Raw genomic sequence first — 57671 nt, forward strand, 5'->3', positions numbered from 1 at the left:
CTCAACCCCCTGATCCTGTCCGGCAAGGACGCCGCCGGTGACACCCTCGGCCAGAAGGCCCTGATCACCGCGACCGCCTTCGCCGCCGCGTTCACCACGCTCCTGATGGGCTTCGTCGGCAAGGTCCCGCTCGCCCTCGCCGCGGGGCTCTCCGTCTCCGGTGTGATCTCCTCGCAGGTCGCCCCCACGATGACCTGGCCGCAGGCCATGGGCATGTGCGTGATGTACGGCGTCGTGATCATGCTGCTCGTCGTCACCGGGCTGCGCGAGATGATCATGAACGCGATACCGCTCGCGCTCAAGCACGGCATCACCATGGGCATCGGCCTGTTCATCGCGCTGATCGGCCTCTACAAGTCCGGCTTCGTGCACATGGGCAAGGCGACGCCGCTGACGCTCGGCCCGGCGGGCGAACTGGCCGGCTGGCCGGTGCTGCTCTTCGCGGGCACGCTGCTGCTGATCTTCATGCTGCAGGCGCGGAACACGCCGGGCGCGATCCTGATCGGGATCATCACCGGCACGGTCGTCGCGATGATCCTCAACGCGCTCGACGTGATCGACCCCGAGCAGTGGGCCAACGGCGCTCCGGAGCTGCCCGGCAACGTGGTCTCCTCGCCCGACTTCTCGCTCTTCGGCCACGTCGAGTTCGGCGGCTGGGGCGAGGTCGGCGCGATGACCGTCGGCATGATCGTCTTCACGCTCGTGCTCGCCGGGTTCTTCGACGCGATGGCCACCATCATCGGCGTCGGGACGGAGGCCGAGCTGGCCGACGACAAGGGGCGGATGCCGGGGCTTTCCAAGGCGCTGTTCATCGATGGCGCGGGCGGTGCGATCGGCGGCGTGGCCGGCGGCTCGGGCCAGACGGTCTTCGTCGAATCGGCGACGGGTGTGGGCGAGGGAGCCCGTACGGGCCTGGCCTCGGCTGTGACGGGTCTGTTCTTCGCCGCCTGCCTGTTCTTCACGCCGGTCACCGCGATCGTCCCGCAGGAGGTCGCGTCCGCCGCGCTCGTCGTCATCGGCGCCATGATGATGATGAACGCCCGGCACGTCGACTGGGCCGACCGTGCCACCGCGATCCCGGTCTTCCTGACCGTGGTCCTGATGCCCTTCACGTACACCATCACCACCGGTGTCGCCGCGGGCGTCGTCTCCTGGGTCGCCATCAAGATCGCCCAGGGCAAGGCGCGGGAGATCGGGGCCTTCATGTGGGGCCTGACAGTGATCTTCCTCGTGTACTTCGCGCTGAACCCGATCGAGAGCTGGATGGGCGTCCACTGAGGCGCCGCCTTGTCTCTCGTTTCCCTTAACCGCTAAGGAGACCGATCCCATGCTGGACATCGCCGAAGAGCTCAACCGGTGGGTCGAGCAGGGGCGCGACTTCGCCGTCGCCACCGTGGTGGCCGTCGGCGGCAGCGCGCCCCGGCAGCCGGGCGCGGCGCTGGCCGTCGACCGCGAGGGCACGGCGATCGGGTCGGTCTCCGGCGGATGCGTGGAGGGAGCGGTGTACGAGCTGTGCCGCGAGGCGCTCGAGAGCGGCACGTCCGTCCTCGAACGCTTCGGCTACAGCGACGACGACGCCTTCGCCGTGGGTCTCACCTGCGGCGGCGTCATCGACATCCTGGTCACGCCGGTACGGGTCCGGGACGGGGCCGTACGGGGTGTACTCGCGGCCGCGCTGGCCGCTGCCGCGGTGGGGGAGGCGGCGGCGGTGGCCCGGGTGGTGTCGGGTCCGGCGGATCTGATGGGGCGTGCGCTGCTGGTCCGGGCGGACGGCTCGGCGGAGGGCGGATTCGGCGCCCACCCCGAGCTGGACCGCACGGTGGCGGGGGAGGCGCGGGCGTATCTCGACGCGGGCCGCACCGCGACCCTGGAGATCGGCGAGCAGGGCTCGCGCTGCGGAGCACCGCTCACGCTGCTGGTCGAATCGTCCGTTCCCGCCCCTCGGATGATCGTGTTCGGGGCGATCGACTTCGCGTCGGCGCTGGTGCGGATGGGTAAGTTCCTGGGGTATCGGGTGACGGTGTGCGACGCGCGGCCCGTCTTCGCGACGGCGGCGCGCTTCCCGGACGCGGACGAGATCGTGGTCGAGTGGCCGCACGATTACCTGGCCCGTACGGATGTGGACGCCCGCACAGTGCTCTGCGTCCTCACCCACGACGCCAAGTTCGACGTGCCGCTGCTGCGACTGGCTCTGCGCCTGCCTGTCGCGTACGTGGGCGCGATGGGCTCCCGCCGCACCCACCTGGACCGCGAGGCGCGGCTCCGGGAGGTGGGCGTGACGGAACTGGAACTGGCGCGTCTGCGATCGCCGATCGGCCTCGATCTCGGTGCGCGGACGCCGGAGGAAGTGGCGGTCTCGATCGCCTCGGAGATCGTGGCGCACCGGCGGGGCGGCAGCGGAGCCTCCCTGACCGGGGCGCATACTCCGATCCACCACGAGACGGGGCCGCGGCCGTCCCGAAGGATCGGTTCAGTGGCGTAGGGCTCCGCCCGTGCGTGGCTGTGTGCGGGGTACGTCGTAGCCGCTCGCGCAGCTCCCCGCGCCCCTTCCCAACGGGGTTCGGCTGCGGGCCGGTGGGGGCTGGTCGCGCAGTTCCCCGCGCCCCTTCCCGATGGGGGTTCGGCTGCGGGCCGGTGGGGGCTGATCGCGCAGTTCCCCGCGCCCCCGAAGGCTGCGGCTGCGCCGCACCTCACAACGAGCACGCGCCGCGTCCCATCGCGCGGGCCCGCGCCAGATACCGCCCCAGAGAGGGCCATGGGGCATACCGCCCTTTTGCGGGCCACCCCAGTCACCGCCCCTGAGACAGCGCACGAAGTGCGCATCTCCAGGGGCGCGGGGAACTGCGCGACCAGCCACGACGAGGCCCGTACTCGGTCACGCCGCGACACCCTTACGGCGCCCATCCGTCAGCCCCCACCAGGGCCCCCGGCAAGTCGCACGCAGTGCGCACTTCAGGGGCGCGGGGAACTGCGCGACCCGCCACGACGCGCGCCGCGCTCGACGGTATCCCCGACCCCGACGGCGTTCATCGGCAACTACCGCCCCGCGCAACCCCCTTGACGCCCCGCCCCGCATCCCCGACGCTCCTTTGGGAGCGCTCCCAGACACGATCGCCGCTTCGTGACCCGACTCAGGAGTGAACCCGTGCGAGGTCCCCTCAGACGTGCCGTGACCGCTGTCGCGGGCGCAACGCTTGCGCTGTCCGCGACGGCCCTGGGCAACCCCGTTGCCGCCGTGGCCGAACAGCCCCGTTCAGCACCCGACCGGCTCTACACCCCCACCCCCAACCCCGACGCCGCAGCCCAGATCCGCGACCTGGTCAAAGCGGGCCGGTACCGGGACGCGGCCCGCGTCACCGCCCTGGTCGCGACCCCGCAAGCCGTCTGGTTCGACAGCCAGAGCCCGGCCGAGGTCGAGACCCGGGTCAGGGACGTGGTCGGGAAAGCGAGCCGCACCCACGCCCTCCCCGTACTCGCCCTCTACAACATCCCGGGCCGCGACTGCTCCAACTACTCCGCGGGCGGCGCCGCGAACACCGCCGAGTACAAGGAATGGGTGGACGCCGTCGGCCGTGGCATCGGCAGCCGCGACGCCCTCGTCGTCCTGGAGCCCGACGCCCTCGCCCTGCTCCCCGCCGACTGCGGTCAGGACGACGCCGAGGGGACGAAGACCGCCGCCCGGTACACGGAGGTCAACTACGCCGTCGACACGCTGGAACCACTGCGCGGAACCCGCGTCTACCTCGACACCGGCCACCCGAACTGGCACGCCGTCAGCTCGATCGTCCCCCGCCTCCTCAAGGGCGGCGTCCACCACGCCTCCGGCTTCTACACCAACGCCTCCAACTACCAGACGGACGACGCCAACAGCTGGTACGGGAAGCTGATCTCCTCCTGCATCGCCTACGTCGACCGCGGCGGTGACGCCGCCGAGTGCCCGCACCAGTCCGCGCCCCGCGCCGAGACCCAGGCCTGGCTCGACACCCATGTCCAGGTCCCCGCGAGCCGGATGACGCACTTCGTCACCGACTCCTCCCGCAACGGGCGGGGCCCGTGGACCCCGCCCCCGGGCAAGTACACCGACGCCCAGGACTGGTGCAACCCGCCGGACCGCGGCGCGGGCGCACGCCCGACGCTGCGGACCGGCGACCCGTTGCAGGACGCCCGCCTGTGGATCAAGACGCCGGGCGAGTCGGACGGGCTCTGCCTGCGCGGGACCGAGGGCCCGCAGGACCCGGAGCGCGGGACGGTCGACCCCGCCGCGGGGCAGTGGTTCCCGCAGCAGGCCCTCGAACTGGCCCGGTACGCCAACCCGCCGCTCCTGTAGCCCCGGTCACTCCGAAGGCGAAGACGGCAGCTTCAGCGTCTCGAACGCCTCCTGTTCGGCGAGCGACCGCAGGAAGGGGCCCGCGTCGAACGCCTCGGCCGGGCTGTACACCCCGGCCTTGCGCGGCCCCTCGCCGCCGGTGAGCCGGAGCACGGCCTCCACGGAGACCAGTGCTCCGGCCCGCCAGATGTCCCGGCCGCGGACATGCGCGTTGTGCCCGCCGCCACCGGCCCGCACCACCTGCACGGCGACCGTGAACTCCGTACGGGCCCGCTCCTCGGGGCTCGCGTCGACGCTGCTGAAGATCTGCTCCTCCTCGAACGTCGACGCCGTGAGCTGCACCTCGACGGCCCGCGCGGGAACGTGCCGGGGCACGGTCACGACCTCCCCGGACGGGAACGGCACGATCGTGGTGCGCGGCCCGACCGGCGGCGGGAACGGGTACACGGCGTTGCGGACCTCGACCGGCCCGACGCGCTGCGCCCCGTCCACGTACGAGACGCGGTCGATCTCCCCGATGAGGAGGTTCGCGGTGTTCACCGCCCCCTGCGTCATCCGCCACCCGGAGACGGCGTAGCCGACGGTGACCTTCTCGATGCCCTCCCCGGCGGGGAGGCCCGCCGCGGCGGCCGAGGCGAGCAGGTCGCCGAGCCCGCCGTAGAAGCTCATCTGGGGGATGAGGACGGCCCCGGTGCGCTCGGCGGTGGACTGGAACGTGTCGAAGAGGTGCTTGACGGGGTGCGGTTCGATGGCGTGGTCGACGTACGGGATCCCGGCCTCGGCCGCGGCCTCGGCGACCGGCGCGCCCGTCGTCGTGTAGGGGCCCGCGCAGTGGTTGACGGCGTCGGCGCGCTCGGCGAGGCGGCGCAGGGCGGTGGTGTCGTCGAGGGGTGCCACGTGGACGGTGACGCGGTCGGGGGTGGCGAGCTCGGCGGCCAGGGCCCGCAGGCCCGGCTCACCGCGCCCGGCGAGGATCACGTCCTGCCCGCGGGCGAGGAGTTCGGCGGTGACGAGGCGTCCGGTGTGTCCCGTGGCGCCGTAGACGGCTATGGCCATGAGGAGCTCACTTCCGTACGGAGGAGTGCGACGACCAAGTGGGACAAGATACAACTCATCGGCGTTGGCGACGAGTTGTCCCGTGCCGCCGAGTTGTCCGGTGCCGCCGAGTTGCCCGGTCGATGTCGTCGGTCCGGTCAACTCCCCTTCTTGAGAAGCCCTTTGATCGTCCAGGTGAACATCAGGCGGCCCGCCAGGGCCAGTACGGGGTCGGCGAGCGCGGGCACCCCGCGTACGTGCAGCTCCTCGCGCCACTCGACGACCGAGGCGTCGGCGCCCAGCGCCCGTACCTCGATCTCGGCCCAGCCCTTGACGATCCGGCCGCGCTTGACGAGCCGGCAGCGGCGCGGCGGCTGCCACGCGACGACCTCCATCGGATCGTCGAAGCCGATCCGGTCCGTCCCGGTGCGCGCCACGAACAGGGTGCCCGCCGCGGTCGGCGGGGGAGTGGTCACGGTGACACGGGTGAGCGGCACGACCGCGCCGTGCTGCTCCCAGTCGGTCAGGCGCTGCCAGGCCTCGGCGGCGGGCAGCGGGGTCTCTCGGACGATACGGACATGGGCCATGCCGCGACCGTAGGCCCCGCCGCACCGCACCGCCGGATGCCACGCGGCCGACGGGGGTCCGAAGACGGCTCGAAGCGGCTCGAGGACAGCTCGAAGACGGGCCGGCTCTCAGGGCCGGTAGATCTTGCCCGGCTCCGCCTTGCCCGGTGCGAGGAGCTGCGGCACGGTCACGAACACGTAGCCCTTCTGCTTGAGTGTGTCGATGATGCCGGGGACGGCCGGGACCGTGCCCTTGTAGATGTCGTGCAGCAGGATGATGCTGTCGCGCTTCGTCGCCTCGACGGCGCGCTTCTGGATCAGGGCCGAGTCCGTGGTCGTGTAGTCCTTCGTCGTCACGTCCCACAGGATCTGGGCGAGCCCCTCCTCCTTGGCCAACTCGCTGACGTGGTCGTTCGTGCGGCCCTGGGGCGGGCGCATCAGCGTGGGGCGCTTGCCGGTCAGCTTCTCCACGGCGTCGTCGGTGCGCTTGAACTCCGCGCGTATCCGGGCGTCGTCGATCTTCGTGAGGATCTTGTGGTCCCACGTGTGACTGGCCAGCTCGTGGCCCTCCCTGGCCATGCGCCTGACCAGGTCCGGGTGGTCGGCGATGTGGTTCTTGCCGAGAAGGAAGAACGTCGCCGGGACCTTCCTGTCCTTCAGGATGTCCAGGAGTCTCGGGCTGTTCTCGCTGGGGCCCGCGTCGAAAGTGAGCGCGACGCACTTGGCCTTGCGGCAGTCGACGGTGCCGAACTGGCCGGCCGCTTGCGCGCCGCCCGTCTTCGCGTCGCCGGAGCCGGCCGCGGCCTTGCGGGCACCGCTCGGGCTGGTCGTGTCGAACTGCGTACAGCCGCTCAGGCCGAGCGAGAGGGCCCCGGCGGCCGCCAGGGCGGCGACCGCGCGGAACCCTCGTCGCGTTTTCGTCATCTTCACAAGTGCTGCAGGCATGTGATCACTATACATACGGTGTATACACCGTATGTATAGCTATCTGAGCTGCGGTTTTACTGACCCTCTCCTATCGGCCTGCCTCCCGGTAAGCGGTGCGCAGCTTGGCCAGCGCCCCCGCGTGGTCGCCGCTGAGGGACAGGTGCTCCGCCTCCGCGAACGGCTTGGCCCACGCCGCTGTGATCTTGTCGCCCGCCTTCTGCTGGACGGCCAGCCGCGCCTTCTCGACCAGCGCGCGCCCGGCGTCGCCGCCCGCCTTCCTGGCGGGCGTCGTCAGCCCGTACCCGTACGGGAACTGCGGGTCGTAGGCCGCGTCACCCACGTTGATCGGGAGCTGCGCCTGCGACTTCGGCCACGTCACCGGAAGCTGTCCGGTGAAGGGGAGCTTGCCGTAGAGCACGTCGGCGACGCCGTCGCCCTCGGTGCCGGGCAGCCAGGACGCGACGAGCCCGTCGACGGCGCCCGGCCGGTCGCCCAGCAGGTCGCCGATGAGCTGCGGACGCCCGGAGACCACCAGCACGACACACTTCATGGCGCCGCACACCTTCTGCACGGCTGCCTTGTCGGCGGCGGTCAGCTCCAGGTCGTTGCCGTTGCCGACGTCGCCGATGCCCTCCGCGTACGGGGTCTCGCCGACGACGACCACGCCCACGTCGTACCCGGACGTCGGCGCCGACGCGTCCTTCGAGTAGTCGATCACCGCGCTCGGGGACGCCTTGCGCATCGCCTGGAGGATGGTGGTGCCGTCCGTGTGCGTGCCGGACTGGCCCTGCCAGGTGATGGTCCAGCCGCCGGTCTGGTTGCCGAGGTCGTCGGCGTTCGAACCGGCGACGTAGACCTTCTGCGACTTCTTCAGCGGCAGGACGTTCCCGGAGTTCCGCAGCAGTACCTGCGACTCGGCGGCGGCCTGCCGGGCGACGGCGCGGTGCGCGGCGGAGCCGAAGTCCTTGATGCGGGACGTGTCGGCGTACGGCTTCTCGAACAGGCCCAGCCTGAACTTCTGGGTCAGGATGCGGGCGACCGCGTCGTCCACGCGCGCGTGGCTGATGCGCCCGGCCGTGACCTCGCCGAGCAGTGTCGACTCGAAGTCCGCGTAGGCGTTCGGCACCATGATCATGTCGAGGCCCGCGTTGATCGACGTACGGACGTCGGAGGCGTAGTCGCCCGGGATCTGGTCGATGCCCGCGTAGTCGCTGATGACGAAGCCCTCGAAGCCGAGCTTGCCCTTCAGCTCGCCGTTGATCATCGCGGCGTCGGCGTGCATCTTCACCGGGCCCTCGTCGTCACCGAGGATGTCGAGCGACGAGTACGACGGCATGACCGTGCCGACGCCCCGCTTCACGGCCTCGCCGAACGGGGCGAGGTGCACGGCCTCCAGCTCCTGGCGCGTCACCTTCGTGATGCCCTGGTCGATCGTGTACGTGCCCGTGGTCGACGAGCCGTACTCGGTGCCGCCGTCGCCGACGAAGTGCTTGGCGGTGGCGAGCACCTTGTCGTTCCGGTCCAGGTCACGGCCGTCGGCGCGGCCCTGGAAGCCCTGGACCACCGTCTCCATGGACTTCACGAGCGCCGGGTCCTCGCCGAACGACTCGTAGGAGCGGCCCCAGCGCTCGTCGCGCGTCACGCACAGGCAGGGCGCGAAGTCCCACGGGACGCCGGTCGCGCGCACCTCGGCGGCGGTCACCGCGCCGGTCTTCTCGGCGAGGCCGGGGTTGCGGGTGGCGCCGATGCCGATGTTGTGCGGCATGACGGTCGCGCCGACCACGTTGTTGTGGCCGTGCACCGCGTCCACGCCGTAGATCAACGGGATCTGGAACCGCGTCGCCTGCGCCCGCAGCTGATAGCCGTCGATCATCTTGGCCCAGCCCTCGGGCGTGTTCGGCGTCGGGACCGAACCGCCGCCGGAGAGCAGGGAGCCCAGGTTGTACCCGGCGATGTCGTCCGGGGACTTCAGCGCGGCTCGCTCGGCCTGCGTCATCTGACCGACTTTCTCCTCCACGGACATCCGGGAGACGAGGTCGGCCACGCGCTTCTTCACGGGCAGCTTCGCGTCGAGGTAGGGCAGACCGTGGGCGTCGATGACGACCTGGGGGTTCTCGGCGGGCGCCTTGGCACCGGTGACGGTCAGCTTCAGCGGGATCGTCTCGGCGCTCTCGGCCCGGTCCCGGTCCTTGCCGGTCGAGACGGTGACCGTCCTCGACGCGCCGGAGGCGGTCCCGGCCGGGAAGGTGACCGTGCCACTGACGGGCCGGTAGTCCTTGCCGGGCTCGGCGGTGCCGCCCTCGCTCGCGTACGCGACGGTGACGTCGTCCTCGACGGGGACGTTGCCGGTGGTGGTGACGGAGAGCCTGACCTCGGCGGTGCCGCCCTCCTTCACCGGGTAGACGCCGGCGTCGGTGGTCACCTGCGCGCGCAGGGACTGATCGGCCTTCCCGTACAACTCGACGTCGTCGGCGGCGAATCGGCCTTTCGCCCCGGTCGGGAGAGTGACCGCGTAGCCCCACATCTCGTCGAGGCCGAGGACGTGGTCGATGCCGCCGACGGGCTGGTAGTCCGTGCGGTACTCGAACTGCGTGAACGGCAGCTCGACCTGGTGCCAGCCCTGCCAGTCGTCCGTGAACGACGTGGTCCACAGCTCGGACGCCTCGCCGTGCGCGCCGCCGTCCTTGATCTCGAAGCTGATCTTCTTGCCGGTGCCGGACGGCAGCGGCTCGGCGTTCTGGCCGTACCACCACAAGCGGATGCCCTTGGAGGCCGACCAGTCGTGGGCGGGCTGATCGGCGGCGTAGTCGTGGGTGAAGCCGCCGTAGGAGCTGATGTCGTACGACCCTTCGAGCACCTTGGCGCCCTCGGGCGCGTCCGCGCGTTCCTCCAGCGCGAGCGCGGGGTGGTCGTCGGCGTCGCCGCCCCACGTGAAGAGGCCCTCGGCGGGCTGGGCGGCGAAGGGGACCTCGCCCTCGAAGCGGTCCACTTGTACGGGGGCCGGGTCGTCCGCCGACGCCTGTCCGGCGGTGGTGAGCGGTAACAACCCGGCGGCGAGCGCGGAGACGGCGAGCAGAGCGGCCCGTCTTCTGCGGCCTGTCGTGCGAACAGTCGTATGTACGGGGTGACGCAAGATTCGCTCCCGATGATCCGTGACGGATGGTGGTGGTGGTGCATCGCGGAGTTCCTTAATTCAAGGGTTGAGTTAAAGCGGGGGTGGTGGGGGCGTCAAGGCTTCGGGACGTAAACGGAGCCGGGGGGCGCGAACAGCGGCATCGCGCCGATTGACAGGGCCGCCGCCGCCCCGGATCGTTTCCTGAGGTTGGAGCATCGGACGGCCGGGGGGAACCGCGATGAGATGGCCGGGGGACGAGAGAAGTGCTGAGCACCCGTCGTCGGGGGACGGGCGGTTCGGGCCGCCGCCCGATATGCCTGGACGCCCGGCGCCGGGCCGCGGGGCACCCGGTGACGCGGGGCCGCCGCCCGCCTGGATGCCGCCTCCGCCCCCGGTGCCGCCCGCGCCGCCGACGCCCCCGCCCGGCCCCGCCGACCCTCTGCGCGCCCTGACTGCCGGCCTGCTCAACCTCTCCGGGCTCGGGCTGGGGTACTTGTTGTCGGGGCGGCGGGCGCTCGCCGGGCTGTGCCTGGTGGCCACCGCCGCGCTGCTCGTCGTCGCCCTGCCCGCGGAGCCGGACGGGGTGCCCGGATGGGCGCTCGCCGGATATGCGGCGCTGCTGCTGATCGCGGCGGCGGACGGGGCGCGGCGCGGGCTGCGTCCACCGCGGCAGTCGACTCCGGCGCGGGTGCGGCCCGTTCTGGTGCTCGGCCTCGCCGTGGTCCTGCTCGCCGTGCCCGCCGGGGGAGCCGTCGCGTACGGGCAGCTGCGGGACGACGCCGTCGAGGAGATGCTGCTCGACCGGCTCGCCGCGGCCGACGCACTTGTCAAGGAGGCGTCCGGGAAGGACTTCGCCCAGGCGCTCCCCGGCTACCGCGCCGCCCTCGACCGCTACCGCTCCCTCACCGAGGACCACCCGGACTCCCGCGCCGCGCACCGCGTGCACGACAGCCTCGGCACCTACTACAGGACGGTCGCCGCGCCCTACGCCGAGGGCGACCACTGCGCGGCCGTCACCCCGCTCGAACACCTGCGGACCGTGCCGGACCGCATCGACCGCGACACGCTCGGAACCCTCGCCGCCTGGCCCGACAAGCCCCTCGCCGTCTCCCTCCTGGCCTGCGGCACCGGCAGGCTCGGCACGGCCGAGAGCGACGGCCGCGGCGGCGAACTCGGCGAACTCCTGCGTACGTTCCCGAAGTCCGAGCAGGCCGCCGGGGTGACCCCCGCCCTGCGCGCCGCCGTCGACAAGCGCGCCGCCGCCCTCTCCGGCGCCGAACCGTGCCGCGCCACCGACGAGCTGCGCCGCATCGGCGACACCGCGAAGGCGCTGCCGGAGCCCGCCCCCGCCCAGGTGCGGGGCTCCGTCGACCGGGCCGTGCGGGGCGGCGTCTACGCCTGCGGCATGGACCAGTTCAAGGACCGCGAGTTCGGCGCCGCCCGCAAGACGCTGGCCGACTTCTCGGCCACGTACAAGAGCGACCAGCGGAGCGCTCGCGCCCGGCAGGTCGCCATCGCCGCCGAGATCGCCGAGCAGCGCCCCTCCGCGGGGCTCCGGCTGCCGCCCGCCCACGCCCCCGGCGGCGCCCGGATGCAGATGGTGATCAGCAACGACGGGCCCGACCCCGTGGAGATCCTCTACACGGGCCCCGTCACGGGGCGCGTGACCGTCGGCGGCTGCGACGGGTGCTCGACGTACGCCAGCGAGGCCGCCGGCACCAGCAGGGCCTGCAAGGCGAGCGGCGAGAAGTACCCGCGGACGACGCTGCGGCTGCCGGCGGGGACGTACCACTTCCTGCACAAGCCGAACGGCGCGAGTGCCTCGGCGCGCAGCCGGGCGGCGGGCGGCGACATCCAGCCCGGGTACACGTACACGCAGTGCAGTTTCGTGGTGCGGAGCGGCCTCGGCGCGGGCCTCTGACCGGGGGCCCATTTTTCGGATGCCCGGTACCCGCATCGGACCGCGCGCATTGCCGGGCCCGGACGGCTGACCGTAGATTCGCGGGATTCCACACGGGGGCACGGGGAAGCGGGCGTGATCAGCCATGGGTCGCTGGGGCGGCGGAAGCGTGGGGCGTGGTGTGCCGGGGGCGGCCGGACCGGGCGGGCGGCGGCTCGGCACCGGCTGGCAACGGCCCGACCGGAAACCCCGCCCCCGGCGCCGCGACCCCGCGCCGCCGGGCGACCGGCCCGCACCTCCGCGTGCCGGTGACGCGGACGGCACCGAGGACCTCGCCGGCGGAACCGCCGAGGAGGCCGAGCCGGGCGTGCCGGTAGATTGATCGGTGCGCCGGCCGGTGGCAGAGCGCGCGGCGGTGGGGCCCGCAGCACCCGACCGCGGCATGCACGCCGCCAACGGTCCCTGCTTGCGACGATGTGCACCCGCGCCGATCTGCCGGTGCGGGTGTCCGGCGAGTAGGAGAGGTTCCGTTGAGCAAGTCGGAAGAGGCAGAGCCGACGGAGGTCCGCACGCCGGTGCGCGACGAGCCGCCCGTGCGCGACGAGCCCGTCGACCCGGACGCCGGGCCCGCCCCGCGCCCGCGACCCACCCGCGAACCGTGGCGCGGCCAGGGCCCCGTCATCGCCGTGGTCGCGCTCGGCGGCGCCCTCGGCGCCTCGGCCCGCTACGGGGCCTCGCTCCTCTGGCCGACGGCCACCGGCGCGTTCCCCTGGACGACCCTCGCGGTCAACGCGGTCGGCTGCGCCGTCATGGGCGTCTTCATGGTCGTGATCAGCGAGGTGCGGCCGACGCACCGGCTCGTCCGCCCGTTCTTCGGCACCGGCGTCCTCGGCGGCTTCACCACGTTCTCCACGTACGCGGTGGACATCAGGCAGCTGACCGACCTCGGCGAGGCGCGCACCGCGCTCGGCTATCTGGCCCTGACCCTGTGCGTCGCGCTCGCCGCCGTGGGGGCGGGCGCCGGACTGACCCGCCGCGTCGTCGCGGGAGGCGCCCGGTGAACTGGCTCCTCGTGATCGTCGGCGCCATGGTCGGCGCCCCCCTGCGCTACGCCACCGACCGCGCCGTGCGGGCCCGCCACGACACGGCGTTCCCCTGGGGGACGTTCACGGTGAACGTCGCGGGCTCCCTCGTCCTCGGTCTGGTCACCGGCGCGGCCGCCGCGGGCGCCGCCTCCTCCCAGCTCCAGCTCCTGCTCGGCACGGGCCTGTGCGGCGCCCTGACCACGTACTCCACGTTCTCGTACGAGACCCTGCGCCTCGCCGAGACGGGCGCCCGCTTCTACGCGGCGCTCAATGTGGCAGGCAGCGTCGCCGCCGGCCTGGGCGCCGCGTTCACGGGGGCGGCGCTGGCCCAGGCGCTCTGGGCCTGACCGCCCCAGGACCTCACGACCGGCTGGCGGTCCCGCACTCGTCGTCCTCGCTGTCGCGCATCCGCTTCTCCAGCGGGACGCTGCGGTCGTACGGGTCGACCAGCGGGCCGTCCGTCCGCTCACCGGGACCGAAGTCGGGTGTGAAGTAGCCGTTGTACGTGGGGGCGCACCCGGTGTTGGTGGTGTCCAGGCTGTTCTTCACGACGGAGAACGTGCCCGCCTCGGTGATGATTTTCCTCGGGTCGTCCCAGCTGACCACGTTCTCGCGGCGCACGATGACCCGCACCACGGCGTCGTCGCTGCCGCCGTCCGCGCGCACCACCGGGTACACGTACGTGACGTCGGCGGTCACCTTCAGCGCGCCCTTCTCCCCCTCCTCGTAGTACAACCGGCCGCGCACCTTCACGACGTCCCCGACGAGCCGCGCCTTCGACGTGTCGAAGCGGCTGAACAGCGTCAGCGGGTTGTACTTCTCGCTCGGCGTGGACAGGGAGGTGTTCAGCCTCTCCGTCTCCTCCGGCTGCTTCGGGTTGATGTACGCGATCGCCTTGTCGGGCCGTGCGCCGCGCAGCACCGCCGGGTCAAGGCTCGACGCCACGAGGAAGCTCTTGGTTTTTGCCAGCGCCTCGGCGACCTGCGTCCTGTTCATCCATCCGGTGGCGCGCGCCTCGGGCACCTCGATGCCGGCGGCACCGTCGGCCCAGTGCGCGGCGGGCGACCCCTTGAACGGCTGAGCCGTCGTGGCCTCCTCCTGTCCGCCCCGGTCGTCGGCGCCGGCGTCGCCACCGCCGGTCCAGTCCGGCAGCAGGTTCGGGTTCAGCGCCACGAACAGCGCGGCAAGGGCGACGACCAGCCCGACCACGTACCGGAGCCGCTTGCGCCGCCGGGGCGGAGTGTGGATCCGCCACCCCTCCGGCGGGCCGTCCTGCTCCCGGAGCCGCCGCGTCACCATACGGGCGCGCGCCGACGGCTCCTTGGGCGCGTCGGGCACGCCTTCCGCGGACTCCCGGAGGAAGCGCTCCCACTCCGCGTCCGACACGGACGAACTGTGCTGATCCCCACCCGAACTCACGTTGCGCTCCAGTCGCTCCGTACGCCTTCGATCCTGCTGGGCCTCCGCACCTCCCCTGGGCGGTCGCCGCCCAGCATGATCGCACAAGCGTTCCCGGTACGGGCCCGGTGCAGCTACCCGGACGGCGCGGCACCCGGTGTGTGCGTCAACGCCGGACGCGTCGGTGCGCTTTGATCGGTGAGGATGTGACCGGCGGCGATGTGCGGAAGGTGGCCGAGGACGTGGGCGTGGCCGAGGACGAGGACCAGCCGAACGACGGCGCGGCGGCGCGGGAGGAGCCCGAGCAGCAGAGCCTGTTCGGCTGGCAGGACCTCGCACCGGAGCGGCCCGAGCCCGCGCACGGCTCGTTCCGCGACAGCCCGCAGGCGCGCCGGATGCTCGACGTGCGCGAGGTCTACGCCGAACCCGCCGCCCTCGCCTCGCCGCGCGGGCAGCAGATCATGGGCCGGCTGCGCCCCGACGTGACGGTGATCGAGGTCGCGAGCCACTGGCGCATCCCCGCCCTGCACGGCAACGACGGCAACATCGACCGCTGGGTCCGCATCAAGACCGAGACGCTCGTCCTCGGCGTCAAGTCCAAGCTGACCACCCGCGTCAACGGCCGCTCGGCGGACTGGATCGCGCCGGGGCCCTCCAACGGCTGCGCGATGTCCTGCGCCTACTGCTACGTCCCGCGCCGCAAAGGGTTCGCCAACCCCATCACCCTCTTCACCAACATCGAGGCGATCGTCGCCCACGTCCGGCGCCACGTCCGCGCCCAGGGCCCCAAACCGGAGCCCAACCAGTGCGACCCGGCGGCCTGGGTCTACGACATCGGCGAGAACGGCGACTGCTCCGTCGACGCACTGGTCAGCGACAACACGGCCGACCTGATCGCCGCGTTCCGCACCATGCCGACGGCCAAGGCGTCCTTCGCCACCAAGTTCGTCAACCCCGACCTGCTCGCCCTCGACCCGCAGGGCCGCACCCGGATCCGCTTCTCCGTCATGCCGCCGGACGACGCCCGCCTCCTCGACATCCGCACCACCCCCGTCCCCGAACGCGTCGCCGCCGCCCCCGACTTCCTCGACGCGGGCTACGAGGTCCACTTCAACCTGTCACCCGTCGTCCTGCGCCCCGGCTGGCAGCAGGCATGGGCCGAACTCCTCACCCACCTCGACGACGTACTGCCCGCCCGCGTCAAGGACCAGGCGGCGGCCGAGATCATCATGCTCACCCACAACGAGCCCCTCCACGACGCCAACCTCGGCTGGCACCCCCGCGCCGAGGACCTCCTGTGGCAACCGGACATCCAGGAGACGAAACGCTCCCAGAACAACGCCCTCAACGTCCGCTACGCCCTGGACGTGAAACGACAGGCCCTGGCTCAGCTGCGGGAGCTGGTGACGGCACGCGCACCGTGGCTGCGGATCCGGTACGCCTTCTGAACGGGGCGGCTCACAGCCAGTCCCGCCGCTTGAAGATCACGTACAGGCTGACGCACACCACGCCCATCAGCCCGATCGCGAACGGGTACCCGAAGCCCCAGCCCAGCTCCGGCATGTTCTCGAAGTTCATGCCGTAGATGGTCCCGACCAGGGTGGGGGCGAAGAGGATGGCCGCCCACGACGAGATCTTCTTGATCTCCTCGTTCTGTTCGAAGCCGGCCTCCGCCAGCGCCCGCATCTCCGCGTTCTGCTGCTGTGTCACCAGGGTGGCGTTGACCGTGAGGATGTCGGCGAGGGCCTGGCGGAACCCGTCGACGCGTTCGCTGGTGTGGGTGACGTGGTCGGCGACGTCGCGCAGGTAGCGCTGCAGCTCCTCGTCCGTGCCGTACTTCGCGAAACCCGCCATCAGGGCGTGCAGCATGCCGACGAGGGGGCGGGTCGCGCGCTGGAACTCGACCATCTCGCGGGAGAGTTCGTAGATGCGGCGCGAGACCTCGGGGGCGCCGGAGAAGACCTCCGTCTCGATCTCGTCGATGTCGTTCTGCACGCCGTCGACGACCGGGGCGTAGCCGTCCACGACCGCGTCGAGGATCGCGTAGAGGACGGCCTCGGGACCGAGGCCGAGGAGTTCGGGGCTCGCCTCCACGCGGTGGCGCACGGCCGAGAGGTCGGGGGCGGCGCCGTGCCGGACCGTGATGACGAAGTCCGCGCCGACGAACACGTGCAGCTCGCCGAAGTCGACCTCCTCCGGCGCGTCCAGGTAGCGGGCGGCGCGGAGGACGACGAAGAGGGTCTCGCCGTAGCGTTCCAGCTTCGGGCGCTGGTGGGCCTCCAGGGCGTCCTCCACCGCCAGCTGGTGCAGGTCGAACTCGGCGGCCAGCGACTTCAGTTCGGCCTCCGTCGGGCGGGCCAGGCCGATCCACGCCATCGTCCGCGGCTGCTCGTGCAGTCGCCGGTACGTGTCCGTGAGGGTCTCGGGGCTCGCCACGCGCAGGCCGTCCCGGTACAGCGCCGTGTGCACGACGCTGTGCTCCGGTTCCTGCGCGGCCTCCGCGCCGGCGGCGGGCGTCGCGGGCGGTTCCGCCGTCGGGGCGGGGGCCGGGTTCCGGCGCCAGGTGTAGCGGCGCGCGCCGGAGCGCGGCTCCCGGCCCGGTCGCTCCTGCCGTCGCGGCATCGCCGCCTCCTTCCGCCCACGGGCCGATCGGTCACGGGCAGCGTAACCAGGGAAAGCGGCGTGGTTCGGGAGCAGCCCGACGACGTGGGGCACAGGTCAGGTGCGCAGGCCGTGTGTATACCGGCCACCCCCTGACCTCGACGGCCGCTACCGTCCCCCCATGACGACGACGAAGCCGATGACCGCCCGCGCTCTCGGCCGGGCCACCCTGGAGCGCCAACTCCTGCTCCGGCGCGCCCCGATGGACGTGACGGACGCCGTCGCCCACCTCGTCGGGCTGCAGGCGCAGGAGGTCCGGCCGCCGTACGTCACGCTGGCCGCCCGGCTCACCGGCTTCACCCCGGCCGCGCTCTCGGCGGCCCTGGAGGAGCGGCGTGCGGCCCGCCTCGTCACCATGCGCTCCACGATCCATCTGCACACGGCCGACGACTGCATGACGCTGCGCCCCCTCGTGCAGCCCGCCCGTGAACGGGAGCTGCGCACCTTCCGCAAGGGCCTCGTCGGCGTGGACCTCGCGCGCCTCGCCGCCCTCACGCGGGAGTACGTCGAGGCGGAGCCGCGCACCCCGAAGGAGCTGCGCGAGCTGCTCCTCAAGCAGTGGCCCGACGCCGATCCGCAGTCCCTGTCGACCGCCGCCCGCTGCCTGCTGCCGCTCGTCCAGGTCACCCCGCGCGGTCTGTGGCGGCGCGGCGGCGCGGTCCGGCTGACCACCGCCGAGCACTGGCTGGGCAGGCCCGCGCCCGACGCGGCCCCGGAGGCGGACGCCACCGTCCTGCGCTACCTGGGCGCCTTCGGCCCCGCCTCCGTACGCGACTTCCAGCAGTGGGCCGGGCTGACCCGCACCAAGGAGGTCTTCGAGCGGCTGCGACCGCAGCTCATGACGTTCCGCGACGAGCAGGGCGTCGAGCTGTTCGACCTGCCCGACGCGCCCCGCCCCGACGAGGACGTACCGGCGCCGCCCCGCCTCCTCGCCGAGTTCGACAACCTGCTGCTGTCGCACGCCGACCGCACGCGCGTGGTGCGCGAGGCGGACCGGGGCCGTACCTGGCAGGGCAACATCGCCTACGCGACCTTCCTCCTCGACGGGATGCTCGCCGGGCTGTGGTCGCTCAAGGAGGACGCGGCGCACGGCAGCAGACTCGTCCTCGAACCCTTCCGCGAACTCGCCCCCGCCCAGCGCGAGGAACTCGTCGCCGAGGCGGAGCACACCGCCGCCGCCCTGGAGGCGCCCGGCACCGTCACCGTGGACTTCGGCACCGTCCGGCGATAGCGGCGTGCCGGGGCGGGCCGGACGAGGGAGGAATCACGGCAACAGCCCCGCCCGCCGCGCCGCCGCCACCGCCTCGCCCCGCGTGTGCGCCCCCAGCTTCCGCATGGCGGCGCGGAGATAGCCCTTGACGGTTTCCGGGCGCAGGCCGAGGCGTTCGGCCGCTGCCGCGTTCGTCGCCCCCGCCGCCACGCACACCAGGACGTCCACCTCGCGCGGGGCGAGCACCGGCGCCGCCTCCCGGGCGGGCGGGGCCGAGGCCGATGCCAGCCGGCCGCACACGGAGAGGAGCTCGGCCCGCAGCGCAGGGTCGACGATCCTCGGGGCGAGCGCGCGCAGCGCCCCGTGCGCCTCGCGGACCTCCTCCCACGCCCCGGCGCCCTCGCCCACCGGCGCGCTCGCCGCCGCGAGCAGGGCCTGCGCCTCGTCCCGTACGACCAGCGCCTGCTCCACATCACGGGCCGCCATCACGGCCGCGTTCAGCGCCCGGTCGCCGAGCGGCTGGGCCGAGCGCAGGGCCCCGTAGAGCACACCGCGCACCCGGCGTCGTACGACGACGGGGACCGCGAGGACCGAGCGCAGACCCTCCGCCTCGACAGCGGCGTCGTACTCGTGGCTGATGTGGCGCGAGCCCTGGTAGTCGGTGACCGCGCAGGCCCTGGCGAGGGTGAGCGCCTTGCCGCCCAGGCCGTTGCCCGCCGACACGGAGAGGCCGCGGAGCGCGCTCGTCACCGCGCCGCTCAGCTCGGCGATGCGGACCTGCCCCGCGCTCGGCGTGAGCCCGCCGAACGCCACGGGAAGGCCCGTGCCCCGGCGCAGCCGGACCAGCGCCGCGCGCACCTCGACCGCCTCCGCGGCTTGCGCTGTCACCTTCGCTCTCCTCGCCGTGGACCGGACACCCCCGTTCGGGGGTGGTGAGACCCGCGTCACGCCGTACACGATGGCAGACACGGTCGCGCCGGACCAGGACAGTGCGAGGAGCGCAAGGAGCGCATATGACGACGTCGCAGAGCCCTACCGAACAGTTCCGCACCGCACGCGACTTCCTGCTGCGGCACGCGCACGACTACGAGACGGCGTACGAGGGCTTCGCCTGGCCGCGCCCCGACCGGTTCAACTGGGCCCTCGACTGGTTCGACACCATCGCCGACGGCAACGACAGGACGGCCCTGCACATCGTCGAGGAGGACGGCGACGACGCCCGCTTCTCCTTCGACACCCTGCGCCGCCGCTCGAACCAGGTCGCCGGCTGGCTGCGCGCCCAGGGCGTGCGGCCTGGCGACCGCGTCCTGCTGATGCTCGGCAACCAGGTCGAGCTGTGGGAGACCATGCTGGCCGTGATGAAGCTGCGCGCCGTCGTCATCCCCGCGACGCCGCTGCTCGGCCCCGCCGACCTCACCGACCGCGTCGAGCGCGGCCGTGCCCGGCACGTCGTCGTACGCCCCGAGGACGTCGCCAAGTTCGACGAGGTGCCGGGCGATTACACCCGGATCGTCGTCGGCAGCGAGAACCCGGTCGGTGGATGGCTCGCCTACGAGGATGCCGCCGACGCCGCCGACACCTTCGAGCCCGACGGCGTCACCCTCGCCGACGACCCGCTGCTCCTGTACTTCACGTCGGGCACGACGGCCCGTCCCAAACTCGTCGAGCACACCCATGTCTCGTACCCCGTGGGCCACTTGGCGACGATGTTCTGGATCGGCCTGCGCCCCGGCGACGTGCACCTGAACATCTCCTCGCCCGGCTGGGCCAAGCACGCCTGGTCGAACTTCTTCGCGCCGTGGAACGCGGAGGCGACCGTCTTCCTCTACAACTACACGCGCTTCGACGCGGGCCGGCTCATGGACGCGATGGACCGCGCGGGCGTCACGTCGTTCTGCGCGCCGCCCACCGTGTGGCGCATGCTCATCCAGGCGGACCTGACCCAGCTGGCGACCCCGCCGCGCGAGGTCGTCGCCGCCGGTGAGCCGCTCAACCCCGAGGTCATCGAGCAGGTCAAGCGGGCCTGGGGCATCACCATCCGCGACGGTTTCGGGCAGACCGAGACGGCCGTGCAGGTCTCCAACAGCCCCGGCCAGCCGCTGAAGCCGGGCTCCATGGGGCGGCCCAGCCCCGGCTTCGAGGTCGAACTCCTCGACCCCGTCACCGGCCGACCCGGCGCCGCCGAGGGCGAGATCGCCCTCGACCTGGCCGCGCACCCGGTCGGCCTGATGGTCGGCTACCACGGCGACCCGGAGCGCACGGCCGAGGCGATGGCGGGCGGCTACTACCGCACCGGCGACATCGGCTCCCGCGACGCCGAGGGCTACCTCACCTACGTGGGCCGCTCCGACGACGTCTTCAAGGCCAGCGACTACAAGATCAGCCCCTTCGAGCTGGAGAGCGCCCTCCTCGAACACGAGGCCGTCGCCGAGGCCGCCGTCGTGCCCGCGCCCGACGCGCTCCGCCTCTCCGTCCCGAAGGCGTACGTCGTCCTCGCCGAGGGCTACGAACCCGGGCCCGACACCGCCAAACTGCTCTTCGAACACTCCCGGGCCGTCCTCGCCCCGTACAAGCGGCTGCGGCGCATCGAGTTCGCCGAGCTGCCCAAGACCGTGTCCGGCAAGATCCGCCGCATCGAGCTGCGCGAACGCACCGCGCAGGGTTCGGCCGGCGAGTACCGCGAGGAGGACTTCCGGTGACGGTTCGGACGCTGTCCTACGCGCACGGCACCAGCGCCACGCCCCTCCTCGGCGACACCGTCCCCCGCAATCTCCGCCGCGCCGTCGAGGCGTGGCCGGAGCGGGAAGCGCTCGTCGACGTGTTCAGCGGGCGCCGCTGGACATACGCCCAGTTCGACGCCGCCGTCGCCGAGCTGGCGCGCGGACTGCTCGGCCGGGGCGTCGCCAAGGGGGACCGCGTCGGCATCTGGGCGGTCAACTGTCCCGAGTGGGTCCTCGTCCAGTACGCGACCGCCCGCATCGGCGCGATCATGGTCAACATCAACCCGGCGTACCGGGCGCACGAGCTGGCGTACGTACTGGAACAGTCCGGCATCTCGGTGCTGATCTCGTCCACGGGCCACAAGGGGACCGACTACCGCGCACTCGTCCGGCAGGTCGCGCACGAGTGCCCGGAGCTGCGCGAGAAGGTCTTCATCGGGGAGGACAGCTGGGACGCGCTGGTCGCGGCCGGGGCCTCCGTGACGGACGAGCGGCTACGCGCGCGTGAAGCGGAACTGTCCTGCGACGACCCCATCAACATCCAGTACACCTCCGGCACCACCGGCTTCCCCAAGGGGGCCACGCTCTCCCACCACAACATCCTCAACAACGGCTACTGGGTGGGCGAGACGGTCGCCTACACGGAGCAGGACCGGGTCTGCCTGCCCGTGCCCTTCTACCACTGCTTCGGCATGGTCATGGGCAATCTGGGCGCCACCTCCCACGGCGCCTGCATCGTCATCCCGGCCCCGTCCTTCGAGCCGGCCGCGACCCTGCGCGCCGTGCAGGACGAGCGGTGCACATCCCTCTACGGCGTCCCGACGATGTTCATCGCCGAGCTGAACCTGCCCGACTTCGCCTCCTACGACCTCTCCACCCTGCGCACCGGCATCATGGCGGGCTCCCCGTGCCCCGCCGAGGTGATGAAGCGGGTCGTCGCCGAGATGCACATGGCCGAGGTCTCCATCTGCTACGGCATGACCGAGACGTCCCCGGTCTCCCTCCAGACCCGCCGCGACGACGACCTGGAGCGCCGCACCGGCACCGTCGGCCGCGTCCTGCCGCATATCGAGGTCAAGGTGATCGACCCGGTCACCGGCGTCACGCTGCCGCGCGGCGAACCCGGCGAACTGTGCACCCGCGGCTACAGCGTCATGCTCGGCTACTGGAACGATCCCGGGCGCACCGCCGAGGTCGTCGACGCCGGCCGCTGGATGCACACCGGCGACCTCGCCGTCCTGCGCGAGGACGGTTACGCGCAGATCGTCGGCCGCATCAAGGACATGATCATCCGCGGCGGTGAGAACGTCTACCCGCGCGAGATCGAGGAGTTCCTCTACGGGCATCCGCGCATCGCCGACGTCCAGGTGGTCGGCGTCCCGCACGAGAAGTACGGGGAAGCGGTCCTGGCCTGCGTCATCCTGCGGGACCCCGAGGCCGGGGAGTTCACCCTCGACGAACTCCGCGCCTACTGCCGCGACCGCCTCGCGCACTACAAGGTGCCGACGCGGCTGCGGATCCTCGACGCGTTCCCGATGACGGTGAGCGGGAAGGTCCGGAAGATCGAACTGCGGGAGGGGTACGGGGAGTAGCCCCACGCCCCACGGGCGGGTCCTGAGGGCGTTCCTCACAGCTCCCGGCGCATACACGTACGGGCCCACCGGTCCAGGCCGTGCGCCGCCTCCGCCGCGCGGATCGCGCGCAGGCCCGGTGTGAGGTCGGCGGAGGTCAGGCGCCGGAAGCCGAGACGCTCGTAGTAGGGAGCGTTCCACGGCACCTCGGTGAACGTGGTCAGGGTGAGGCCCGACAGGCGCAGGGCGCGCGCGTGGCCGGCGGCGTGCTCCATCAGCGCCCGGCCGATACCGCGCCGGGCGGCGACCGGGTCGACGGTGACCTGCTCGATGTGGAAGGCGCCGTCGACCGGCTCGCCGACGAGGCAGGCGACCACCGTCCCGCCACCGGTCTCCGCGACCCAGGCGTGTCCGGCGCTTCGGTAGCGCTCAAGGACCGCGAGCGCGGGCGGCTCGTCGTCGGCGACCGCGGCCATGCCGAGGGGGCGGAAGGCGGCGCCCGCGGCGACCTCGATGTCCTGGAGGCCGGGCAGGTCGGCGGGCGTGGCGCTGCGCAGGATCATCCGGCGATCGTACGCACGCGGATCAGGCGCCGGACGCGATCAGTTCGTCCGCGGGGCTGTTCACCGGCTGCGGGATCCCGGCGAGGTCGAGGACGAAGAGCGGCACGTTCAGCTCGTCGGCGCGGGCGCGGGCCTCGTCCGCGTAGCCCGCGAGGGAGAAGAAGACGGAGGTCGCGGACTCCGTCATGGACTGGAGCCACAGGCACTCCACGTCGCGCACGGTCGGGGGCCGCACCGACGGCTCGACCTGGGCGACGACGCCGCGCGCCGCGAGGCCGATGCCGGACGTGGGGCGCTGGTCGGCGCGGCGCACGTCCCGGTAGCCGAGCCAGCGCAGATAGAGCGCGGCGGCGGTCACCGCGTCCCGGGCGGTACGGATGGCGACGGGTTCGAACGCGGGCCGCGGCGCGGGCGCCGTCCGCGACAGCGGTATGTGGGAGGGCGCGGGCGCCTGGTCGCTGTGGACGGGGACGCGCAGGACGGTGCCGCAGTCGCAGCCCAGTTCTGGCCGGGGCCAGCGGTCGCGGCGGCCGCAGACCGGACAGCGCAGGGTGACCCAGTCGTCGGCCCAGGTCCGCTCGCTGACCGGCTCGGCGTCGGCGCCGCGCAGCAGCGGCGGGGCGACGGGGGCGCCGCACGCGCAGGGCAGCGCCGCGGGGGTGTAGAGGTGCTCGCGCAGACAGGCCGGGCACCGTACGCGCACTGGTCCGGCCATGGCACACCCCCTCGGTCCCGCGGATTCCGGTTCGACGCGAGTCTCATCATCCACCTTGACGGCCTCCGAAACCCCCCTCTACATTGCTTCCATATAGCAGAACTAGCTTTCCACATTACGGAAGTATGCGGGGAAGCGCAGAGAACCAGCTACGGACAGTCGAAGCCAGAGCTCGCCGCGGGGCGCGACGGGAGCTCAGTCACAGCAGAAGTCGGGAGCACTCATGGCTCGAATGACCGCCGCCCGTGCGGCCGTTGAGATCCTCAAGCGCGAGGGCGTCAACAACGCGTTCGGCGTGCCCGGTGCCGCCATCAACCCCTTCTACAAGGAGCTCAAGGAGAGCGGTGGCATCGACCACACGCTCGCCCGCCACGTCGAGGGCGCCTCGCACATGGCCGAGGGCTACACCCGCGCCGACCCCGGCAACATCGGTGTCTGCATCGGTACGTCGGGCCCCGCGGGCACCGACATGATCACCGGCCTGTACTCCGCCATCGGCGACTCCGTCCCGATCCTGTGCATCACCGGGCAGGCCCCGAGCCACCTGCTGCACAAGGAGGACTTCCAGGCCGTCGACATCGCCTCCATCGCCAAGCCGGTGGCGAAGATGGCGGTCACCGTCCTGGAGGCCGCGCAGGTGCCCGGCGTCTTCCAGCAGGCGTTCCACCTGATGCGCTCCGGGCGTCCTGGCCCGGTCCTGATCGACCTCCCCATCGACGTGCAGCAGACGGAGATCGAGTTCGACGTCGAGACGTACGAGCCGCTGCCGGTCTACAAGCCGGCCGCGACCCGCGCCCAGATCGAGAAGGCGATCGGTTTCCTCCTGGAGTCGGAGCGGCCGCTGATCGTCGCGGGCGGCGGCATCATCAACGCGGACGCGAGCGACCTGCTCGTCGAGTTCGCCGAGATCACCGACACGCCCGTCGTGCCTACGCTGATGGGCTGGGGCACGATCCCGGACGACCACGAGCTGAACGCGGGCATGGTCGGCCAGCAGACGGGCCACCGCTACGGCAACGCCACGTTCCTGGAGTCGGACTTCGTCCTCGGCCTCGGCAACCGCTGGGCCAACCGGCACACCGGCTACAAGCTCGACGTCTACACGCGGGGCCGCAAGTTCGTCCACGTCGACATCGAGCCGACCCAGATCGGCAAGATCTTCGCCCCGGACTACGGGATCACGTCGGACGCCAAGGCGGCTCTGGAGCTGTTCGTCGAGGTCGCGAAGGAGTTGAAGGCCGCGGGCAAGCTCCCCGACCGCTCCGCCTGGGTCGCCTCGCACCTGGAGCGCAAGGAGACCCTCCAGCGCCGTACGCACTTCGACGACATCCCCATGAAGCCGCAGCGCGTCTACGAGGAGATGAACAAGGCGTTCGGCAAGGACACGCGCTACGTCACCACGATCGGCCTCTCGCAGATCGCCGGCGCGCAGATGCTGCACGTCTACAAGCCGCGCCACTGGATCAACTGCGGCCAGGCCGGCCCGCTCGGCTGGACCATCCCGGCCGCGCTCGGCGCCGCCAAGGCCGATCCGGACACGCAGGTCGTGGCTCTGTCCGGCGACTACGACTTCCAGTTCATGATCGAGGAGCTGGCGGTCGGGGCGCAGCACCGCATCCCGTACGTCCATGTCCTGGTCAACAACGCCTACCTGGGCCTGATCCGGCAGGCCCAGATCGGCCTGGACATCAACTTCCAGGTCAACCTGGAGTTCGAGAACCAGAACAGCCCCGAGCTGGGCGTCTACGGCGTCGACCACGTCAAGGTGGCCGAGGGCCTGGGGTGCAAGGCGATCCGCGTCACCGACCCGAACGAGCTCGGCGAGGCGCTTGAGCGGGCCAAGAAGCTCGCGCAGGACCACCAGGTGCCGGTCGTCGTCGAGGCGATCCTTGAGCGGATCACCAACATCTCCATGAGCCCCACGGCCGACATCAGCGCGGTCAAGGAGTTCGAGGAGCTGGCCACGGAGCCCGGTCACGCGCCGACGGCGATCCGTCCCCTGAAGGTCTGATCCCGCGCCACACACGCAAGGGGCGGGCCCACCCGGTCGACCACCGGGCGGGCCCGCCCCTTTGCGTCTGCCATGCCCTGTCGCGTCGCCGACCGCGGCACCGTCGTGGCTGCTCGCGCAGTTCCCCGCGCCCCTCAGGTGTGCGTCTGCCATGTCCCGGTCGCGTCGCCGTCTGCCCCACCGTCGTGGCTGGTCGCGCAGTTCCCCGCGCCCCTGAGATGCGCACTCCGTGCGCCATCTCGGGGCACCTCGTCACCGCTGTGCGCCGTGCCAGTGGCGTGCGCCATCAGGGAGGAGGCGCGGCGCAGCCGCAGCCTCCAGGGGCGCGGGGAACTGCGCGAGCAACCACGGATGAGCTGCACTCGCCGTTCGAACGGGACGCGCCGTCCCCGGAGGGCGGTGCGCGGCGCAGCCGCAGCCTCCGGGGGCGCGGGGAACTGCGCGAGCGACCACGGATGAGCTGCGCTCGCCATGGACGCCCAAGGCCCCGGGCGACGGGGGCATGCCGAAGCCCCGGGTACGGATCGGTGTACCCGGGGCTGATGGTGCTGGCCGTCCGACGGCGCGCGACTGGCGAGACATGCATGCGCGCCGCCGGACGGAATCAAGGTCCCCCGGAGGGGAGTGGCTGGGACCGCGGCGACCGAAGTGGCGTACGACGGCCCCCCGGGCGGGCTCTCCCTCAGGTCGAGAGAGCCGCCGGGAAGCCTTCACCACCGCACTGGCTCGCACACCACACGGGCCGCCGCGGTCCTCGTCCTCCCGCACCCACCCGCGCGGCCACCCCTCATCCGGGTCGCGCGGGCGGTGCGGGCCTGTGCGTACAGAGCTGACCTCCCGTCAGGCCCCGTACGCGGTCCGGGAAAGCGCGAGGACTAGTCCTCGCGCAGCGCGCGCACCGCTTCCTCGACGCGCTTGCCGTAGTCCTGGTCGGCGGCGTGGAAGTGGGCGACCGCCTTCTCGACGATGTCGTCGCGGGAGACCTGGGAGAGGCCGCCGGCGATGTTCGCCACCAGACGCCCCTTCTCGTCCTCCGACATGAGGCGGTAGAGCTCGCCCGCCTGGAAGAAGTCGTCGTCCTTGGTGTGGGCCGGGGCCTCGTGCGTGCCCGTGTGGCCGGCGACGGCGAGGGGCGCGGAGAGCGGGCGGCCGGTCTCGACGGGGCCGTCGAAGGAGTTCGGCTCGTAGTTCTTGCGGGCGCGGCCGTAGGCGTTGGTGGCCATGAGACCGTCGCGGCCGTAGTTGTCGGCGCCGCCCTCGACACCCTTCGGGGAGTTCACCGCGAGCTGCGTGTGGTTGACACCCAGGCGGTAGCGGTGCGCGTCCGCGTAGGCGAACAGGCGGCCCTGGAGCATCTTGTCGGGGGAGGGGCCGATGCCCGGAACGAAGTTGTTCGGGGAGAAGGCGGCCTGCTCGACCTCGGCGAAGACGTTGTCCGGGTTGCGGTCGAGGACCATGCGGCCCACGCGCTGGAGCGGGTAGTCCGCGTGCGGCCACACCTTGGTGAGGTCGAACGGGTTGAAGCGGTACTCCGCCGCCTCGGCCGCCGGCATGACCTGCACGTACAGCGTCCAGGACGGGTTCACGCCGCGCTCGATGGCCTGCACGAGGTCCGTCTGGTGGGAGTTGGGGTCCTTGCCCGCCAGCTCCTGGGCCTGCTCGGTGGAGAGGCAGCGGATGCCCTGGTTGGTCTTGAAGTGGTACTTCACGAAGAAGGCCTCGCCCGCCTCGTTGGTCCACTGGTAGGTGTGCGAGCCGAAGCCGTTCATGTGCCGGTACGAGGCCGGGATGCCGCGGTCGCCCATCAGCCAGGTCACCTGGTGCGTGACCTCGGGGGAGTGGGCCCAGAAGTCCCAGACGTTCTCCGGCTCCTGCTTGCCCGTGAACGGGTCGCGCTTCTGCGTGTGGATGAAGTCCGGGAACTTCAGCGGGTCCTTGATGAAGAACACCGGGGTGTTGTTGCCGACGAGGTCGTAGTTGCCCTCCTCGGTGTAGAACTTCACGGCGAAGCCGCGCGGGTCACGGACGGCGTCCGCGCCGCCGAGGCTGTCGGCCACGGTCGAGAAGCGCGCGAAGAGCTCGGTGCGCTTGCCGACGGTGCTGAGGAAGTCCGCGTGGGTGAAGCCGGTGACGTCGTCCGTCACCTCGAAGTAGCCGTACGCGCCGGAGCCGCGGGCGTGCACGACACGCTCCGGGATGCGCTCACGGTTGAAACGGGCCAGCTTCTCCAGGAGGTGCTGGTCCTGGAGGAGGATCGGGCCGCCGACGCCTGCGGTGGCGGAGTTCTGGTTGTCGGCGACTGGGGCGCCGGACTCGGTCGTGAGCACACGCTTGGGCATGGTGGAGAGGCGACCTTCCGTGCAGTGGCTGCTGACGATGCGGGGGAGCGTAGGCACCCCTGACCTGCTGCGTCAACAGTTTGTTGAAGTCATGGGCGGACGTGGGTCAGTCAGGTGGGGCAAGAAGAGGGGTTCCGGGCCGCGGCGGCGCCTGGGCGCGACAGGACAGGTGTCAGCGCCGCCACGGCCCGGAAGTCTGTGTTCCCCGGCTCCCCGGGGCGGTTACGCGACCTGCTCGCCCGAGAGGCGCTCGACCGAGCGCAGCAGCGCCGAGTGGTCGAGGCCGCCGTCGCCCTGGGCGCGCAGCGACGCGACGAGCTGGGCGACCACGGCGCCGACGGGCAGGGCCGCGCCGACGTTGCGGGCGGCGTCGGTGACGATGCCCATGTCCTTGTGGTGCAGGTCGATGCGGAAGCCGGGCTTGAAGTCGCGGCTGAGGAAGTTGTCCTTCTTCCGCGTCAGGACGGTCGAGCCGGCCAGGCCGCCGTTGAGGACGTCGAGCGCGGCCTTCAGGTCCACGCCGGACTTCTCCAGGAAGACCACGGCCTCGGCGCACGCCTGGATGTTCACGGCGACGATGAGCTGGTTGGCGGCCTTCACGGTCTGGCCCGAGCCGTGCGGACCGCACAGCACGATGGTCTTGCCGAGCGCGTCGAGGAGCGGCTTCGCCTCGTCGAAGTCGGCCTGCTCACCGCCGACCATGATGGAGAGCACGGCCTCGATGGCGCCCGCCTCGCCGCCGGAGACCGGGGCGTCCAGGACACGGATGCCCTTCTCCTCGCCGGCCTTGGCCAGGTCCACCGAGGTCTGCGGGGTGATCGAGGACATGTCGACGATCAGCGCGCCCGGCTTCGCGTTCTCCAGGATGCCGTCGGCACCGTAGGCGATCGCCTCGACCTGCGGGGAGGCCGGGACCATCGTCACGATCACGTCGGCGTCCCTGACCGCCTCGGCGATCGACTTCACAGCGGTGCCGCCGGCGGCGCTGAGCCGGTCCAGCTTCTCCTGCTCCAGGGTGAAGCCCGTGACGTCGTAACCGGCCTTGATCAGGTTCTCCGCCATGGGGGAGCCCATGATGCCGAGACCGATCCACGCGACCTTGGGGAGGTTGTTGCTCATGAGGGTGACTCCAAAAAGCTGAGGGATGCGGCGATACGTCGGTGGAAGGCGCTCGGGGCTTCAGGCGCGCGCGGCGCGGGCCTCGTGCGGAAGCCAGCCGAAGGACTCGGCGCTGGGGGCGTCGCCCGGCTTGTACTCCAGGCCCACGTAGCCCTCGTAACCGGCCTTCCTGAGCTGGTCGAGCAGCTCCTCGAGCGGCAGCGTGCCGGTGCCGGGGGCGCCGCGGCCCGGGTTGTCCGCGATCTGCACGTGCGCCGTCTTGTCGGTATAGGCGCTGATGACCTGCTGGAGGTCCTCGCCGTTCATGGACAGGTGGTACAGGTCCATGAGGAACTTGGCGTTGCCGAGGCCGGTCGCCGCGTTCACCTTGTCCACGATCTCGACGGCCTTCGGCGCGCTCACGACCGGGCAGGCGGGCGACTCGGGCTTGTTGAGCGCCTCGACGAGGAGCACGGCGCCGATCCGGTCGGCGGCGCGGGCCGCGAGGACCAGGTTCTCCAGGGCGAGTTCGTCCTGGACGGCCGGGTCGACGCCGTCCACGCGGTTGCCGTACAGCGCGTTGAGCGCCTTGCAGCCGAGGGAGGCGGCGAAGTCGGCGGCGACGTCGATGTTGGCGCGGAACCTCTCGCTCTCCTCGCCGGGGACCGACAGGGCGCCCCGGTCCGGGCCGGGCAGCTGCCCCGCGTAGAAGTTCAGGCCGGTCAGCTGGGTGCCCGCGTCCTTGAGCGCGTCCCGCAGGGCGTCGAGCTCGGACTGCTCGGGGACGGGGGCGTCGACCCAGGGCCACCACAGCTCGACCGCGGTGAAGCCCGCCGCGGCGGCGGCCGCGGGGCGCTCCAGGAGCGGGAGTTCCGTGAAGAGGATCGACAGGTTGACGTTGAAGCGCTGGTCTGCGAATCCCATGGGTCCTGGCGCTCCCTTCCGTATGTTGTTCCGTATTGCGGAAGTTCGTTTCTGCTTGATGGAAGGTTGCCTGTGTGTGGCGGGGGCTGTCAAGAGGGGCTGCCGGAAAAAGCCCGATCGGCGTTAGGTTGAGCCCGTGCGATTGAGAGTGGAGTTCACGACCGAACCCTTCGACCTCGACGAGGCGCCGCCGCACGCGGTCGTCGCCCGCGAGGTCGTCCAGGGGGCCGACCTGGACGCGGTCGACGTGGGACCGTTCGGCAACACCGCCGAGGGGGAGGCCGGCCGCGTGCTGACCGCGGTGGACGCGCTGCTGCGTCAGGCCCTGGAAGCGGGCGCCACCCGGGTCTCGCTCCAGGTCAATGTGGTCGACGGGGAGGGTGATAGGTGACCGCCATGGGGGACGAGCCCTTGGTCCGGGCGGTCAAGCCGCTCGTCGACGCGATGGGGGCCGAGATGCTGCCGCCGGGCGAGGCCGGCAAGGACGATGTCGTGCTCAGCTGGGAGGGCGCCGAGGTCGTCGCCGTCCGGCTGCCCCAGCTGGCCGACTCCCTGGATCACATACTGGCCGCCATGGAGCGCAAGGAGGGCAAACCCCTCGCCGAGCTCGACCGCAAGGAGAAGCAGGAGGCGGTCCGCCTCCTGGAGGCCCGCGGCGCCTTCTCGGTGCGGCACGGGGTCGAGACCGTGGCCGGCGCGCTGGGCGTCTCCCGGTTCACTGTGTACAACTACCTCAACCGCGAGAAGCCGTCCTGACGTTGCCCGGTCGTGCCGATCCGCGCTGACCTGCGAGAACCTCTCGAACACCCGACCGCCGTCCGTTAACCGGACGGCGGTTTTCTTCACTCCAAGTTTTCAACAAAGTGTTGACGCGGTGTTTCCGAGGGCGTTAGCTATCCGCAGCCCGTCCAGCACAAGGCCACGGAGGCACCCCGTGACTTCAGGATCGACACCCATTCATCGGGGGCTCACCCGGTTCAACACCTCGGACGAGAGCGCGGCCCTGGCCGAGCTCCACGAGGTGTGTGCTTCATCGGCGTGGGGGAGCAAGATCGTCGCCCAGCGCCCCTTCGCCACCGCCGAGACCCTCTTCGAGGCCAGCGACGCCGCCATGGCCGAGCTGACCGCCGAGGACCTCGCGGAGGCGATGGCGGGGCATCCGCCGATCGGCCGCCCGAAGCCCGGCGATCCGACCTCGTCGCGTGAACAGCGCGGCATGGCCGGGGCCTCCGAGGAGCTCAAGGCGGAGATGCTCGAACAGAACCTGGCCTACCAGGACCGGTTCGGGCACGTCTTCCTCATCTGCGCCACCGGGGCGAGCGCGGAGCAGATGCTCGGCGCGCTCAGGACGCGGATCGGCAACACGCCCGAGCAGGAGCGGGAGATCGTCCGCACCGAGCTGGGCAAGATCAACCGCATCCGCCTCACCCGCCTCGTAGAACAAGGGGACAACGCCTGATGAGCACCGCGACCACCGCCTCGGTGTCCACGCACATCCTGGACACCAGCATCGGACGCCCCGCCGAGGGTGTCGCCATCTCCCTTGCGGCGCGCGCCGGTTCGGGCGCCGCCTGGGTGGCGCTCGGCGGCTCGGCCACCGACGCGGACGGGCGCTGCAAGGACCTGCCGGCGCTGCCGGAGGGAACCACCCACGTCCGTCTCGACTTCGAGACGGAAGCGTATTTCGACAAGAAGCAAGCCGATGCGCAGCAGGACGCCCCCGCGAATCGGGACAGCGGCGCGACCGGAGCGTTCTTCCCGGAGGTGGCGATCACGTTCGCCGTCGTACCGGGCGAGCACTACCACGTGCCGCTGCTGCTCAACCCGTTCGGCTACTCCGTTTACCGAGGGAGCTAGCAGACATGCCCACGATTCTCGGCCAGAACCAGTACGGCAAAGCAGAGAACCGCGTCGTGAAGATCACGCGGGACGGCGACACCCACCACATCAAGGACGTGAACGTCTCGGTCGCGCTCAGCGGCGACCTGGAGGACGTCCACTACAACGGGTCGAACGCGAACTGCCTGCCGACCGACACCACGAAGAACACCTGCTTCGCCTTCGCCAAGGAACACGGCATCGACTCGGTGGAGCAGTACGGCATCCACCTCGCCCGGCACTTCGTCGACAGCCAGCCCTCCATCCACCGGGCGCGCATCCGCCTGGAGGAGTACGCCTGGGAGCGGATAGCCGGCTCGGACGCGGGCTCCAACTTCATCGGCGCCGACGAGGTGCAGCACTCCTTCGTCCGCAAGGGCCAGGAGACGCGCCTCGCCCAGGTCACCTACTCCGCCGAAGAGGGCGGGAAGTTCGAGGTCCTGTCCGGGCTCAAGGACCTGACCGTCCTGAACTCCACGAACTCCGAGTTCTGGGGCTTCATCAAGGACAAGTACACGACGCTCAAGGAGGACTACGACCGCATCCTCGCGACGTCGCTGTCCACCTGGTGGCGGCACAACTGGACCAGCGACGAGCAGCGCATGCCGCAGTGGGAGAAGTCCTACGCGCAGGCCAAGAAGCACATGCTGCAGGCGTTCGTCGAGACGTACTCGCTCTCGCTGCAGCAGACGCTGTACCAGATGGGTTCGCGGGTCATCAACAACCGCAGCGAGATCGACGAGATCCGCTTCTCCGCGCCGAACAAGCACCACTTCCGCCAGGACCTGTCGTCGTTCGGCCTGGACAACGAGGCGAAGGACGGTGCCGTGTACTACGCCGCCGACCGCCCCTACGGCCTGATCGAGGCCACCATCCTGCGGGACGGCGCCGAGCAGCGCATCCCGGTCGACATGACCAACCTCTGACGCCTCAGGCGTACTCGGACGCGACAGCGCACCCCCGTCCACCGCAGGTCGGCGGGGGTGCGCCGCACCGGAGGGAACATCGCAATGGCAGTGCCAGCAAAGGGGCCGGCTGAAGCCGAAAGCCCGTGTTCTGAAATCTCCACCCCATCGCAGAGTGCCGACACGGTGCATCCGGTGGACGAGAAGCTCCACGTCTCGCGGCTCGTCCCCGCCGCTCTCCAGCACATCGCCGCCATGTACGCGGGCGTCGTCACCCCTCCGCTCATCATCGGCCAGGCCGTCGGTCTCGACACGGCGGGCCGGACCAGACTGATCGCCGCGTCCCTGCTCATCGCGGGCGTGGCCACTCTGCTCCAGACCCTCGGCGTCAAGGGCCTCGTCGGCAACCGGCTGCCCTTCGTCAACGCCGCCTCCTCGGCCGGTATCGCGCCGATGCTCGCCATCGCCGAGACCAACGCCAAAGGCGACCAACTCCCCGCCATATACGGGGCGGTGATGGTCGCGGGCGTCTTCTGCCTCGCCATCGGCCCGTTCTTCGGCAGACTTCTGCGCTTCTTCCCGCCGCTCGTCACCGGCGTCGTCATCACCCTGATCGGCGTGACGCTGATGCCCGTACCCGTCGGCTGGGCGCAAGGCGGCGACGCGACCGCGAGCGACTACGGCGACATGCGCTATCTCGCCCTCGCCGGTTTCACGCTCGTCGTCATCCTGCTGATCCAGCGCTTCGGCCGCGGCTTCGTCAAACAAGTCGCCCTGCTCTTCGGCCTGTTGATCGGCACCCTGGCCGCGATCCCGTTCGGCATGGCGGACTTCAGCGCGCTGGGCTCGGCACCCGTCGCCGCGCTCCCGACGCCCTTCGCCTTCGGCGCGCCCACCTTCCAGCCCGCCGCGATCGTCTCCCTCTGCCTCGTCATGCTCGTCCTGATGACGGAGTCCTCGGCCGGCATGCTCGCCATCGGCGAGATCTGCGAGCGCGAGACGTCGGGGCGCACCATCACCCGCGGCCTGCGCACCGACGGCATCGCCACCTTCCTCGGCCCGGTCTTCGGCGGCTTCCCGACCTCCGCGTTCGCCCAGAACGTCGGCGTCGTCTCGCTGACCAAAGTACGCAGCCGCTACGTCGTCGCGGTCGCGGGCGGCGCCCTGCTGGTCCTCGGCATCTTCCCGATGCTCGGCGCGGTCGTCTCCCTGGTCCCCATGCCGGTCCTCGGCGGCGCGGGCATCGTCCTCTTCGGATCGATAGCGGTCAGCGGTATCCGGACGCTCTCCGAAGCGGGCCTCGACGACAGCTCCAACATCATCCTGGTGGCCGTCTCGCTCGGCGCGGGCATCATCCCGCTCGCCGCGCCCACCTTCTACGCCGACTTCCCGGCCTGGGCGCAGACCGTGCTCGGCTCGGGCATCAGCGCCGGCGCGCTCGTCGCCGTGTCGCTGAACCTCTTCTTCCACCATCTCGGCACCCGCGGCGCCGCCAACGCCGCCGCGGCACTCAAATCCACCTAGGGTCCTGCCGTGCCCACAGTCATCGCCACTGAGGAATGAAGGAAGCACCATGGCAGCTTCTACGGCAAACAGCGCCACCGACTCCACCGTCACCGAGCGCATCGTCATCGAGAACGTCGCCATCGCGACGGTCGACGCCCACGACACCGAGTACGCCTCGGGCCACATCGTCGTGGCGGGCAACACGATCGAGTCCATCGGCGCCGGCAAGGCCCCGGAAGGGCTCGGGAACGTGGTCCGGCGCGTCGACGGCACCGGCCACCTCGCCACGCCCGGCCTGGTCAACACCCACCACCACTTCTACCAGTGGATCACCCGCGGCCTCGCCACGGACCACAACCTGTTCAACTGGCTGAAGACGCTCTACCCGACGTGGGCGCGGATCGACGAGCGGATGACGTACGCGGCGGCGCAGGGCTCCCTCGCGATGATGGTCCGCGGCGGCGTCACCACCGCCATGGACCACCACTACGTCTTCCCGCGAGGGTCGGGCGACCTCTCCGGGTCGATCATCCGCGCCGCCTCCGAGATGGGCGTGCGCTTCACCCTGGCCCGCGGCTCCATGGACCGCAGTGAGAAGGACGGCGGCCTGCCCCCGGACTTCGCCGTCGAGACCCTCGAAGGCGCGCTCACCGCGACCGAGGAGACCGTGAGGAAGCACCACGACGCCTCCTTCGACGCGATGACGCAGGTGGCCGTGGCCCCCTGCTCGCCGTTCTCCGTCTCCACCGAACTCCTCAAGCAGGGAGCCGAGTTGGCGCGCCGCCTCGGCGTACGGCTGCACACGCACGGCAGCGAGACGGTCGAGGAGGAGCAGTTCTGCCACGAGCTGTTCGGCATGGGCCCCACCGACTACTTCGAGTCGACGGGCTGGCTCGGTGAGGACGTGTGGATGGCGCACAGCGTCCACATGAACGACTCCGACATCGCCGCGTTCGGCCGGACCAGGACGGGCGTCGCGCACTGCCCGTCCTCCAACGCCCGGCTGGCAGCGGGCATCGCCCGCGTCCCCGACATGCTCGCCGCCGGCGTCCCGGTCGGCCTCGGCGTCGACGGCACCGCCTCCAACGAGTCCGGCGAACTCCACACCGAACTCCGCAACGCCCTGCTCATCAACCGCCTCGGCGCCCACCGCGAAGCGGCCCTGAACGCACGGCAGGCGCTGCGCCTGGGCACGTACGGCGGTGCCCAGGTCCTCGGCCGCGCGAGCCAGATCGGCTCGCTGGAGGCCGGGAAGCTGGCCGACCTGGTCCTGTGGAAGCTGGACACCCTGGCCCACTCGTCCATCGCCGACCCGGTCACCGCGCTCGTCTTCGGCGCGGCCGCACCGGTCACGCTCTCCCTCGTCAACGGCGCGCCGGTGGTGGAGAACAGCCGCCTCCTGCACGTCGACGAGGACGCCGTCGCCCGCTCCACGCGCGACGAGGCACAGCGCCTCGCGCGGATCGCGGCGCAGGCGTAACCGCACACCCCCTGAAGACTCCGGCCGGGGAGGACGGTCCCCGGCCGGACCCGAGCAGCCGAGCGGGCTGCTCGGGAGCCGCCCCGGAACGTGGCCCAAAGCTTCACGTGCCGGGGCGGTCAGCGGTACCTGGGCGCACGACCACCAGCACGACAACCGCATAGCGACTCGACCTTGCACCACTTCCTTGCACCACCTCCCAGAAGCGAAAAGTGCCGGTAATCCGCCGGTACCGGAAAACAACCGGAGGAGCCTCAGTGGCGTCGAAGCCCAGGTTCACCAAGCAAGGCACCACCCCCGCGGACCAGGACACGGAGCCGGCAGCGGGGCATACCAAACATCCGGTAGACGAGACGCTGCCCCCGCTGAAGATGGCGACGACGGGCCTGCAGCACGTGGCGGCGATGTACGCGGGTGTGGTCGCGCCCCCGCTGATAGTCGGCGCCTACATAGGCCTCTCGGCGAAAGAACTCACCTTCCTGACCGGCGCCTGCCTCTTCACCGCGGGTCTGGCCACGTTCCTCCAGACGCTCGGCATCTGGAAGATCGGAGCCAGACTGCCGTTCGTCAACGGCGTGACGTTCGCGGGCGTCGCCCCGATGCTCGCCGTCGTCGACTCGACGAAGGACAAGGACGACGCGCTGCCGATCATCTTCGGCGCGGTGATCGTCGCGGGTGTCCTCGGCTTCGTCGCGGCGCCCTTCTTCTCCAAGGCGATCCGCTTCTTCCCGCCGGTCGTCACCGGCACGGTCATCACCCTCATCGGCATCTCGCTGATGCCGGTCGCGTTCGGCTGGGCGCAAGGACCCGACACCAAGGCGTCGGACTACGGCTCGATGAAGAACCTGGCCCTGGCCGGCGTCACCCTCGTGATCGTGCTGCTCCTGCGCCGGTTCACCACCGGGTTCGTCAAGCAGATCGCGGTCCTGCTCGGCCTGGTCATCGGCACGGTCGTCGCGATCCCGTTCGGGGTCACGGACTTCTCGCCGGTCGGTGACGCGGACATCGTCGGCTTCCCGACACCGTTCCACTTCGGCGCCCCGCAGTTCGCGGGCGCGGCCATCGTCTCGCTCTGCGTCGTCATGGTCGTCTCCATGACCGAGTCGACCGCCGACATGCTCGCGCTCGGCGAGATCGTCGACCGCCCCGCCGACGAGAAGACGATCGCGGCGGGCCTGCGCGCCGACACCCTCGGCACGGCGGTCAGCCCGCTCTTCAACGGCTTCATGTGCAGCGCCTTCGCCCAGAACATCGGTCTGGTGGCGATGACGAGGATCCGTAGCCGGTACGTGGTCGCGACCGGCGGCGCGTTCCTGGTCCTGATGGGGCTCTGCCCGGTGGCGGCCTCGCTGATCGCGGTCGTGCCGCGCCCGGTGCTCGGCGGCGCGGGCGTCGTCCTGTTCGGCTCGGTCGCGGCCAGCGGCATCCAGACCCTGGTCAAGGCCAACCTGGAGAAGGACAACAACGTCCTCATCGTCGCCGTGTCGCTCGCCGTCGGTCTCATCCCGATCGCGGCGCCGGAGTTCTACCACGCGTTCCCGGACACCGCGAAGATCATCCTGGACTCGGGGATCTCCACGGGCTGCGTCGCCGCCGTCCTGCTCAACCTCGTCTTCAACCACATCGGCCGGCACCGCGACGCGGACGACGTCACCTCGCCGATGGAGCCGGGCGGAGCCATCGCCGAGCAGCGTACGGGCGCCTCGGCGGCCGGAGTGCACTGACGCGGGGCCCGTTCGGAGCACGGGCTCCGAACGGGCCGCGAGGAGCGGGGGCCGCGTCAGCCGATGTGGAAGCTGTCCCCGTACACCTTCCAGTCCAGCGGCGGGTCCAGGTCCAGGTTGCCCGCGTCCAGGAACACGCGCTGCGCGGTGTCGACGCGGCTCGTGTCGCTGTGCGCCTCCTCCTGCCGCATCGCCCACACCCGCGCGTCGAGGAACGCGTGCAGCCACGCCACCTCCGAACCGCCCTGAGCGGGCGGTTCCGCCCGGTCCAGGGCGCGCCCGCGGATGGAGCGGAAGCTCGTCGGGTCGGAACCGTCGCCGTGCATCACGATCGCGTCGTAGTACGTGAACTGGCCGAGCGTGCCCACCCCGTCGGCCTTGCCCCGGCCGACCGCCGGATCGAAGTAGACCCGGTCGCGCTCGTCGTTCTGCGCCTGCTGGAACGCGGGGTCCTGGGCCGCTTTCGCCCAGTCGCCGGGGAAGCCCGGATCGAGCCCTTCGTGCGAGTCGCCGCCGTCGACCTCGCGCAGCGCGGGCAGGTACTTCGCGAGGACGTTGCCCGGCTCGCGGTCGGTGTAGAGCTGGACCAGGTCGAGCATGTCGTGGGTGCCGGAGCAGAAACCGATGATGCCCGCGGTGTAGCCGCGGCCGTCGCCGATGTCCTCGATGTACTTGTACTGCGCCTTCCAGTCGAGCGAGGAGTTCTCCGCGCTCGACACCAGCTTCATGGCGATCTCCTTCTTCGCCGGGTCGTCGAGCCCGCTCGCGGCGGCGCCGGCCGCCCGGGTGGTGGAGAGCAGGGGTGATGCCACGATCGAGGCTCCGAGGAAGGTGAGGAGTGTGCGTCGGGAGGTGCGTACGTGGGGGGTGAACACGGTTCCTCCTGGGGGGGGAGTTCGTGGTTCTTCGCTGTCCCGTAGGCGCTCCCCGGTCAGCCCGCGCGCAGCCGGTCACGTACCTGACCGGCGACTCTGTGCGTGTTCCCGGTCGCCCGCGTCCGCAGCCGGCCCGGCTCGCGGATCCACGCGTCCTCCAGCGCGAACCAGTCGATCGCGCGCGGCGCGCGCCGCTCGTCCAGCGCGGTACGCAGCTCCGCGAAGAACGCCGCCCAGCGCTTGCGGTAAAGACCGCCGACGAGACCGGCCCACTCCCGGTTGGCGTAGTCGCGCAGTCCGGCGTCGGCGCCCGCGCGCGTCCCCCACGACGTCACCAGCGAGAGCTGGTCGTACGCGAGAAGGTCGCGCTCCGCGTCGTCGGCGCCCCAGGCACGCGCGTCCGCGACCCAACGCCCCAGCAGATGCCGGGAATCGGTGGCGAGCAGCTTCTCCATGAGGTCCATGAGGGCGAGCCAGTCGTCCGTCAGCCGGGCCAGACCGGCCGCGTCTCCCGCCTCGTACGCCTCCTTGATCCGCGGCAGCATCGCGCGGCTCCGGTTCGACAGCGCCTGGCGGGCCACGTCGAGGAGGTCCGTGCGGTACGCGGACGAGCGCCGCAGCGCCGGGCGTACGGCCAGGAGGTGGGTCAGTGCCAGTTCGAACTCGGCCGCGTCGTAACGCAGTTGCTTCGGTGACCACTTCGCCGCCGATTGGGCCGTGAGGGAGGGGCGGGCCCCGAACAGGCCGTCGGCGCCCTCGCCCCAGCCGTCCGCGCGCGTCGTGCCGTAGGCGGTGCGCCGCAGCACGTCCCACGCCGCGACGGCGTCGGCGTCACGGCGCCCGTACCGCGCGACGGACCAGTCCGCGAACCAGCTCTCCAGGTCCAACGGGGAGTCGCGCCACGCCAGTTCGGAGAAGAGGTCGAACGCCGCCGGGTTGTTGTCCGCGGCCTCCGGCAGCAGCGCCGTGCCGCGCAGGGCGCCGCCCGGCCGCGTACGCCACTGGTCGTACAGCTCCGCCCAGTCGCGAGTGTTGGCGCCCAGCGTCGTGTGACCGCCGAAGTTCCAGATCGAGCCGAACGCGTACGGGGTGCCGTCCCAGTCCGCCTCGCGGTCGGTCACCGTCGGATAGTGGTCGCTGATGCCGTCGACCACGAGCATGCGGTCCTTGTCGACCGCGTTCACGATCTCCTTGGGCGGGTTGTGGCGCCAGCCGAGGATCACCCACAGCGCGTCGGGGTGCGCGGCGCGCAGCGCCTTCTCGACGCCCCGGGCCGCGTCGGGGACCGGCACGTCACCGGGCTTGCCGCCCTCGTGCAGCAGATCCATCTTGAACAGCTCCGCCGGGCCGAACATCTCCTCCTGCGCGCGGTAGAACGCGGCCGCTACGCGCTCGAAGTGCGAACCGCGCGGGTCGAGCCAGTCGGGTCTGCGGTAGCCGTACCAGTTGCCCTGCTCGACCACGTGCGCGCCCGCGTTGCGCTCCGCGAAGCCGGGCGGCACCGTGCCGTAGTAGCCGGGCAGCACCGGCTTCATGCCCAACTCCCGCACCCGGTCGGCGATCCGGCGTCCGAGGCGGGCGCGAGCGGCGAGCAGCCGTGCGGACACCGGGCCGCCCACGGGGCCCGCCATGTTCTGCAGCAGCCACCACGGCTGGTGCGCGGGAGCCGGGATCCACTCCCGCAGCTCCTGGTCGCTGTAGCCGAACCCGCTGAGGACCCGGTGGTACAGCGCGTCCGCGCCCGCGTACACCAGGACCTCGTTGAAACCGTGCAGCGCGAGCACGTCCAGCTCGCGCTCCCAGTACGCCCAGTCGTGGTACGCGCCCGTGTAGCCGTCATTGGTGTCGTTGAGGACGAAACGGTGCGGCACGTTCGCCCGACCGGTGAGCGGGCGCGGCGGCGCGGGCAGCCGGTCGGGCAGGTCGAGCTGCTCGCCCGCCCAGGAGACGCCGGCGTGCGCCACGTCCTTCAGGTAGCGGCGCAGCCCTGTGAGCTGGACGGCCGGAGAGGTCCCCGCGATCCGGATGTGACCGCGCCGCCCGTCCACCTGGAAGGCGTCGTCCGCACCGGTCAGCGGGGTGAAGGACAGCTGGTCGGCATGGCGGCCGAGCAGCCGCCGGGCGGCGGCGGCCGCGGCGGAGCGCGGCGCGGCGGAGGCACCGTCCTCCAGGTCACCGGGGACACGGGAGCACGACACCGCCGCCGATCCGGCGACCGCGAGCAAGAACGTACGACGAGCTAAGCGCATGAAGTGTGCATACCCGTTTCCGGCGGGCGGCGCATGACGCCGCGCGAACGAAGCGGGGTGGTGCGCGTGAACGGTGCGGGGCCGCCGGGCGGACGCGCGCTCACAGGCCGAGGACGCCCGGATCCGTCGCCAGCGCCTTGAAGACCTCTCTCGGATCCTTCACGAGCTTGCGCTCGCTGAGGTCCAACAGGCCGCCCACCGACGTCACTTCGGCCGACACGGTCCCGTCGTCCTTGCGTACCGTCTGCCGGATGCGGAACGTCTTGCCCTCGCCCCACTCGAAGACACAGTCCACGTCCACCTGGTCACCGGCGCGCAGCTCACGCCGGTAGCTGATGTTCGTCTCCAGGGCGACCGGGCCCACCCCGCGCTCCAGGAGAGTGCTCTGCCCGACGCCGGCGTGTCGCAGGATCGACCAGCGCGCGTGCTCGGCGTACTGCAGGTACACGGCCTGATTGAGGTGCCCCTGCGAGTCGGTCTCGTATCCGCGGACCTCGATCCGGACGGAAAACGGCTCTGCCACGACGTTCCTCTCCCTGTCGGTAAACCATCGGTGATCCTACTGATCAAGCCCGTCTCGGTGACGCCAGCAGGTACCGGCCGCCCCCGCGCGCGGACGCGTGCTCGCTGACCTGCCAGCCGGCCGCCTCGAGCGCCGCCGCGCAGGCGGCGAGCTCCGCCGGTTCCGGATGGCGCACGGCGACGGCCTCGGGCTGCGGCGTCGCGGTCACCCGGTAGCCGGGGCCCGCGCCGCTCGCCGGGGTGCGTCCCGCCGCCTCCAGGGCGAGCGCCGCCGCGTGCGTGAGACGGCCGCGCTCCCAGGCGCAGGGCCGGTCGGTGGCGCCGTCCGGCGACGTCATGCGGCGTATCTCCAGGAGCCCCTGCCAGGCGGTGCGGACCTCGCGGGCGCGGGCGGGCGAGGGCGTGCTGTCGGGTTCGCCGCCGAGGCGGGCCGTGAAGACGCCGCCCGGCCCGGCCGGTTCGGTGGCCGCGGGAGGCGGCGCGGGACCGGGACCGGAAAGCTCCTGTCCCGCCTCGTGGACCGCCTCGCGTACGCGGTGCCCTTCGGGGGTGAGGAAGTGGTCGTGCGGCGGACGGGGATGGCGGAACGCCAGCTTCAGCACGACCAGCCGCGTCAGCTGGGCCGCGCTGCCGCTGATCCGGCCCGTACCCGGGTCGGCGGCCTCGATGATGCGCCGCTGCGCGGCGGTCGGCGGTCGGGACATTGGCGCACCTCCTGCCGATGATGGTGCCCGACGCCACTGACAACGCCGGACCGGCGCCGGCTCAGGCGCTCGGCGGGCGCAGGTTCCAGCCCGAGACGACCGGCCGTCCGTGTTCCGTGCTGAGCCGGCTCACCGTGCCGGTCGCGAGGAGGAAGTGCGAGCCGCCCGACGCGGGCAGGCCGAGGCGGCGGGCGGTCAGCACGCGCAGGAAGTGACTGTGCCCGACGAGCACGACGCTGCCCTCGTTGTTGGAGAGCGCCGCGTCGACCTTGGAGAGCATCCGGTCCGCGCGCGTGGCCACCTGTTCCGGGGTCTCGCCCGGGTGCTCGGGCGGCCCCGGCGGCACCCCGTCGTCGAACAAGTACCAGTCGGGGCGGGTCCGCTGGATCTCCCGGGTGGTGATGCCCTCGTAGGCGCCGTAGTCCCACTCGAGGAGGTCGGGGTCGACGGTGTAGCGCTTGAGCCCGGCCAGCTCGGCGGTCTCGCGGGCCCGCTGCAGAGGGCTCACGAAGACGGCCCCGATGTGGTAGCTGCAGACGAGCGGCGCGACCCTGCGCGCTTCCTCGCGGCCGTTGTCGGTGAGCGGGATGTCGGTGAGGCCGGTGTGCTGACCGGTCAGCGCCCACTCGGTCTCGCCGTGCCGGACGAGCAGCAGATCACCCAAGGTTCTTGCCTGTTCCATCGGGGGTCGACAGTGACGGGGACATTATCGAACGAACCGTACACGGGCGCCCGAGCTGGGGTGCCGGTCGCCCCTGGCGGCGGCGGGCGGGCCCCGAGGAGAGCCGCGCAAGAGGCTCGGATCATGGATTGTCAGAGGCGGCCCGTAAGGTTCAGAGGTCCTGATGGCGAAGTGAGCGGAGAGGAGGCGGGGGCGTCATGGTCGTACCGGTGCGGACCGGTGTCTTCCCCGCGGCAGCCGCTCTCTTCCTGCCCGCCGCCCTGCCGCGCGAGGGCCGCGTCGCCTTCTGGACGCCGGACGGGGCCGGTCTGCCCGGCGCCGAGCAGGAGATCACCGTCGTCCGGCCGCACGGTCCCGGGGTGCGCAGCCGCGCCGTGCCCGCGCTCGTGCTGCCCGTCGTCGACGCGCTGCCCACGCTCCTGCGGGCCCGCCGTACCCCGGGCGCCCACCCCGCCGCGGCCGCCTGGGGCGCCGCCGCCGCGCACGCCCTGCACCTGGTGGCGCGCGGCAGGCTGCTGCCCGGCCTGACCGCCTCCGACCACGACGCGTGGCGCGCCGGCCCGCTCGACGCGGACGACGTCGCCCAGCTCCAGAGCATCGCCGCCGCCCTGCCGCCCGAGGGGTACGCGACCCCCGTCCCCGGCAGCCGGCCGGTGCGGGTGCCCGCGCCCGAGGCGCTGGTCCGCGCCTTCGTCGACGCCGTGGCCGACGCGCTGCCCCGCACCCCCGCGGCGGCGCACGCGGCGGGCGCCCCGTTCGCCGCCGTCGCCGCCCAGCACATCCCGCGCGCCAGGTCCTGGGCCGTGGAGGCGGCGGCCGGGCTCGATACCGGGGTGCGCGTCTCGCTGCGGCTCGACCTCTCCCAGGAGCTGCTGTTCGACGGGGCGGACGACGGCCCCGGCGAGCCGGCGGACGACCCGGGTGCGCGCCGCGCCGGGGCCGCCGTCGTCCAGGTGCACAGCCTCGCCGACCCCACGCGCGTGGTCGACGCCGCGCACCTCTGGGCCGGTGACGCCTCCGATCACTTCGGGCCGCGCGCCCGCATCGACGCCGTCCTCGCCGTGCGCCGCGCCGTCGCCGCCTGGCCGCCGCTCGGCCGCCTCCTGGAACAGGACGTGCCCGACGTCCTCGCCCTCGCCGAGAGCGAGCTGATCGACCTGCTCGGCCCTGGCGCGGCCCGCCTCGCCAAGGCCGGGGTCGCCGTGCACTGGCCGCGCGAGCTGGCCCGCTCGCTCACCGCGACCGCCGTCGTGCGGGCGCAGGCGGCGCCCGGCTCCGCCACCGACGGCACGACCTTCTTCGACAGCGACGAACTGCTCGCCTTCAACTGGCAGCTCGCGCTCGACGGGGACCCGCTCACCGAGCACGAGATGGACCGGCTCGCCGAGGAGCACCGCGCGGTGGTCCGGCTGCGCGACCAGTGGGTCGTCGTCGACCCCGACCTCGTCCGCAAGGCGCGCAAGCGCGAGCTGGGCCTGCTGCAGCCCGTCGACGCGCTGGCCGTCGCCCTCACCGGCGAGGCCGACGTCGACGGGGAGCGGGTGGCGGCCGTGCCCACCGGACGCCTCGCCGAGCTGCGCGACCGGCTCACCCGCGGCATCGACACCGTCGAACAGCCCGCGGCCCTGCGCGCCACGCTCCGCGACTACCAGCTGCGCGGCCTCGCCTGGCTCGACCTCATGACCTCGCTCGGCCTCGGCGGCTGCCTCGCCGACGACATGGGCCTCGGCAAGACCGTCACCCTCATCGCCCTCCACCTGCGCCGCGACCGGCCCGCGCCGACCCTCGTCGTCTGCCCGGCCTCCCTCCTCGGCAACTGGCAGCGGGAGATCAACCGGTTCGCGCCCGGCGTCCCCGTGCGCCGCTTCCACGGCACCGAGCGCACCCTGGACGGGCCGGGCGGCGGCTTCGTCCTCACCACGTACGGCACCCTGCGCAGCCGCGCCACGGAGCTGGCCGGGCACACCTGGGGCATGGTCGTCGCCGACGAGGCGCAGCACGTCAAGAACCCGAACTCGGCGACCGCGAAGGCGCTGCGCCTCATCGACGCCCCCGCGCGCGTGGCGCTCACCGGCACCCCCGTCGAGAACAACCTCTCCGAGCTGTGGGCGCTGCTCGACTGGACCACCCCCGGGCTCCTCGGCCCGCTCAAGGCGTTCCGCGCCCGGCACGCGCGCGCGGTCGAGGGCGAGGTTCCCCTTCAGGGGCAAGGAGGAGTGAACCCGGAGGCGATCGAGCGGCTCTCCCGCCTCGTGCGCCCCTTCATCCTGCGCCGCAAGAAGTCCGACCCGGGCATCGTGCCCGAGCTGCCGCCCAAGACCGAGTCCGACCACCCGGCGCCCCTCACCAGGGAACAGGCGTCGCTGTACGAGGCCGTCGTGCGCGAGTCCATGGCCAGTATCGGGGCCGCCGAGGGCATCGGCAGGCGCGGCCTCATCATGAAGCTGCTCACGTCCCTGAAGCAGATCTGCAACCACCCCGCGCAGTACCTGAAGGAGGGCGAGGCCGACGGTGGCCGCGCGCGCCTGGCGGGCCGCTCGGGCAAGCTGGCCCTGCTCGACGAGCTGGTCGACACGATCGTCGCCGAGGGCGGCTCCGTGCTCGTCTTCACGCAGTACGTGTCCATGGCGCGGCTCCTCGCCACGCACCTGGCCACCCGCGCCGTCCCCACCCAGCTGCTGCACGGCGGCACCCCGGTCGCCGAGCGCGAGCGCATGGTGGACCGCTTCCAGGCCGGCGAGGTCCCCGTCTTCCTGCTGTCCCTGAAGGCGGCGGGCACCGGGCTCAACCTCACGCGCGCGGGCCACGTCGTCCACTTCGACCGCTGGTGGAACCCGGCGGTCGAGGAGCAGGCCACGGACCGCGCCTACCGCATCGGCCAGACCCAGCCCGTCCAGGTCCACCGCCTCATCACCGAGGGAACCGTCGAGGACAAGATCGCCGAGCTGCTCTCCGCCAAACGGGCGCTGGCCGACGCGGTCCTCGGCTCCGGCGAGGCGGCCCTCACGGAGCTGACCGACCGGGAGCTGACCGACCTGGTGTCGTTGAGGAGGGGGTCGGCATGAGTCCTGCCGCACGCAGGGGACGGCACGCCGCCCACATCCCCGGCCGGGCCGGGAGCGCCGAGCAGGCCCAGGCCCGGCACACCGACACCCGCCGCACGTTCCCGCCGCTGCCGCCGCGCGCGCAGCCGGGCGGTGGCGCCGCGCTCACCTGGTGGGGGAACGCCTGGGTGGACGCGCTGGAGGACACCTCGCTCGACCAGGGCCGGCTCGCGCGCGGGCGGAGCTACGCCGACCGGGGGCACGTCGACGCGATCACCGTCACGCCCGGCCGCGTCGTCGCCTACGTGCACGGCTCGCGGCCCCGCCCCTACCGGGCCGAGCTGCGCCTTCGCACCCTCACCGACGAGGAGTGGACCCGCTTCGCGGAGACCGCCGCGGCGCGGCCCGACCACATGGCGTCCCTGCTCGACAAGGACGTGCCGCACGCGCTCGCCGCCGCCGTGGACCTGCTGCCCGCCGTCGACGACCTGGTCCCGGTCTGCAGCTGCCCCGACCGCTCCGAGCCCTGCAAGCACGCGGCGGCGCTCTGCTACCAGACGGCGCGCCTCGTCGACGAGGACCCGTTCGTCCTGTTCCTGCTGCGCGGACGCGGCGAGCAGGAGCTGCTCGCCGACCTCACACGGCGCAACGCCGCGCACACCGCGCAGGAGCGGCGCACCGACGATCCACCGGCGCTCGACTCGGTCCCGGCGCGGGACGCGCTCGCCCGCGCGGACGAACTGCCGCGCCTGCCACCGGAGTTCCCCGCCCCGGCCCACCCCGAGCGCCCGCCGTCCTATCCGCAGGCCCCGGACGCCCCCGACCCGCTCGCCCTGGACCTGCTGGCCACGGAGGCGGGCGCCCGCGCGCACACCCTGCTGACCACGGGCGCCGACCCGCTCGCCGGACTCACCCCCTGGCAGGACGCGGTCCGCCTGGCCGCCGCGCACCCCGGTTCGGGTCTCACCGCGGCCACGCGCGCGCTGTACGCCTCGCTCTCGCGCGGCACCGGCCGCACCCCGGCCGACCTCGCCCGCGCGGTCGCCGCCTGGCGCCAGGGCGGGCTCGCGGGCCTGTCCGTCCTGGAGGAGGAGTGGGACCCGCCGGCGGGCCCGTTCGACCGCGCCCGCCCGGCGCTGCTCGCCGTCGGCCACCCGGAGTTCCGCCCCCGCCGCAACCACCTGTCGACGGCGGCGCTCCAACTCCGCCTGGGCCGCGACGGGTTGTGGTACGGCTACGAGTCCGAGCCGGACAGCGAGGACTGGTGGCCGAGGGGCGAGCCGGGACCGGACCCGGTGTCGGCCCTGGACTCCCTGCTCGGCAGGGACTGACCGCGCCCATGACGGGTCACTGCACGCTCGGCGCGGCGGCCTCGACGAAGGCGGACAGCGCTTCCTTGCAGCGCTGCGAGCGCCGGGCACGGTCTTCCTCGTCCTCGGCCTCGTGCAGGCAGTTGGCGAACTCGAAGGCGGTCTCGGCGAGTTGCCGCACGCGGGGCACGTCGCAGACCAGCTGGACCCGGGCGAGCGCCTGGCGGGCGGCGATCCGCGCCTCGTACGAGGCGAACCGCGCCGCCTCCGCCACGGGCGCCCCGGGCTGCTCCTGGGCCCGGAACCAGCGGTCGAGCTGACTGCGCCGGTAGTCGAAGAGCGCGCTCGCGAACCCGCTGTACGCGGCGATGCGCTCCTGCCGCAACTGCTCGGCGCGGGCCAGTTCCGCGCTGCGCACCGTCGCCCGCCCCTGGAAGTAGTGCGTGACCACGGAGCCGAGCAGGGTGCCGAGGACCGCGATGAGCGCCGCGTCCACTCAGCCCTCCCGGCGGCCGACGGACATGCCCCGGCCCGCGAAGAAGTCGGCGAACCGCTCCACCGGCAGCTCCGCCGTACGGGTCGCCGCGTCCGTGCCCGACGGGTTGTGGAAGTGGAACCCGGACCCGTCCGCCGTACGGTCCGTGACCAGGACGAGGTGGCCGCCGCGTCCGGGGGCGGGCTCGTGCGGGCGGCGGATCGCGTAGTGGACGGAGGCGATGACGAGCCGCCCCGCGTCGAGCAGCTCCCCGATCCCGGCCGTCGTCAGCTCCCTGTGCACCTCCGCCTCGATGCCGTGCACCTCCCGTACGTAGGCGACGGCGGGCGCGTAGATCATGCCGCGGATCTCGCCGTCGGCGTCCACGGTGTACGCGCCGAACTTCAGCGTGCCGTCCCGCAGTTCGAAGAGCGAGGGAGCCTCGGCGCCGAGCGCCATGCGCAGGCAGGTGGCTCCGCACAGGTGCCCGGACCAGCGGGCGTACTCCTCGGCCGTCGCGGCGCCGGACTCGCGCCACGCGGGGTCCTGCGCCCGGTCGAACTCCCCGGCCACGATCGCCCCGACCAGGTCGGGCGAGGCGAACTGGGTGTGGCTGGGATACGCACACGTACGGCACGGGGGCGGGGAAGTCACTGACGGTATCCGCTCAGGAAGCGCCCGATCCGGCTGATCGCGGCGTCGAGGTCGTCAGCGTACGGGAGGGTGAGAATGCGGAAGTGGTCGGGCCGGGGCCAGTTGAAGCCGGTGCCCTGCACGACCTGGATCTTCTCGCGCAGCAGGAGATCGAGGACGAACTTCTCGTCGTCCACGATGGGGTGCACCTTCGGGTCGAGGCGCGGGAAGGCGTAGAGGGCGCCCTTGGGCTTGACGCAGCTGACGCCGGGGATCTCGTTCAGCTTCTCCCACGCCTTGTCGCGCTGCTCGTGCAGCCTGCCGCCCGGCGCGACCAGTTCACGGATCGACTGACGGCCGCCGAGCGCGGCCTGGATGGCGTACTGCGCGGGCGCGTTCGGGCACAGCCGCATGGAGGCGAGCATCGTCAGCCCCTCCAGGTAGCTCTTGGCGTGCTGCTGCGGCCCGGTGACGACCAGCCAGCCGGAGCGGAAGCCCGCGACGCGGTACGTCTTGGAGAGGCCGCAGAAGGTGAGGACGACGAGGTCGGGGGCGAGGGCGGCGGCGCTGTGGTGCACCGCGTCGTCGTAGAGGATCTGGTCGTAGATCTCGTCGGCGAACACCATGAGGCCGTGGCGGCGGGCGAGGTCGAGGATGCCCTCGACGACTTCCTTCGGGTAGACCGCGCCGGTGGGGTTGTTGGGGTTGATGATGACGACGGCCCTGGTGCGGTCCGTGATCTTGGCGGCCATGTCGTCGAGGTCCGGGTACCAGTTGGACTGCTCGTCGCAGAGGTAGTGCACCGCCTTGCCGCCGGAGAGCGTGGTGACGGCCGTCCAGAGGGGGAAGTCGGGCGCGGGGATCAGGACTTCGTCGCCGTCTTCGAGCAGCGCCTGTACGGCCATCGTCACCAGTTCGGAGACGCCGTTGCCGAGGAAGACGTCGTCGACGTCGACGTCCAGGCCGAGGGCCTGGTAGCGCTGGGCGACGGCGCGCCGCGCCGACAGGATGCCGCGCGAGTCGCTGTAGCCGTGCGCCTGCGGGAGCATCCGGATCATGTCCTGGACGATCTCCTCGGGCGCCTCGAAGCCGAACAGCGCCGGGTTGCCCGTGTTCAGGCGCAGCACGCTGTGGCCCGCCTCCTCCAGGGCGTTCGCGTGCGCGATCACCGGGCCGCGGATCTCGTAGCAGACCTCGCTCAGCTTGCTCGACTGCCGGAACTCCATGCGCGTGCCCTCCAGGCGGACCAGTGATCCATGGTGGTGTTGTTACTTGGTTTTACCAAGTGAGCGCTTGGAAAGTCCAACAACTTGAATAGACTGCGAGGTATGCCACGCCGAAGCTACGACCAGTACTGCGCCGCCGCCCGCGCCCTCGACGTCGTCGGGGACCGCTGGACGCTCCTGATCGCCCGCGAACTGCTCGCCGGGCCGCGCCGTTACACCGATCTCCACGCCGACCTGCCCGGAGTGAGTACGGACATGCTGGCCACGCGGCTCAAGGACATGGAGCGGGACGAGCTCGTGGTACGGCGCCGGCTGGCACCGCCCGCGTCCGTGTACGTGTACGAACTCACCCCGCGCGGCAGCGGGTTGCTGCCCGTTCTTCAGGCGCTGGGGGAGTGGGGAGCCCCGTTGCTCGGGGAGCGGCGGGCGACGGATGCGGTGCGGGCGCACTGGCTGGCGCTGCCTGTGCTGCGCGAGCTGGCCGGTCTTTGTGAACCCGGGGTTGTCGCGGTGCGGGTCGACGAGGGGGAGTTCTGGGTGCGGGTGGGGGAGGGGTACGGGTTCGGGTCCGGGTCCGGGTCCGGGTACGGGTACGGGTACGGGTATGGGTACGGGTATGGGGACGGGGCGTACGAGGGCGGGGAGCCGGATGTGCGGGTGGTGTTGGACGCGGAGGTCGCCGGTGCGTTCGCGCGGGGTGAGACGGGGCTGGCCGAGGCGGTCGCGCGGGGGCGGGTCGAGGTGAGCGGGGTGGGGGCGCTGGCGAAGGCGCTGGGGGCGAGTCCCTCCGGGGGTTGAGGGGTGGGGCCCGGGCGGGGCTTCTGGGCTTCGCGCCGTAGGGGCTGATGTGTGCGACTCGGGTGCGCCGCCGTCGTGGCTGGGCGCGCAGTTCCCCGCGCCCCTGGTGGGGTTGGGGTCGTGTTTGTGGGTGCGGCGTCGTTGTGGCTGGGCGCGCAGTTCCTCGCGCCCCTGTTTGGGCTTGGGTCGTGTTTGTGGGTGCGCCGCCGTTGTGGCTGGGCGCGCAGTTCCTCGCGCCCCTGTTGGGGTTGGGGTCGTGTTTGTGGGTGCGGCGTCGTTGTGGCTGGGTGCGCAGTTCCTCGCGGTCCTGGTGGGGTTGGGGTCGTGTTTGTGGGTGCGGCGTCGTTGTGGCTGGGTGCGCAGTTCCTCGCGCCCCTGGTGGGGTTGAGGTTGCGTTTGCGGGTGCGCTGTCCTTCGTGGCTGGGCGCGCAGTTCCTTGCGCCCCTGGTGGGGCGCACCCGCTCGCGCCCGTGTTACATCGTGGGTGGCACCCTCGGCGGACGGCCCGAGCCGCGTGTCAGGGTGTGGCCCCCGATAGCCGCCAGCGCAGCGAGGACCGCCCCGAGGGCCGTCCACAGCCAGCGGCTCGTCCACCAGCCCGACGACCAGTCGTGGTCATCCGTCGTGCCGGCCGTGCCGGGGACCAGCGGGGCCGACAGGGAACCGTCGACCGCCGTCGCGCCGCCCATGTCCTTCGAGTTCGCCTCGATCGAGGTCGAGACAGGGAGGCCGAGGTCGGCGTCGGCGAGCCCCGTGACCGTCAGGCGTACGTAGTACGTGCCGGGCAGCGGATCGTTGGCCCACGGCTCCGACCAGGCCCGCACCGTGCGCAGCGTGCAGGCGAGACCGACGCGGCCCGCGTCCGCCGCCACCGCCCGCGCCTGCATGCCGTACATGCACGACTGGCGGCGGCGCAGCCCGTCGTACACGTCGATGCGCCACGTCTGCGCGCCGTGCCGGGCCTGCGCCCCGGGCAGTTCGACCGTGGCCCTCACCGTCGGGCGCTCGCCCTGGTCTGCCGGGAACGACCAGTACAGGTAGTCGCCGGTGGAGGCGCTCGCCGTCGCCTTCTGGTCCTGCTCGATCGCCGTGGCCGTGCGGAACGACGTGCCCGCCTCGGTCGGCGCCTTCTCGGCGCTGTCGTCGTCATCGTCGGCGACGGCGGCGCCCGTGAAGGTCGTCAGCGCCGTCAGGGCCAGTGCCGCAGCGGCGAAGAACCGCCGAGTACGTCTTGTACGTCGCATCAGTTGGTCCTCCAGACGGCGACACGCCAGCGCGAGATCCAGCCCCACAGCACACCTGCGAGGAAGCCCACCACGACGAGCGCGGCAAGCAGCCACCAGCCGTGGCCGAGGCCGAACGCCGCCACGTCGGACGCCTCGTCCGGGCCGTCCACGACGTCGACGGTCAGCTCGACCGGCAGGCCGGGCGTCGTCTTCACGGACGCGGGCGCGGAGTAGGAGTTGGAGACCTGGAGGCAGACGGTCTCCGAGCCGTCCTCCTCGCGGTCCGCCTTCGGATAACGCAGGCCCGTCGAGATCACGTCGGTACGTCCGTCGCCGGACTCCTGGCCCCGTACGATCTCCCGGCCGTGGACCGTGACGGCCCGCAGGAGCACCCCGTAGTCACGGTCGACGGCGCGGTCGGCCGCGACGCTCACCGAGGCGCGCAGTTCCTTGCCGGGCTCGACGTCCACCCGGTAGTAGCGGTGCTCGCCGAACTTCTCGCGGTCGGTGTAGAGGCCGGGCTTGAGCTGCGGTGCGTCCGTGCACTGCGCGGCGCCGTCGACGGCGACCGGCGTGACGACCGGATCGGCCGCACGGTCCACCAGCTGGCCGACGCGGTCCGTCAGTTCGTCCTTGTGGCGGACCGAGGTGTACGTGCCCCCGGTGGCGTCGGCGATGCAGGAGAGCTGCGCGCGGGTCTTGGCGTCGGCGACCAGGCCGAGCGTGTCGATGGTGAGGCCGATGCCCTTCGCGGCGATCTCGCGGGCGACCTCGCACGGGTCGAGGGGCTGGCAGGTGTCCTCGCCGTCGGTGATGAGGACCATGCGGCGGGTGCCGCCGGTCTCGCCCTTGTCGAGGTCGTCGGCGGCCTTGAGCAGGGCCGGGCCGATCGGGGTCCAGCCGGTGGGGCGCAGCGTCGCGACGGCCGTCTTCGCCTCGGTGCGGTCCAGCGGGCCGACGGGGTAGAGCTGGGCGGTGTCCTTGCAGCCCGTCTTCCTGTCCTCGCCCGGGTAGTTGGCGCCGAGCGTGCGTATGCCGAGCTCGACCTCCTCGGGCGTGGCGTCGAGGACCTCGTTGAACGCCTGCTTCGCCGCGGCCATCCGGGAGTCGCCGTCGATGTCGCGGGCGCGCATCGATCCGCTGACGTCCAGGACGAGTTCGACCTTGGGGGCGGGTTTGTCCCCTACGGGCTCGTCGGCGGCGGCCGCGCTGCCGACGGGGCCGAGGCCGCCCAGGGCCAGGGCGGCGAGCAGGGCGCTCGCGCCCGCCGCCAGCCGTTGTCTAGTGATCATCGGCGGATCCTATGGATCAAGGTGCGGCCATGCCAAAACGAGGACGCCGGCCCGGGGCCGCGATCCCCTTCCGGCTCCGCCCGAGTCGCCCGTATAGCCTGGCGGGGTGCTCAGAGAAGTCACCGCCACCCGCTATGTGAACCCGCTGCACACCGGAGGCTCCGTGCCCGGTGTGGTCGAGGCCGACGACCTGGGCACGTACGTCCTGAAGTTCACCGGCTCCGCGCAGGGTGTGAAGGCGCTCGTCGCCGAGATCGTCGTCGGGGAGCTGGCGCGGCGTCTCGGTCTTCGCTTCCCCGAGCTGGTGCTCGCGCACTTCGACCCCGCTGTCGCCGCCGACGAGCCGCACCAGGAGGTGCAGGACCTGTTGCGGGCCAGTGCGGGGCTCAACCTCGGGATGGACTTCCTGCCGGGTGCGGCGGACTTCACGCCGGACGTCGCGGAGGTGTTTCCCGTCGACGCGATCGAGGCCGGCCGGATCGTCTGGCTCGACGCGCTGACCGTGAACGTCGACCGTACGGTGCACAGTTCGAACCTGATGGTGTGGCCGACGTCCGGCACGGCCCGACCGCGGCTGTGGCTCATCGATCACGGCGCGGCGCTCGTCTTCCATCACCGCTGGGACGGGGCCGACCCCGAGAAGGCGTACGACTTCCGGCATCACGCGCTCGGTGGGTACGGGCCTGATACGCGGGCCGCCGACGCGGAGCTGGCGTCCCGGGTGACGGAGGAGTTGCTGAGCGAGGTGCTCGCGCTCGTCCCGGACGCGTGGCTCACGGACTTCGCGACGCCGGACGAGGCGCGGGGCGCGTATGTCCGGTACCTGCTGGCCCGTGCGCGTGCCTCGGCGGCGTGGCTGCCGACGGATTTCCCGTCCCGTGACGAGCTGGCGGCGGCGGATGCGCGGCGCGCGGCGGCTACGCGGAAGGGGCGTCCCGCGTGGTTGAAGCGGGTGCCGGACCTGCACGGGAAGCCGGCGGCGGAACAGGACTGGTCCGTGCACCTGGGCTGACCGGGTCCGTCACCGTTCCGCGGGTCGCGTCGTGGCTGCTCGCGCCCCGCGGCGCAGCCGCTGATGGGCCCAGCCCCGCGCCCCTGAGGCATGCGGCTCCGCCGCAGCCCCATGGCCCTGAGATGGCGCACGCAGTGCGCATCTCAGGGCCATGGGGAACTGCGCGACCAGCCCCCACCGGCCCGCAGGTCAGTTACTTACTGACCGAGCTGCTCGTAAGCGGGCAGTGTCAGGAAGTCCGCGTAGTCCGCGTCCAGGGAGACCTGGAGGAGGAGGTCGTGCGCCTGCTGCCACTTGCCCGCCGCGAAGGCCTCCTCACCGATCTCCGCGCGGATCGCGTCCAGCTCCTGCGCGGCGACCTCGCGGGCGAGGTCGGCGGTGGCGGTGCGGCCGTCCGCGAAGACGACCCCCGCGTTGATCCACTGCCAGATCTGCGAGCGCGAGATCTCCGCCGTGGCCGCGTCCTCCATGAGGTTGAAGATCGCGACGGCGCCGAGACCGCGCAGCCACGCCTCGATGTAACGGATCCCGACCTGGACGGCGTTGACGAGACCGTCGTACGTGGGCTTCGCGTCGAGCGAGTCGATGGCGATGAGGTCACCGGCGGCGACGGACACGTCCTCGCGCAGCCGCTCCTTCTGGTTCGGCTTGTCGCCGAGCACCGCGTCGAACGACTTCATCGCGATCGGGACCAGGTCGGGGTGGGCGACCCAGGAGCCGTCGAAGCCGTCGCCGGCCTCACGGTCCTTGTCGGCGCGGACCTTCTCGAAGGCGACCTTGTTGACCTCGGCGTCCTTGCGCGACGGGATGAACGCCGCCATGCCGCCGATCGCGTGCGCGCCGCGCTTGTGGCAGGTGCGGACGAGGAGTTCGGTGTACGCCCGCATGAACGGGGCGGTCATCGTCACGAGGTTGCGGTCCGGCAGGACGAACTTCTGGCCGCCGTCACGGAAGTTCTTGACGATGGAGAAGAGGTAGTCCCAGCGCCCGGCGTTGAGCCCGCTCGCGTGGTCGCGCAGCTCGTAGAGGATCTCCTCCATCTCGTACGCGGCCGTGATCGTCTCGATGAGGACGGTGGCGCGGACGGTGCCCTGCGGGATGCCGACGTACTCCTGGGCGAAGACGAAGATCTCGTTCCAGAGGCGGGCCTCCAGGTACGACTCGGTCTTCGGCAGGTAGAAGTAGGGGCCCTTGCCGAGCTCGATGAGGCGCGCCGCGTTGTGGAAGAAGTAGAGGCCGAAGTCGACGAGGGCGCCGGGGACGGGCGCGCCGTTCCCGTCCACCAGGTGGCGCTCGTCGAGGTGCCAGCCGCGCGGGCGCATCACGACCGTGGCGAGCTGGTCGGCGTCCTTGAGCGCGTACGACTTGCCGGTGCGCTCGTCGGTGAAGTCGATCGAGCGGTTGTAGGCGGCGGTGAGGTTGAGCTGGCCGCCGATCACGTTCTCCCAGGTCGGCGCCGACGCGTCCTCGAAGTCGGCGAGCCAGACCTTCGCGCCGGAGTTGAGCGCGTTGATCGTCATCTTGCGGTCGGTGGGGCCGGTGATCTCGACGCGGCGGTCGTTCAGCGCGGCGGGAGCGGGGGCGACCTTCCAGGAGTCGTCCGCGCGGATCGCGGCGGTCTCCGGGCGGAAGTCGAGCGTGGAGGTGCGGGCGATCTCGGCGCGGCGCTCGGCGCGGCGGGCGAGGAGCTCGTCACGCCGGGGCGTGAACAGCCGGTGCAGCTCGCCGAGGAAGGCGAGAGCCGCGTCGGTGAGGACCTCGTCCTGCCGGGGCAGGGGTGCGGCGTCGACGATGGCCAGCGGGGACGGCGCTGGTGCGGACATGAGGCTGTCACTTCCTTCAGCGAGCGGCGGCGCGCGGCGGCACGGAGTGCCAGGGCGCCTGGGTACGGCTGCTGGCCCCGGTTTCCGGGGCCCGGCCCTTCTCGTCAGTGGATATTAGTTTCCTTATCGTGGAAGTTCAATCGTTTGTTGATGTCGAGATTCTCCGGATCGACAGAACGTGGCGCTGGGTGCCACGGTTCTCACTCAAGGTGGCGGAGGTCGCCGGTGGTGTCGATGTCGTACGGCTCCGCCACGTCCCCGCACTCGACAAGGTCCATGGCCGATGCGTGCTGCCCGAGGTAGGCGCGCGCCCCGCGGTCCCCGCGCGCGCTCGCCGCGATGCCCGCCCAGTGGTCGCGGCCGAAGAGGACCGGATGCCCGCGCTCCCCGTCGTACGCGGCCGCCGCCAGGGTCGCGGGGGAGCGGTACGCCGTACGGACCCGGGCCACGGCGGCGGCGCCGATGCCCGGCTGGTCCACGAGCAGGACGAGCGCGGCGGAACTCGCGGTCGCGGCGAGAGAGTTGAGTCCGGCGCGCAATGACGAACCCATGCCTTCCTGCCAGGCCGGGTTGTCCACGAGCACGGACCCGTCGAGCCGGGCACGCGCGCGTACGTCGTCGGCCGCCGCTCCGAGTACCACGTGCACGGGTCCGCATCCGCCCTCGCGCAACATCCGTACCGCGTGCTCGACGAGCGGGCGTCCGTGGTGGGTCAGCAGTGCCTTGGGGTGGCCGCCGAGCCGCCGTCCGCCGCCCGCGGCCAGCAGCAGCCCGGCCACCTCTTCGGTTCCTGGGGTCGTCATGCCCCCTGCATACCGCACGCGTCGGCGGGTTCGGCGCGGCGTCCGCCATGTTCGGATCGTCGTGTCGGTGCGGGCGCGTCGTGGCTGGTCGCGCAGTTCCCCGAGTGCGCCATCTCAGGAGCGCGCGTGACGCGTGCCTCATGGGGCTGCGGCGAAGCCGCATGCTCCAGGGGCGCGGGGAACGGCGCGAGCGACCACGACGAAAGCCGCGCTCGGAAACGAAGGCGAAGGGGCAGACGCTCAGGGGCGCGGGGAACTGCGCGACCAGCCACAACGCATCCGCACCCGACGATGAAGCCCTCTCGGACGAAGCCCCCTCGGACGAAGTCCCCTAGGACGAAGCCCCCTCGGACTAAGTCCCCTAGGGCGAAGCCCCCTCGGACGGACTCCCCTGGGGTGAAGCCCTCTCGGACGGACTCCCCTGGGGTGAAGCCCCTAAGACGCCGAGCCCGAGCTGGCCAGCGCCTCGGACAGCTCGATCGCCACCTGCTGGAGCACGGGGACGATCTTGTCCGTCGCCGCCTCCGTGACACGTCCGGCCGGGCCGGAGATGGAGATGGCCGCCGCCGTGGGCGAGTCGGGCACCGGCACGGCGAGGCAGCGCACGCCGATCTCCTGCTCGTTGTCGTCGACGGCGTACCCGAGGCGGCGCACCTCCTCCAGCGCGTCGAGGAAACCGTCCGCCGTAGTGATCGTCTTCTCGGTGGCCGCGGGCATCCCGGTCCGGGACAGCAGCGCCCGCACCTCGCCCGCCGGCGCATGCGCGAGCAACGCCTTGCCGACCCCGGTCGAGTGCGGCAGCACCCGCCGCCCGACCTCGGTGAACATCCGCATGGAGTGCTTGGACGGCACCTGCGCGACGTACACGATCTCGTCCCCGTCGAGCAGCGCCATGTTCGCCGTCTCGCCGGTCTCCTCGACGAGCCGCGCGAGATACGGCCGCGCCCACGTGCCGAGCAGGCGGGACGCGGACTCGCCGAGCCGGATGAGCCGGGGCCCGAGCGCGTACCGCCGGTTGGGCTGCTGGCGTACGTAGCCGCACGCGACCAGGGTGCGCATCAGGCGGTGGATGGTGGGGAGGGGCAGGCCGCTGCTCGCGGAGAGTTCGCTGAGCCCGACCTCACCGCCCGCGTCGGCCATCCGCTCGAGCAGGTCGAAGGCGCGCTCCAGGGACTGGACGCCACCGCTGGGCGCGGACTTGGCTCCATCGGTGGTGCTGGCGTCGGTCGTCGGCACGGCGCGTTCCTTTCGAGGACAGGCAGGCAGTGGTGCAGCCTACCGGCGGTTTCCGGACGGGTGATCCCTTGACCATGAAGTTCGTCGGTAGCTACATTCTGCC

The 57671-nt window shown here is 72.0% G+C and carries 49 protein-coding genes (1 of these 49 running past the window's edge); 24 read left to right on the top strand and 25 right to left on the bottom strand.

Features of this window, described 5'->3' with window-relative positions:
- The 3 genes from ACH4RC_RS01845 to ACH4RC_RS01855 form a co-directional block, all read left to right on the top strand.
- Positions 1-1278 carry the 3' portion of an NCS2 family permease gene (locus tag ACH4RC_RS01845; protein WP_398193816.1) on the top strand. Its footprint begins 180 nt before the window's first position, so only the last 1278 of its 1458 coding nucleotides appear in the window; its start codon lies beyond the left edge, outside the window; the stop codon is at positions 1276-1278.
- Positions 1279-1327: 49 nt separating this feature from the next.
- Positions 1328-2482: an XdhC family protein gene (locus tag ACH4RC_RS01850; protein ID WP_398193819.1), complete on the top strand. Its 1155-nt coding sequence runs from the start codon at positions 1328-1330 to the stop codon at positions 2480-2482.
- A 687-nt stretch (positions 2483-3169) separates the two neighbouring features.
- Positions 3170-4327, top strand: coding sequence for a glycoside hydrolase family 6 protein (locus ACH4RC_RS01855; protein WP_398193822.1), 1158 nt, complete (start codon positions 3170-3172; stop codon positions 4325-4327).
- 6 nt (positions 4328-4333) lie between these two features.
- Here the strand turns inward: ACH4RC_RS01855 and ACH4RC_RS01860 are convergent, their stop codons facing one another.
- From ACH4RC_RS01860 to ACH4RC_RS01875, 4 genes are all read right to left on the bottom strand, one after another.
- Entirely contained in the window at positions 4334-5383 is a 1050-nt protein-coding gene (locus tag ACH4RC_RS01860; RefSeq protein WP_398193825.1) for a saccharopine dehydrogenase NADP-binding domain-containing protein, read from the bottom strand.
- A gap of 137 nt (positions 5384-5520) precedes the next feature.
- A complete protein-coding gene (locus ACH4RC_RS01865) occupies positions 5521-5949 on the bottom strand; it encodes an SRPBCC family protein (protein ID WP_398193828.1) in 429 nt (142 codons plus the stop codon).
- A gap of 108 nt (positions 5950-6057) precedes the next feature.
- Entirely contained in the window at positions 6058-6852 is a 795-nt protein-coding gene (locus tag ACH4RC_RS01870) for a polysaccharide deacetylase family protein (RefSeq protein ID WP_398195641.1), read from the bottom strand.
- A 91-nt stretch (positions 6853-6943) separates the two neighbouring features.
- Positions 6944-9988 carry a glycoside hydrolase family 3 N-terminal domain-containing protein gene (locus ACH4RC_RS01875; protein ID WP_398193831.1) on the bottom strand — a complete coding sequence of 1015 codons (3045 nt, stop codon included), beginning with the start codon at positions 9986-9988 and terminating at the stop codon, positions 6944-6946.
- A gap of 358 nt (positions 9989-10346) precedes the next feature.
- Here ACH4RC_RS01875 and ACH4RC_RS01880 point away from each other — a divergent pair, with 358 nt between their 5' ends.
- The 4 genes from ACH4RC_RS01880 to crcB (ACH4RC_RS01895) all read left to right on the top strand — a co-directional run bounded on the left by ACH4RC_RS01880 (position 10347) and on the right by crcB (ACH4RC_RS01895) (position 13302).
- Positions 10347-11891: a hypothetical protein gene (locus ACH4RC_RS01880; protein WP_398193834.1), complete on the top strand. Its 1545-nt coding sequence runs from the start codon at positions 10347-10349 to the stop codon at positions 11889-11891.
- Positions 11892-12039: 148 nt separating this feature from the next.
- Complete coding sequence (locus ACH4RC_RS01885; protein ID WP_398193837.1) at positions 12040-12252, top strand: hypothetical protein; 213 nt, start codon at positions 12040-12042, stop codon at positions 12250-12252.
- A 211-nt stretch (positions 12253-12463) separates the two neighbouring features.
- A complete protein-coding gene (gene crcB / locus ACH4RC_RS01890) occupies positions 12464-12931 on the top strand; it encodes a fluoride efflux transporter CrcB (RefSeq protein ID WP_398195644.1) in 468 nt (155 codons plus the stop codon).
- A complete protein-coding gene (gene crcB, locus ACH4RC_RS01895; protein ID WP_398193839.1) occupies positions 12928-13302 on the top strand; it encodes a fluoride efflux transporter CrcB in 375 nt (124 codons plus the stop codon). Before crcB (ACH4RC_RS01890) ends, crcB (ACH4RC_RS01895) begins: the two co-directional genes overlap by 4 nt.
- A 13-nt stretch (positions 13303-13315) precedes the next feature.
- On the opposite strand, the gene ACH4RC_RS01900 is transcribed toward crcB (ACH4RC_RS01895), so the two are convergent.
- Entirely contained in the window at positions 13316-14374 is a 1059-nt protein-coding gene (locus tag ACH4RC_RS01900; RefSeq protein WP_398193841.1) for a hypothetical protein, read from the bottom strand.
- Between the two features lie 293 nt (positions 14375-14667).
- On the opposite strand from ACH4RC_RS01900, the gene ACH4RC_RS01905 reads away from it, so the two are divergent.
- Positions 14668-15801, top strand: coding sequence for a spore photoproduct lyase family protein (locus ACH4RC_RS01905; RefSeq protein WP_398195645.1), 1134 nt, complete (start codon positions 14668-14670; stop codon positions 15799-15801).
- A 10-nt stretch (positions 15802-15811) separates the two neighbouring features.
- Here ACH4RC_RS01905 and ACH4RC_RS01910 read toward each other — a convergent pair whose 3' ends face one another.
- Complete coding sequence (locus tag ACH4RC_RS01910) at positions 15812-16975, bottom strand: magnesium and cobalt transport protein CorA (RefSeq protein WP_398193843.1); 1164 nt, start codon at positions 16973-16975, stop codon at positions 15812-15814.
- A gap of 160 nt (positions 16976-17135) precedes the next feature.
- On the opposite strand from ACH4RC_RS01910, the gene ACH4RC_RS01915 reads away from it, so the two are divergent.
- Positions 17136-18245, top strand: a complete 1110-nt coding sequence (locus ACH4RC_RS01915) for a winged helix DNA-binding domain-containing protein (RefSeq protein ID WP_398193845.1) — start codon at positions 17136-17138, stop codon at positions 18243-18245.
- Between the two features lie 33 nt (positions 18246-18278).
- On the opposite strand, the gene ACH4RC_RS01920 is transcribed toward ACH4RC_RS01915, so the two are convergent.
- Positions 18279-19112 carry a response regulator transcription factor gene (locus tag ACH4RC_RS01920; RefSeq protein ID WP_398193848.1) on the bottom strand — a complete coding sequence of 278 codons (834 nt, stop codon included), beginning with the start codon at positions 19110-19112 and terminating at the stop codon, positions 18279-18281.
- A 125-nt stretch (positions 19113-19237) separates the two neighbouring features.
- On the opposite strand from ACH4RC_RS01920, the gene ACH4RC_RS01925 reads away from it, so the two are divergent.
- Both ACH4RC_RS01925 and ACH4RC_RS01930 read left to right on the top strand, forming a co-directional pair.
- Positions 19238-20923 (top strand): AMP-binding protein, encoded by a 1686-nt coding sequence (locus tag ACH4RC_RS01925; protein WP_398193851.1) that lies wholly within the window; start codon positions 19238-19240, stop codon positions 20921-20923.
- Positions 20920-22536, top strand: a complete 1617-nt coding sequence (locus ACH4RC_RS01930) for an AMP-binding protein (RefSeq protein WP_398193854.1) — start codon at positions 20920-20922, stop codon at positions 22534-22536. Before ACH4RC_RS01925 ends, ACH4RC_RS01930 begins: the two co-directional genes overlap by 4 nt.
- A gap of 35 nt (positions 22537-22571) precedes the next feature.
- Here ACH4RC_RS01930 and ACH4RC_RS01935 read toward each other — a convergent pair whose 3' ends face one another.
- Entirely contained in the window at positions 22572-23078 is a 507-nt protein-coding gene (locus ACH4RC_RS01935; protein WP_398193857.1) for a GNAT family N-acetyltransferase, read from the bottom strand.
- Between the two features lie 22 nt (positions 23079-23100).
- Positions 23101-23793 (bottom strand): hypothetical protein, encoded by a 693-nt coding sequence (locus tag ACH4RC_RS01940; RefSeq protein ID WP_398193860.1) that lies wholly within the window; start codon positions 23791-23793, stop codon positions 23101-23103.
- 223 nt (positions 23794-24016) lie between these two features.
- Here ACH4RC_RS01940 and gcl point away from each other — a divergent pair, with 223 nt between their 5' ends.
- A complete protein-coding gene (gcl, locus tag ACH4RC_RS01945) occupies positions 24017-25804 on the top strand; it encodes a glyoxylate carboligase (protein ID WP_398193862.1) in 1788 nt (595 codons plus the stop codon).
- Between the two features lie 875 nt (positions 25805-26679).
- Here the strand turns inward: gcl and ACH4RC_RS01950 are convergent.
- The 3 genes from ACH4RC_RS01950 to ACH4RC_RS01960 all read right to left on the bottom strand — a co-directional run bounded on the left by ACH4RC_RS01950 (position 26680) and on the right by ACH4RC_RS01960 (position 30165).
- On the bottom strand, positions 26680-28143 hold the full coding sequence (locus ACH4RC_RS01950) for a catalase (protein WP_398193864.1): 1464 nt from the start codon (positions 28141-28143) through the stop codon (positions 26680-26682).
- 222 nt (positions 28144-28365) lie between these two features.
- Positions 28366-29262 (bottom strand): 2-hydroxy-3-oxopropionate reductase, encoded by an 897-nt coding sequence (locus ACH4RC_RS01955; RefSeq protein ID WP_398193865.1) that lies wholly within the window; start codon positions 29260-29262, stop codon positions 28366-28368.
- Positions 29263-29322: 60 nt separating this feature from the next.
- A complete protein-coding gene (locus ACH4RC_RS01960) occupies positions 29323-30165 on the bottom strand; it encodes a TIM barrel protein (protein ID WP_398193867.1) in 843 nt (280 codons plus the stop codon).
- A 136-nt stretch (positions 30166-30301) separates the two neighbouring features.
- Here ACH4RC_RS01960 and ACH4RC_RS01965 point away from each other — a divergent pair, with 136 nt between their 5' ends.
- The 8 genes from ACH4RC_RS01965 to ACH4RC_RS02000 all read left to right on the top strand — a co-directional run bounded on the left by ACH4RC_RS01965 (position 30302) and on the right by ACH4RC_RS02000 (position 37658).
- The gene (locus ACH4RC_RS01965) at positions 30302-30556 is read left to right on the top strand and encodes a hypothetical protein (protein ID WP_398193869.1); all 255 of its coding nucleotides are present in this window, start codon (positions 30302-30304) and stop codon (positions 30554-30556) included.
- Complete coding sequence (locus ACH4RC_RS01970; protein ID WP_398193871.1) at positions 30553-30921, top strand: helix-turn-helix domain-containing protein; 369 nt, start codon at positions 30553-30555, stop codon at positions 30919-30921. The genes ACH4RC_RS01965 and ACH4RC_RS01970 overlap by 4 nt, the downstream gene beginning before the upstream one ends.
- Before the next feature lie 178 nt (positions 30922-31099).
- The gene (uraD, locus tag ACH4RC_RS01975; protein ID WP_398193873.1) at positions 31100-31624 is read left to right on the top strand and encodes a 2-oxo-4-hydroxy-4-carboxy-5-ureidoimidazoline decarboxylase; all 525 of its coding nucleotides are present in this window, start codon (positions 31100-31102) and stop codon (positions 31622-31624) included.
- Entirely contained in the window at positions 31624-32022 is a 399-nt protein-coding gene (gene uraH / locus ACH4RC_RS01980; protein ID WP_398193875.1) for a hydroxyisourate hydrolase, read from the top strand. The genes uraD and uraH overlap by 1 nt, the downstream gene beginning before the upstream one ends.
- A 5-nt stretch (positions 32023-32027) precedes the next feature.
- Complete coding sequence (gene pucL / locus ACH4RC_RS01985; protein WP_398193878.1) at positions 32028-32969, top strand: factor-independent urate hydroxylase; 942 nt, start codon at positions 32028-32030, stop codon at positions 32967-32969.
- 84 nt (positions 32970-33053) lie between these two features.
- A complete protein-coding gene (locus ACH4RC_RS01990) occupies positions 33054-34472 on the top strand; it encodes a nucleobase:cation symporter-2 family protein (RefSeq protein ID WP_398193880.1) in 1419 nt (472 codons plus the stop codon).
- A 49-nt stretch (positions 34473-34521) separates the two neighbouring features.
- A complete protein-coding gene (locus ACH4RC_RS01995) occupies positions 34522-35934 on the top strand; it encodes an 8-oxoguanine deaminase (RefSeq protein WP_398193883.1) in 1413 nt (470 codons plus the stop codon).
- A 371-nt stretch (positions 35935-36305) separates the two neighbouring features.
- A complete protein-coding gene (locus ACH4RC_RS02000; protein ID WP_398195648.1) occupies positions 36306-37658 on the top strand; it encodes a nucleobase:cation symporter-2 family protein in 1353 nt (450 codons plus the stop codon).
- Positions 37659-37714: 56 nt separating this feature from the next.
- Here ACH4RC_RS02000 and ACH4RC_RS02005 read toward each other — a convergent pair whose 3' ends face one another.
- The 5 genes from ACH4RC_RS02005 to ACH4RC_RS02025 all read right to left on the bottom strand — a co-directional run bounded on the left by ACH4RC_RS02005 (position 37715) and on the right by ACH4RC_RS02025 (position 42672).
- Complete coding sequence (locus ACH4RC_RS02005) at positions 37715-38533, bottom strand: chitosanase (RefSeq protein ID WP_398193885.1); 819 nt, start codon at positions 38531-38533, stop codon at positions 37715-37717.
- Positions 38534-38589: 56 nt separating this feature from the next.
- Complete coding sequence (locus tag ACH4RC_RS02010; RefSeq protein WP_398193887.1) at positions 38590-40782, bottom strand: alpha-N-acetylglucosaminidase; 2193 nt, start codon at positions 40780-40782, stop codon at positions 38590-38592.
- 100 nt (positions 40783-40882) lie between these two features.
- A complete protein-coding gene (locus ACH4RC_RS02015; RefSeq protein WP_398193889.1) occupies positions 40883-41305 on the bottom strand; it encodes an acyl-CoA thioesterase in 423 nt (140 codons plus the stop codon).
- A 43-nt stretch (positions 41306-41348) separates the two neighbouring features.
- Positions 41349-42008 carry a hypothetical protein gene (locus ACH4RC_RS02020; RefSeq protein WP_398193891.1) on the bottom strand — a complete coding sequence of 220 codons (660 nt, stop codon included), beginning with the start codon at positions 42006-42008 and terminating at the stop codon, positions 41349-41351.
- 61 nt (positions 42009-42069) lie between these two features.
- The gene (locus tag ACH4RC_RS02025; protein WP_398195649.1) at positions 42070-42672 is read right to left on the bottom strand and encodes a histidine phosphatase family protein; all 603 of its coding nucleotides are present in this window, start codon (positions 42670-42672) and stop codon (positions 42070-42072) included.
- Between the two features lie 215 nt (positions 42673-42887).
- On the opposite strand from ACH4RC_RS02025, the gene ACH4RC_RS02030 reads away from it, so the two are divergent.
- Positions 42888-45755: a DEAD/DEAH box helicase gene (locus ACH4RC_RS02030; RefSeq protein WP_398193893.1), complete on the top strand. Its 2868-nt coding sequence runs from the start codon at positions 42888-42890 to the stop codon at positions 45753-45755.
- Complete coding sequence (locus tag ACH4RC_RS02035) at positions 45752-47065, top strand: SWIM zinc finger family protein (protein ID WP_398193895.1); 1314 nt, start codon at positions 45752-45754, stop codon at positions 47063-47065. The genes ACH4RC_RS02030 and ACH4RC_RS02035 overlap by 4 nt, the downstream gene beginning before the upstream one ends.
- Before the next feature lie 16 nt (positions 47066-47081).
- Here the strand turns inward: ACH4RC_RS02035 and ACH4RC_RS02040 are convergent, their stop codons facing one another.
- The 3 genes from ACH4RC_RS02040 to ACH4RC_RS02050 are packed head-to-tail and all read right to left on the bottom strand — an operon-like array spanning position 47082 to position 49378.
- Positions 47082-47540: a hypothetical protein gene (locus tag ACH4RC_RS02040; RefSeq protein ID WP_398193897.1), complete on the bottom strand. Its 459-nt coding sequence runs from the start codon at positions 47538-47540 to the stop codon at positions 47082-47084.
- Positions 47541-48173 carry a peptidase gene (locus ACH4RC_RS02045; protein ID WP_398193900.1) on the bottom strand — a complete coding sequence of 211 codons (633 nt, stop codon included), beginning with the start codon at positions 48171-48173 and terminating at the stop codon, positions 47541-47543.
- Positions 48170-49378, bottom strand: a complete 1209-nt coding sequence (locus ACH4RC_RS02050) for a pyridoxal phosphate-dependent aminotransferase (RefSeq protein ID WP_398193903.1) — start codon at positions 49376-49378, stop codon at positions 48170-48172. The genes ACH4RC_RS02045 and ACH4RC_RS02050 overlap by 4 nt, the downstream gene beginning before the upstream one ends.
- A 102-nt stretch (positions 49379-49480) precedes the next feature.
- Between ACH4RC_RS02050 and ACH4RC_RS02055 the strand changes: the two genes are divergently transcribed.
- Positions 49481-50176, top strand: a complete 696-nt coding sequence (locus ACH4RC_RS02055) for a winged helix-turn-helix transcriptional regulator (RefSeq protein ID WP_398193906.1) — start codon at positions 49481-49483, stop codon at positions 50174-50176.
- A 473-nt stretch (positions 50177-50649) separates the two neighbouring features.
- On the opposite strand, the gene ACH4RC_RS02060 is transcribed toward ACH4RC_RS02055, so the two are convergent.
- On the bottom strand, positions 50650-51420 hold the full coding sequence (locus ACH4RC_RS02060; protein ID WP_398193909.1) for a hypothetical protein: 771 nt from the start codon (positions 51418-51420) through the stop codon (positions 50650-50652).
- Positions 51420-52694 (bottom strand): VWA domain-containing protein, encoded by a 1275-nt coding sequence (locus ACH4RC_RS02065; protein ID WP_398193911.1) that lies wholly within the window; start codon positions 52692-52694, stop codon positions 51420-51422. The genes ACH4RC_RS02060 and ACH4RC_RS02065 overlap by 1 nt, the downstream gene beginning before the upstream one ends.
- Positions 52695-52800: 106 nt before the next feature.
- Between ACH4RC_RS02065 and ACH4RC_RS02070 the strand changes: the two genes are divergently transcribed.
- Positions 52801-53706, top strand: coding sequence for a HipA family kinase (locus tag ACH4RC_RS02070; protein WP_398193913.1), 906 nt, complete (start codon positions 52801-52803; stop codon positions 53704-53706).
- Positions 53707-53903: 197 nt separating this feature from the next.
- On the opposite strand, the gene aceB is transcribed toward ACH4RC_RS02070, so the two are convergent.
- The 3 genes from aceB to ACH4RC_RS02085 all read right to left on the bottom strand — a co-directional run bounded on the left by aceB (position 53904) and on the right by ACH4RC_RS02085 (position 57568).
- Positions 53904-55529, bottom strand: coding sequence for a malate synthase A (aceB, locus tag ACH4RC_RS02075; protein WP_398193915.1), 1626 nt, complete (start codon positions 55527-55529; stop codon positions 53904-53906).
- Positions 55530-55729: 200 nt separating this feature from the next.
- Complete coding sequence (locus ACH4RC_RS02080; RefSeq protein ID WP_398193917.1) at positions 55730-56332, bottom strand: NTP transferase domain-containing protein; 603 nt, start codon at positions 56330-56332, stop codon at positions 55730-55732.
- Positions 56333-56767: 435 nt separating this feature from the next.
- Positions 56768-57568 (bottom strand): IclR family transcriptional regulator, encoded by an 801-nt coding sequence (locus ACH4RC_RS02085; RefSeq protein ID WP_398193920.1) that lies wholly within the window; start codon positions 57566-57568, stop codon positions 56768-56770.
- Positions 57569-57671: the final 103 nt, after the last annotated feature.

It is taken from the genome of Streptomyces sp. NPDC016845, assembly GCF_044332585.1.
In the GTDB taxonomy this organism is placed as follows: Bacteria; Actinomycetota; Actinomycetes; order Streptomycetales; family Streptomycetaceae; genus Streptomyces.

Coding starts and splice junctions, on each gene's coding strand:
- ACH4RC_RS01915 (WP_398193845.1), top strand. CDS start 17,136: ATGACGACGACGAAGCCGATGACCGCCCGCGCTCTCGGCCGGGCCACC.
- gcl (WP_398193862.1), top strand. CDS start 24,017: ATGGCTCGAATGACCGCCGCCCGTGCGGCCGTTGAGATCCTCAAGCGC.
- ACH4RC_RS01995 (WP_398193883.1), top strand. CDS start 34,522: ATGGCAGCTTCTACGGCAAACAGCGCCACCGACTCCACCGTCACCGAG.
- ACH4RC_RS01910 (WP_398193843.1), bottom strand. CDS start 16,975: ATGCCGCGACGGCAGGAGCGACCGGGCCGGGAGCCGCGCTCCGGCGCG.
- ACH4RC_RS01940 (WP_398193860.1), bottom strand. CDS start 23,793: ATGGCCGGACCAGTGCGCGTACGGTGCCCGGCCTGTCTGCGCGAGCAC.
- ACH4RC_RS02020 (WP_398193891.1), bottom strand. CDS start 42,008: ATGTCCCGACCGCCGACCGCCGCGCAGCGGCGCATCATCGAGGCCGCC.
- ACH4RC_RS02080 (WP_398193917.1), bottom strand. CDS start 56,332: ATGACGACCCCAGGAACCGAAGAGGTGGCCGGGCTGCTGCTGGCCGCG.
- ACH4RC_RS02035 (WP_398193895.1), top strand. CDS start 45,752: ATGAGTCCTGCCGCACGCAGGGGACGGCACGCCGCCCACATCCCCGGC.
- ACH4RC_RS02000 (WP_398195648.1), top strand. CDS start 36,306: ATGGCGACGACGGGCCTGCAGCACGTGGCGGCGATGTACGCGGGTGTG.
- ACH4RC_RS02050 (WP_398193903.1), bottom strand. CDS start 49,378: ATGGAGTTCCGGCAGTCGAGCAAGCTGAGCGAGGTCTGCTACGAGATC.
- ACH4RC_RS01950 (WP_398193864.1), bottom strand. CDS start 28,143: ATGCCCAAGCGTGTGCTCACGACCGAGTCCGGCGCCCCAGTCGCCGAC.
- ACH4RC_RS01935 (WP_398193857.1), bottom strand. CDS start 23,078: ATGATCCTGCGCAGCGCCACGCCCGCCGACCTGCCCGGCCTCCAGGAC.
- ACH4RC_RS01850 (WP_398193819.1), top strand. CDS start 1,328: ATGCTGGACATCGCCGAAGAGCTCAACCGGTGGGTCGAGCAGGGGCGC.
- ACH4RC_RS02055 (WP_398193906.1), top strand. CDS start 49,481: ATGCCACGCCGAAGCTACGACCAGTACTGCGCCGCCGCCCGCGCCCTC.
- aceB (WP_398193915.1), bottom strand. CDS start 55,529: ATGTCCGCACCAGCGCCGTCCCCGCTGGCCATCGTCGACGCCGCACCC.
- ACH4RC_RS02060 (WP_398193909.1), bottom strand. CDS start 51,420: ATGCGACGTACAAGACGTACTCGGCGGTTCTTCGCCGCTGCGGCACTG.
- ACH4RC_RS01955 (WP_398193865.1), bottom strand. CDS start 29,262: ATGAGCAACAACCTCCCCAAGGTCGCGTGGATCGGTCTCGGCATCATG.
- ACH4RC_RS01870 (WP_398195641.1), bottom strand. CDS start 6,852: ATGACGAAAACGCGACGAGGGTTCCGCGCGGTCGCCGCCCTGGCGGCC.
- ACH4RC_RS02010 (WP_398193887.1), bottom strand. CDS start 40,782: ATGCGCTTAGCTCGTCGTACGTTCTTGCTCGCGGTCGCCGGATCGGCG.
- pucL (WP_398193878.1), top strand. CDS start 32,028: ATGCCCACGATTCTCGGCCAGAACCAGTACGGCAAAGCAGAGAACCGC.
- ACH4RC_RS01960 (WP_398193867.1), bottom strand. CDS start 30,165: ATGGGATTCGCAGACCAGCGCTTCAACGTCAACCTGTCGATCCTCTTC.
- ACH4RC_RS01860 (WP_398193825.1), bottom strand. CDS start 5,383: ATGGCCATAGCCGTCTACGGCGCCACGGGACACACCGGACGCCTCGTC.
- ACH4RC_RS02030 (WP_398193893.1), top strand. CDS start 42,888: ATGGTCGTACCGGTGCGGACCGGTGTCTTCCCCGCGGCAGCCGCTCTC.
- ACH4RC_RS01990 (WP_398193880.1), top strand. CDS start 33,054: ATGGCAGTGCCAGCAAAGGGGCCGGCTGAAGCCGAAAGCCCGTGTTCT.
- ACH4RC_RS01925 (WP_398193851.1), top strand. CDS start 19,238: ATGACGACGTCGCAGAGCCCTACCGAACAGTTCCGCACCGCACGCGAC.
- ACH4RC_RS02065 (WP_398193911.1), bottom strand. CDS start 52,694: ATGATCACTAGACAACGGCTGGCGGCGGGCGCGAGCGCCCTGCTCGCC.
- uraH (WP_398193875.1), top strand. CDS start 31,624: ATGAGCACCGCGACCACCGCCTCGGTGTCCACGCACATCCTGGACACC.
- ACH4RC_RS01865 (WP_398193828.1), bottom strand. CDS start 5,949: ATGGCCCATGTCCGTATCGTCCGAGAGACCCCGCTGCCCGCCGCCGAG.
- ACH4RC_RS01880 (WP_398193834.1), top strand. CDS start 10,347: ATGCCGCCTCCGCCCCCGGTGCCGCCCGCGCCGCCGACGCCCCCGCCC.